49 protein-coding genes and 1 pseudogene (2 of these 50 only partly in view) are annotated in these 56,946 nt (G+C 70.3%); 26 read left to right on the top strand and 24 right to left on the bottom strand.

All coding sequences use genetic code 11. The annotated features are described in order from the left end of the window. Positions 1-970, top strand: the 3' portion of a protein-coding gene (locus ACWCQ6_RS02265; RefSeq protein WP_451084878.1) for an HTTM domain-containing protein. 296 nt of this gene lie to the left of the window's left edge; only the last 970 of its 1,266 coding nucleotides appear in the window; the start codon falls outside the window, past its left edge; it ends in the stop codon at positions 968-970. A 65-nt stretch (positions 971-1,035) separates the two neighbouring features. Beyond that, positions 1,036-1,725 carry a TrmH family RNA methyltransferase gene (locus tag ACWCQ6_RS02260; protein WP_451084947.1) on the top strand — a complete coding sequence of 230 codons (690 nt, stop codon included), beginning with the start codon at positions 1,036-1,038 and terminating at the stop codon, positions 1,723-1,725. Positions 1,726-1,792: 67 nt separating this feature from the next. Here ACWCQ6_RS02260 and paaN read toward each other — a convergent pair whose 3' ends face one another. Next, the gene (paaN, locus tag ACWCQ6_RS02255; protein WP_451084877.1) at positions 1,793-3,493 is read right to left on the bottom strand and encodes a phenylacetic acid degradation protein PaaN; all 1,701 of its coding nucleotides are present in this window, start codon (positions 3,491-3,493) and stop codon (positions 1,793-1,795) included. A gap of 123 nt (positions 3,494-3,616) precedes the next feature. On the opposite strand from paaN, the gene ACWCQ6_RS02250 reads away from it, so the two are divergent. Further along, positions 3,617-4,210 carry a TetR/AcrR family transcriptional regulator gene (locus tag ACWCQ6_RS02250; protein ID WP_451084876.1) on the top strand — a complete coding sequence of 198 codons (594 nt, stop codon included), beginning with the start codon at positions 3,617-3,619 and terminating at the stop codon, positions 4,208-4,210. A 37-nt stretch (positions 4,211-4,247) separates the two neighbouring features. Here the strand turns inward: ACWCQ6_RS02250 and ACWCQ6_RS02245 are convergent, their stop codons facing one another. Further along, positions 4,248-4,754 (bottom strand): Lrp/AsnC family transcriptional regulator, encoded by a 507-nt coding sequence (locus tag ACWCQ6_RS02245; protein ID WP_451084946.1) that lies wholly within the window; start codon positions 4,752-4,754, stop codon positions 4,248-4,250. 264 nt (positions 4,755-5,018) lie between these two features. Between ACWCQ6_RS02245 and pdhA (ACWCQ6_RS02240) the strand changes: the two genes are divergently transcribed. From pdhA (ACWCQ6_RS02240) to ACWCQ6_RS02210, 7 genes are all read left to right on the top strand, one after another. After that, positions 5,019-6,191 (top strand): pyruvate dehydrogenase (acetyl-transferring) E1 component subunit alpha, encoded by a 1,173-nt coding sequence (pdhA, locus tag ACWCQ6_RS02240; RefSeq protein ID WP_451084875.1) that lies wholly within the window; start codon positions 5,019-5,021, stop codon positions 6,189-6,191. After that, positions 6,188-7,219: an alpha-ketoacid dehydrogenase subunit beta gene (locus ACWCQ6_RS02235; protein ID WP_451084874.1), complete on the top strand. Its 1,032-nt coding sequence runs from the start codon at positions 6,188-6,190 to the stop codon at positions 7,217-7,219. Before pdhA (ACWCQ6_RS02240) ends, ACWCQ6_RS02235 begins: the two co-directional genes overlap by 4 nt. Next, a complete protein-coding gene (locus tag ACWCQ6_RS02230; RefSeq protein WP_451084873.1) occupies positions 7,219-8,619 on the top strand; it encodes a dihydrolipoamide acetyltransferase family protein in 1,401 nt (466 codons plus the stop codon). Before ACWCQ6_RS02235 ends, ACWCQ6_RS02230 begins: the two co-directional genes overlap by 1 nt. Positions 8,620-8,737: 118 nt before the next feature. Further along, complete coding sequence (locus tag ACWCQ6_RS02225; RefSeq protein WP_451084872.1) at positions 8,738-9,592, top strand: NTP transferase domain-containing protein; 855 nt, start codon at positions 8,738-8,740, stop codon at positions 9,590-9,592. Between the two features lie 50 nt (positions 9,593-9,642). Then, positions 9,643-11,451 carry a molybdopterin molybdotransferase MoeA gene (locus ACWCQ6_RS02220; protein WP_451084871.1) on the top strand — a complete coding sequence of 603 codons (1,809 nt, stop codon included), beginning with the start codon at positions 9,643-9,645 and terminating at the stop codon, positions 11,449-11,451. Then, on the top strand, positions 11,409-12,551 hold the full coding sequence (locus ACWCQ6_RS02215) for a potassium channel family protein (RefSeq protein WP_451084870.1): 1,143 nt from the start codon (positions 11,409-11,411) through the stop codon (positions 12,549-12,551). Before ACWCQ6_RS02220 ends, ACWCQ6_RS02215 begins: the two co-directional genes overlap by 43 nt. Positions 12,552-12,653: 102 nt before the next feature. Then, the gene (locus tag ACWCQ6_RS02210; protein ID WP_451084869.1) at positions 12,654-13,640 is read left to right on the top strand and encodes an NAD(P)H-quinone oxidoreductase; all 987 of its coding nucleotides are present in this window, start codon (positions 12,654-12,656) and stop codon (positions 13,638-13,640) included. 362 nt (positions 13,641-14,002) lie between these two features. On the opposite strand, the gene ACWCQ6_RS02205 is transcribed toward ACWCQ6_RS02210, so the two are convergent. From ACWCQ6_RS02205 to ACWCQ6_RS02180, 6 genes are all read right to left on the bottom strand, one after another. Further along, positions 14,003-14,551 (bottom strand): bacterial proteasome activator family protein, encoded by a 549-nt coding sequence (locus ACWCQ6_RS02205; protein WP_451084868.1) that lies wholly within the window; start codon positions 14,549-14,551, stop codon positions 14,003-14,005. A gap of 199 nt (positions 14,552-14,750) precedes the next feature. After that, complete coding sequence (locus ACWCQ6_RS02200; protein WP_451084867.1) at positions 14,751-17,597, bottom strand: FtsX-like permease family protein; 2,847 nt, start codon at positions 17,595-17,597, stop codon at positions 14,751-14,753. Further along, positions 17,594-18,361, bottom strand: coding sequence for an ABC transporter ATP-binding protein (locus ACWCQ6_RS02195; RefSeq protein WP_451084866.1), 768 nt, complete (start codon positions 18,359-18,361; stop codon positions 17,594-17,596). The genes ACWCQ6_RS02200 and ACWCQ6_RS02195 overlap by 4 nt, the downstream gene beginning before the upstream one ends. A 184-nt stretch (positions 18,362-18,545) precedes the next feature. Continuing rightward, on the bottom strand, positions 18,546-19,160 hold the full coding sequence (locus ACWCQ6_RS02190) for a PadR family transcriptional regulator (RefSeq protein WP_451084865.1): 615 nt from the start codon (positions 19,158-19,160) through the stop codon (positions 18,546-18,548). Positions 19,161-19,269: 109 nt separating this feature from the next. Then, positions 19,270-20,007 carry a hypothetical protein gene (locus ACWCQ6_RS02185; RefSeq protein WP_451084864.1) on the bottom strand — a complete coding sequence of 246 codons (738 nt, stop codon included), beginning with the start codon at positions 20,005-20,007 and terminating at the stop codon, positions 19,270-19,272. 147 nt (positions 20,008-20,154) lie between these two features. After that, entirely contained in the window at positions 20,155-21,798 is a 1,644-nt protein-coding gene (locus ACWCQ6_RS02180; RefSeq protein WP_451084863.1) for a protein kinase domain-containing protein, read from the bottom strand. 293 nt (positions 21,799-22,091) lie between these two features. Here ACWCQ6_RS02180 and ACWCQ6_RS02175 point away from each other — a divergent pair, with 293 nt between their 5' ends. Beyond that, positions 22,092-23,726, top strand: a complete 1,635-nt coding sequence (locus ACWCQ6_RS02175) for a protein kinase domain-containing protein (protein WP_451084862.1) — start codon at positions 22,092-22,094, stop codon at positions 23,724-23,726. A 92-nt stretch (positions 23,727-23,818) separates the two neighbouring features. On the opposite strand, the gene ACWCQ6_RS02170 is transcribed toward ACWCQ6_RS02175, so the two are convergent. The 3 genes from ACWCQ6_RS02170 to ACWCQ6_RS02160 all read right to left on the bottom strand — a co-directional run bounded on the left by ACWCQ6_RS02170 (position 23,819) and on the right by ACWCQ6_RS02160 (position 26,255). Continuing rightward, positions 23,819-24,820, bottom strand: a complete 1,002-nt coding sequence (locus ACWCQ6_RS02170) for a phosphotransferase (protein WP_451084945.1) — start codon at positions 24,818-24,820, stop codon at positions 23,819-23,821. Positions 24,821-24,979: 159 nt separating this feature from the next. After that, on the bottom strand, positions 24,980-25,453 hold the full coding sequence (locus tag ACWCQ6_RS02165) for a pyridoxamine 5'-phosphate oxidase family protein (RefSeq protein ID WP_451084861.1): 474 nt from the start codon (positions 25,451-25,453) through the stop codon (positions 24,980-24,982). A 142-nt stretch (positions 25,454-25,595) separates the two neighbouring features. Beyond that, positions 25,596-26,255, bottom strand: coding sequence for a response regulator (locus ACWCQ6_RS02160; RefSeq protein ID WP_451084860.1), 660 nt, complete (start codon positions 26,253-26,255; stop codon positions 25,596-25,598). Between the two features lie 340 nt (positions 26,256-26,595). Between ACWCQ6_RS02160 and pdhA (ACWCQ6_RS02155) the strand changes: the two genes are divergently transcribed. From pdhA (ACWCQ6_RS02155) to ACWCQ6_RS02145, 3 genes are read left to right on the top strand one after another with little or no spacing between them, the layout of a single operon-like run. Then, positions 26,596-27,777 (top strand): pyruvate dehydrogenase (acetyl-transferring) E1 component subunit alpha, encoded by a 1,182-nt coding sequence (pdhA, locus tag ACWCQ6_RS02155; protein WP_451084859.1) that lies wholly within the window; start codon positions 26,596-26,598, stop codon positions 27,775-27,777. Between the two features lie 2 nt (positions 27,778-27,779). Continuing rightward, the gene (locus ACWCQ6_RS02150; RefSeq protein WP_451084858.1) at positions 27,780-28,760 is read left to right on the top strand and encodes an alpha-ketoacid dehydrogenase subunit beta; all 981 of its coding nucleotides are present in this window, start codon (positions 27,780-27,782) and stop codon (positions 28,758-28,760) included. Between the two features lie 10 nt (positions 28,761-28,770). Next, positions 28,771-30,189, top strand: coding sequence for a dihydrolipoamide acetyltransferase family protein (locus ACWCQ6_RS02145; RefSeq protein WP_451084857.1), 1,419 nt, complete (start codon positions 28,771-28,773; stop codon positions 30,187-30,189). Here the strand turns inward: ACWCQ6_RS02145 and ACWCQ6_RS02140 are convergent. Next, positions 30,176-30,664 (bottom strand): ATP-binding protein, encoded by a 489-nt coding sequence (locus ACWCQ6_RS02140; protein ID WP_451084856.1) that lies wholly within the window; start codon positions 30,662-30,664, stop codon positions 30,176-30,178. The two genes, ACWCQ6_RS02145 and ACWCQ6_RS02140, sit on opposite strands and share 14 nt — an antisense overlap. Before the next feature lie 239 nt (positions 30,665-30,903). Here ACWCQ6_RS02140 and ACWCQ6_RS02135 point away from each other — a divergent pair, with 239 nt between their 5' ends. Both ACWCQ6_RS02135 and ACWCQ6_RS02130 read left to right on the top strand, forming a co-directional pair. Beyond that, a complete protein-coding gene (locus tag ACWCQ6_RS02135) occupies positions 30,904-31,791 on the top strand; it encodes a DUF5753 domain-containing protein (RefSeq protein ID WP_451084855.1) in 888 nt (295 codons plus the stop codon). Then, positions 31,788-31,973, top strand: coding sequence for a DUF397 domain-containing protein (locus tag ACWCQ6_RS02130; RefSeq protein ID WP_451084854.1), 186 nt, complete (start codon positions 31,788-31,790; stop codon positions 31,971-31,973). Before ACWCQ6_RS02135 ends, ACWCQ6_RS02130 begins: the two co-directional genes overlap by 4 nt. Before the next feature lie 103 nt (positions 31,974-32,076). Here the strand turns inward: ACWCQ6_RS02130 and ACWCQ6_RS02125 are convergent, their stop codons facing one another. Both ACWCQ6_RS02125 and ACWCQ6_RS02120 read right to left on the bottom strand, forming a co-directional pair. Then, positions 32,077-32,931 (bottom strand): alpha/beta fold hydrolase, encoded by an 855-nt coding sequence (locus tag ACWCQ6_RS02125; RefSeq protein ID WP_451084853.1) that lies wholly within the window; start codon positions 32,929-32,931, stop codon positions 32,077-32,079. 242 nt (positions 32,932-33,173) lie between these two features. Beyond that, entirely contained in the window at positions 33,174-33,827 is a 654-nt protein-coding gene (locus tag ACWCQ6_RS02120) for a class I SAM-dependent methyltransferase (RefSeq protein ID WP_451084852.1), read from the bottom strand. An 86-nt stretch (positions 33,828-33,913) separates the two neighbouring features. Between ACWCQ6_RS02120 and ACWCQ6_RS02115 the strand changes: the two are divergent. Next, a pseudogene (locus ACWCQ6_RS02115) lies at positions 33,914-34,012 on the top strand (IS5/IS1182 family transposase); the annotation flags it as partial. 89 nt (positions 34,013-34,101) lie between these two features. Here the strand turns inward: ACWCQ6_RS02115 and ACWCQ6_RS02110 are convergent. After that, the gene (locus ACWCQ6_RS02110) at positions 34,102-35,130 is read right to left on the bottom strand and encodes an SGNH/GDSL hydrolase family protein (RefSeq protein ID WP_451084851.1); all 1,029 of its coding nucleotides are present in this window, start codon (positions 35,128-35,130) and stop codon (positions 34,102-34,104) included. Between the two features lie 455 nt (positions 35,131-35,585). On the opposite strand from ACWCQ6_RS02110, the gene ACWCQ6_RS02105 reads away from it, so the two are divergent. Then, positions 35,586-36,020 (top strand): VOC family protein, encoded by a 435-nt coding sequence (locus ACWCQ6_RS02105; RefSeq protein WP_451084850.1) that lies wholly within the window; start codon positions 35,586-35,588, stop codon positions 36,018-36,020. 270 nt (positions 36,021-36,290) lie between these two features. Here the strand turns inward: ACWCQ6_RS02105 and ACWCQ6_RS02100 are convergent, their stop codons facing one another. Together ACWCQ6_RS02100 and ACWCQ6_RS02095 are read right to left on the bottom strand one after the other, a co-directional pair. Further along, the gene (locus tag ACWCQ6_RS02100) at positions 36,291-36,983 is read right to left on the bottom strand and encodes an anti-sigma factor family protein (protein WP_451084849.1); all 693 of its coding nucleotides are present in this window, start codon (positions 36,981-36,983) and stop codon (positions 36,291-36,293) included. Beyond that, on the bottom strand, positions 36,980-37,489 hold the full coding sequence (locus ACWCQ6_RS02095) for a sigma-70 family RNA polymerase sigma factor (RefSeq protein ID WP_451084848.1): 510 nt from the start codon (positions 37,487-37,489) through the stop codon (positions 36,980-36,982). Before ACWCQ6_RS02095 ends, ACWCQ6_RS02100 begins: the two co-directional genes overlap by 4 nt. A 345-nt stretch (positions 37,490-37,834) precedes the next feature. Between ACWCQ6_RS02095 and ACWCQ6_RS02090 the strand changes: the two genes are divergently transcribed. Together ACWCQ6_RS02090 and ACWCQ6_RS02085 are read left to right on the top strand one after the other, a co-directional pair. Beyond that, complete coding sequence (locus tag ACWCQ6_RS02090; RefSeq protein WP_451084847.1) at positions 37,835-38,539, top strand: hypothetical protein; 705 nt, start codon at positions 37,835-37,837, stop codon at positions 38,537-38,539. A 530-nt stretch (positions 38,540-39,069) separates the two neighbouring features. Next, the gene (locus ACWCQ6_RS02085) at positions 39,070-40,332 is read left to right on the top strand and encodes a vanadium-dependent haloperoxidase (RefSeq protein WP_451084846.1); all 1,263 of its coding nucleotides are present in this window, start codon (positions 39,070-39,072) and stop codon (positions 40,330-40,332) included. 128 nt (positions 40,333-40,460) lie between these two features. On the opposite strand, the gene ACWCQ6_RS02080 is transcribed toward ACWCQ6_RS02085, so the two are convergent. Further along, positions 40,461-41,360 (bottom strand): D-alanyl-D-alanine carboxypeptidase family protein, encoded by a 900-nt coding sequence (locus ACWCQ6_RS02080; RefSeq protein ID WP_451084845.1) that lies wholly within the window; start codon positions 41,358-41,360, stop codon positions 40,461-40,463. Positions 41,361-41,591: 231 nt separating this feature from the next. Here ACWCQ6_RS02080 and ACWCQ6_RS02075 point away from each other — a divergent pair, with 231 nt between their 5' ends. Together ACWCQ6_RS02075 and ACWCQ6_RS02070 are read left to right on the top strand one after the other, a co-directional pair. Next, positions 41,592-42,287 carry a GntR family transcriptional regulator gene (locus tag ACWCQ6_RS02075; RefSeq protein ID WP_451084844.1) on the top strand — a complete coding sequence of 232 codons (696 nt, stop codon included), beginning with the start codon at positions 41,592-41,594 and terminating at the stop codon, positions 42,285-42,287. Beyond that, a complete protein-coding gene (locus ACWCQ6_RS02070; RefSeq protein ID WP_451084843.1) occupies positions 42,284-43,594 on the top strand; it encodes an MFS transporter in 1,311 nt (436 codons plus the stop codon). The genes ACWCQ6_RS02075 and ACWCQ6_RS02070 overlap by 4 nt, the downstream gene beginning before the upstream one ends. A 210-nt stretch (positions 43,595-43,804) precedes the next feature. On the opposite strand, the gene ACWCQ6_RS02065 is transcribed toward ACWCQ6_RS02070, so the two are convergent. After that, on the bottom strand, positions 43,805-44,629 hold the full coding sequence (locus ACWCQ6_RS02065) for a maleylpyruvate isomerase family mycothiol-dependent enzyme (RefSeq protein WP_451084842.1): 825 nt from the start codon (positions 44,627-44,629) through the stop codon (positions 43,805-43,807). 329 nt (positions 44,630-44,958) lie between these two features. On the opposite strand from ACWCQ6_RS02065, the gene ACWCQ6_RS02060 reads away from it, so the two are divergent. Next, positions 44,959-45,753: a carbon-nitrogen family hydrolase gene (locus ACWCQ6_RS02060; RefSeq protein WP_451084841.1), complete on the top strand. Its 795-nt coding sequence runs from the start codon at positions 44,959-44,961 to the stop codon at positions 45,751-45,753. Positions 45,754-45,915: 162 nt separating this feature from the next. Here ACWCQ6_RS02060 and ACWCQ6_RS02055 read toward each other — a convergent pair whose 3' ends face one another. Next, positions 45,916-46,407 (bottom strand): LURP-one-related/scramblase family protein, encoded by a 492-nt coding sequence (locus ACWCQ6_RS02055; RefSeq protein WP_451084840.1) that lies wholly within the window; start codon positions 46,405-46,407, stop codon positions 45,916-45,918. 64 nt (positions 46,408-46,471) lie between these two features. Here ACWCQ6_RS02055 and ACWCQ6_RS02050 point away from each other — a divergent pair, with 64 nt between their 5' ends. After that, the gene (locus ACWCQ6_RS02050; protein ID WP_451084839.1) at positions 46,472-48,298 is read left to right on the top strand and encodes an NHL domain-containing thioredoxin family protein; all 1,827 of its coding nucleotides are present in this window, start codon (positions 46,472-46,474) and stop codon (positions 48,296-48,298) included. A 245-nt stretch (positions 48,299-48,543) separates the two neighbouring features. Here ACWCQ6_RS02050 and ACWCQ6_RS02045 read toward each other — a convergent pair whose 3' ends face one another. The 4 genes from ACWCQ6_RS02045 to ACWCQ6_RS02030 all read right to left on the bottom strand — a co-directional run bounded on the left by ACWCQ6_RS02045 (position 48,544) and on the right by ACWCQ6_RS02030 (position 55,682). After that, positions 48,544-51,468: an AfsR/SARP family transcriptional regulator gene (locus tag ACWCQ6_RS02045; RefSeq protein ID WP_451084838.1), complete on the bottom strand. Its 2,925-nt coding sequence runs from the start codon at positions 51,466-51,468 to the stop codon at positions 48,544-48,546. 206 nt (positions 51,469-51,674) lie between these two features. Beyond that, positions 51,675-52,973 carry a M18 family aminopeptidase gene (locus ACWCQ6_RS02040; protein ID WP_451084837.1) on the bottom strand — a complete coding sequence of 433 codons (1,299 nt, stop codon included), beginning with the start codon at positions 52,971-52,973 and terminating at the stop codon, positions 51,675-51,677. 61 nt (positions 52,974-53,034) lie between these two features. After that, complete coding sequence (locus ACWCQ6_RS02035) at positions 53,035-53,709, bottom strand: hypothetical protein (protein WP_451084836.1); 675 nt, start codon at positions 53,707-53,709, stop codon at positions 53,035-53,037. A 146-nt stretch (positions 53,710-53,855) separates the two neighbouring features. After that, the gene (locus ACWCQ6_RS02030; RefSeq protein ID WP_451084835.1) at positions 53,856-55,682 is read right to left on the bottom strand and encodes an acyl-CoA dehydrogenase; all 1,827 of its coding nucleotides are present in this window, start codon (positions 55,680-55,682) and stop codon (positions 53,856-53,858) included. Between the two features lie 172 nt (positions 55,683-55,854). On the opposite strand from ACWCQ6_RS02030, the gene ACWCQ6_RS02025 reads away from it, so the two are divergent. Both ACWCQ6_RS02025 and ACWCQ6_RS02020 read left to right on the top strand, forming a co-directional pair. Continuing rightward, positions 55,855-56,295: an SseB family protein gene (locus ACWCQ6_RS02025; RefSeq protein ID WP_451084834.1), complete on the top strand. Its 441-nt coding sequence runs from the start codon at positions 55,855-55,857 to the stop codon at positions 56,293-56,295. Between the two features lie 141 nt (positions 56,296-56,436). Next, positions 56,437-56,946 carry the 5' portion of a pirin family protein gene (locus tag ACWCQ6_RS02020; RefSeq protein WP_451084833.1) on the top strand. It continues 447 nt past the right edge of the window, so the window shows 510 of its 957 coding nt (coding positions 1-510); its start codon is at positions 56,437-56,439; the stop codon falls past the right edge of the window.

Below are 56,946 nucleotides of genomic sequence, written 5' to 3'. Positions count from 1 at the left end.
GGTCGCACTGATCTCTGCGGCCCTGCTGATGGTCGGCTGGCACACCCGGGCCATGTCGGTCCTCTTCATGGCCGGGGTGCTCTCCCTGCAGAACCGCAGCATCTTCATGGGCGACGGCGGCGACAACGTCATCCATCTCATGGCGATCTATCTGGTGCTCACCCGCTGCGGGCGGGTCTGGTCGTTGGACGCCCGGCGCGCGGCGCGACAGGCGCGTGCGGGAGCGGACGACTCCCGGCGCCCGGTGCGGGGGACCGTGGCCGGTACGGTCCTCTGGGTGGTGCTCGGCCTTGTGCTGATCGTGGCCAGTGTGACCGACGGGCTCGGCGGCACCTGGTGGCTGCCGACTCTTTTCTGGATCCTCTGGGTCGGAGAGGGCGCCTGGTGGGCTGTGAACCGTTACGCACCGCACAGCGAATCGCGCACCCTGCTCGATGTCATCGCCAACCTCGCCCACAACGCGACCCTTGTCGTGATCATGGCCGAGGTCTGTCTGATCTACGCCACCGCGGGGTGGTACAAGATCCAGGGTTCGCGGTGGCAGGACGGCACGGCGCTGTACTACCCGCTCAAGCTCGACTACTTCACGCCTTGGCCCTGGCTGTCGGACATCCTCGCCTCCAGCGGTGTGATGGTGATGCTGATCACGTACGGCACGGTTGTCGTCCAGGTCGCGTTCCCCTTCACCCTGTTCAACCGGCGGGTCAAGAACGTGCTGCTCGTCGCCATGATGTGTGAGCACGCCGGCATCGCCCTGCTGCTCGGGCTGCCGTTCTTCTCCATGGCGATGATCGCCGCCGACTCCGTCTTCCTGCCGACCGTCTTCCTGGTGTGGCTCGGCGGCCGGGTGACCCGCGCCCGGGAACGGCTGTTCCCGGGCCGGGGCACAGTGCCCGGACAGCGACGTGGCACCGATGACGAGGAGGTCCCGCAGCACAGCGGCGACGGGGGCCATACTCTCGTCGGGTGAGTAGCAGCAGTGAGAGCGGCAGTACGCGCCGCACGGGCAGCGCAGGCAGCAGCGGCGGGGAATCGTTGGCCGAGGCGCCCGGTCCGTCGGAAGAGACCGGGCGTTCCGCGGAACCGCTGCAGTACGACGACGGATTCGGGACGGAGATCGGCGTCGGGCCCCACCCGCTGCCGTGGCCCGAGGACGAGCGGTACGACCCCGAGCTGCTCGCCCACGGCGACCGGCGCAATGTGGGCGATGCCTACCGGTATTGGACCCGGGAGGCGATCGTCGCCGATCTGGATCTGCGGCGGCACGACTTCCATGTCGCGGTCGAGAACTGGGGCCACGACTTCAATATCGGCTCTGTGGTGCGCACGGCGAACGCCTTTCTCGCCAAGGAGATCCATATCGTGGGGCGGCGGCGCTGGAACCGGCGCGGTGCGATGGTCACCGACCGGTACCAGCATGTGCGGCACCACCCCGACACGGAGTCTCTGACCGCGTGGGCGGAGGCCGAGGGACTGCCGATCATCGGGATCGACAATCTGCCGGGGGCGGTGCCGCTGGAGCGGACCGAGCTGCCGCGGCGTTGCGTACTGCTCTTCGGACAGGAGGGGCCCGGGCTCACCGAGGAGGCCCGTAAGCACGCGGTGATGGTGTGCTCCATCGCGCAGTTCGGCTCGACGCGGTCGATCAACGCGGGCGCCGCGGCCGCTGTCGCCATGCATGCGTGGGTGCAGCGGTACGCGGAGATCCCTGAGGCGGGAAGCTAGTGCTGCGGCGCTGGACGGATCGGCCCGGGGTCCGGCGGCGGGGCTCCGCCCCCGGACCCCGGCCGGATCACGCCTGGCGGCGTACTTCCACCATGCGGAAGCGGTTGGACACGAAGGCTCCGTCGCACAATGCCGCGTTCGCCGCCGGGTTGCCGCCCGAGCCGTGGAAGTCGGAGAAGGCAGCGGTCTGGTTGACGTACACCCCGCCGGTCAGATTCAGCGACAGCTGGGCCGATTCGTCCAGGCAGACATCTTCCACCGCGCGCTCCACCTCCGGTGAGGTGGTGTACGCGCCGACCGTCATCGCGCCCTTGTCGCGGACCGTGCGGCGGAGCAGCTCGACGGCGTCGGACGTCGAGTCGACCGCCACCGCGAAGGCGACCGGGCCGAAGCACTCCGACAGGTAGTGCTCCTCGTCGTCCGGCTTGGTGGCGTCCAGCTTGACGACGACGGGGGTGCGGACCACGGCGTCGGGGAATTCCGGGTTGGCCACCTCACGGGAGGGGAGGGCGACTTCGCCCAGATCCGCGGCTGCCTCCAAGCGGGCCTTCACATCGGGGTTGACGAGTGCGCCGAGCAGCGCGTTCGCCCGGCTGTCGTCGCCCAGCAGGCCGCTGACCGCGGCGGCGATGTCGGCGACCACTTCGTCGTACGTCTTGTCGCCGGCGTCGGTGGTGATGCCGTCACGGGGGATCAGCAGGTTCTGCGGGGTCGTGCACATCTGGCCGCTGTACAGGGAGAGGGAGAACGCCAGGTTGGACAGCATGCCGCGGTAGTCGTCCGTGGAGTCGATGACGATCGTGTTGACACCGGCCTTCTCCGTGTAGACCTGGGCCTGGCGGGCGTTGGTCTCCAGCCAGTCACCGAACGCGGTCGACCCCGTGTAGTCGATGATCTTGATTTCGGGGCGGAGGGCGAGAGCCTTCGCGATGCCTTCACCCGGTCGCTCGGCGGCCAGGGCGACCAGGTTGGGGTCGAAGCCCGCATCGGCGAGCACCTCCCGGGCCAGCTGCACCGTGAGCGCGAGCGGAAGCACGGCGCGGGGGTGCGGCTTGACCAGGACGGGATTTCCGGTGGCCAGGGAGGCGAAGAGGCCGGGGTAGCCGTTCCATGTGGGGAAGGTGTTGCAGCCGATCAGGAGCGAGATGCCGCGTGGTGCCGCAGTGAACGACTTCTGCAGCTGGAGCGGGTCGCGCTTGCCCTGCGGCTTGGACCAGTCGGCGCTCTGCGGGGTGCGGATCTGCTCCTCGTACGCGTACGCCACGGCCTCCAGGCCGCGGTCCTGGGCGTGCGGACCGCCCGCCTGGAACGCCATCATGAAGGCCTGGCCGCTGGTGTGCATCACGGCGTGACCGAACTCGTGGGTCCTGGCGCTGATCCGCGCGAGGATCTCCAGACAGACCAGGGCCCTGGTCTCGGGGCCCGCCGCACGCCAGGCTGGGATGGCCGCACGCATTGCCGGGAGCAGGACGTCCAGGTCGGCGTGCGGATACTCGACGCCCAGCTCCGGGCCGTACGGCGAGATCTCTCCGCCCGTCCAGCCATCGGTGCCGGGCTGGCCGAGGTCGAGCCGGGTGTTCAGCACGGCATCGAAGGCGGCCTTGCCCTCGGCGGCGCCCAGGCTGCCCGGGGTGCCTCCCTCGCCGTATGCCTTCGGATGCTCGGGGTGCGGGGACCAGTAGGCGCGCGTACGGATCGCGTCGAGGGCCTGGTCGAGCGTGGGGCGGTGCTTCTCGGACAACAGGTGCGGGGAGAGCTCGGCGGCCATGACGGACCAACTCCTCATCGAGCTGGGCAGGGACGGGCGGACAGAGTTAGAGTAACCGAACGATCGGTCGGGACAAGGGGGCCCGCCAAACCTGTGGGCAACTCGTAGGGGAGGATCGCGGACATGACCACGGCCAAGCGGGACACGTACACCCCGGAGACTCTGCTCACCGTTGCCGTCCGTGTCTTCAACGAGCGCGGCTACGACGGCACGTCCATGGAACACCTCTCCAAAGCGGCAGGCATCTCGAAGTCGTCCATCTACCACCACGTCGCGGGCAAGGAAGAGCTCCTGCGCCGTGCGGTCAGCCGGGCGCTGGACGGGCTCTTCGGGATTCTGGACGAGCCGGGGGCGACGCAGGGGCGTGCGATCGAGCGGGTCGAGTACGTCACCCGTCGCACCGTCGACGTGCTGATAGCCGAGCTGCCCTACGTCACTCTGTTGCTGCGTGTGCGGGGCAACACGAAGACCGAGCGCTGGGCCATGGAGCGGCGGCGCGAGTTCGACCAGCGGGTGACCGATCTGCTCAAGGCGGCGGTAGCGGACGGCGACCTCCGCTCCGACATGGACATACGGCTGGTGACCCGGCTGCTCTTCGGAATGGTCAACTCCCTGGTGGAGTGGTACCGGCCGCTGCCCGACGGCGGAGTCGACGGGCAGCAGCTGGCGGACACACTCGTTCGCGTGGCCTTCGAGGGGATGCGGGCCAGCCGCTGAGCCGCCGCAACGGCGAGTCGTCGGTGATGGCCGGCCGTCAGGTGAGTTCGGTGGGTCTGTCCGGGCCCGGGGCCAGGTCTGTCTCCTCGAACACCAGGAGCGTGCGGGTGGAGAGCACCTCTGGAATGGCCTGGATCCGCGTCAGGACCAGTTCGCGCAACGACCTGTTGTCCCGGGTGTGCACCAGCAGCAGCACATCGAAGTCGCCGCTGACCAGCGCGATATGAGTCGCTCCCGGCAGGGCCTGGAGCTGTTCGCGCACCGTGCGCCAGGAATTCTGGACGATCTTGAGGGTGATGTACGCGGAGGCGCCCTGCCCCGCCCGCTCGTGGTCCACGCGCGCGCTGAAGCCACGGATCACGCCGTCGTCGATGAGCCGGTTGATCCGGGCGTAGGCGTTGGCCCGGGACACATGCACGCGGTCGGCCACCGACCGTATCGAGGCACGTCCGTCCGTCTGGAGCAGTCGCAGGATGCGGCGGTCGATGGCATCGAGCGGGCGCGCGGGCGGAACCTGGCCGGTGTCCTCGCCCCCGTCGGCCATTTGTTCAGCTGACATGTGCCCCCGCCTCCCTCTCCTGGACGACCTGCCTCTATCCCAGGCTGTGGAGAACCGTTTGTCCACAGGCTGAAGGTGCCTGTAGCCAAAATGCGCTCGCGACCGAACAATCGGTAGGTGAGGGGCACCACACTCGTGCCTCGGACAGCGCTCGACATTTCGATGCTTTTCGACACCCCTCGGCATCGGACGATCCCCTGATGCCGACAGACGCCGCTCGAAACCCCTCGATGCCAGGAGGTGCTTGTCATGACGGTCCAAGAGCTGCCCGGCGCGGCTGCTTACCGGCCCACGCCGCCCCCGGCCTGGAAGCCGCTCACCGATCCCGCGCCGCTGCTCCCGGACCCCGAGCCGTACCGCGTGCTCGGTACGGATGCCGCGGCCGACGCCGATCCCGAGCTGCTGCTGAAGCTCTACGCGGAGCTGGTCCGCGGCCGGAGGTACAACGCGCAGGCCACCGCCCTCACCAAGCAGGGCCGGCTCGCCGTCTACCCGTCGAGCACGGGGCAGGAGGCCTGCGAGATAGCGGCAGCCCTGGTGCTGGAGGAGCGGGACTGGCTCTTCCCCAGCTACCGGGACACCCTTGCCGCAGTGGCGCGCGGACTGGATCCGGTCGAAGCACTGACGTTGCTGCGCGGCGACCGGCACACCGGTTACGACCCGCGCGAACACCGCATCGCACCGCTCTGCACCCCCCTCGCCACCCAGTTGCCGCACGCCGTGGGGCTGGCACACGCGGCGCGCCTGAAGGGCGACGACGTGGTGGCGCTCGCCATGGTCGGTGACGGCGGGACCAGTGAGGGTGATTTCCACGAGGCGCTGAATTTCGCGGCGGTATGGCGGGCCCCGGTCGTCTTCCTCGTACAGAACAACGGCTTCGCGATCTCCGTACCGCTGGCGAAGCAGACTGCCGCGCCGTCCCTGGCGCACAAGGCCGTGGGGTACGGGATGCCGGGCCGGCTGGTGGACGGAAACGACGCGGCCGCGATGCACCAGGTCCTCGGTGAGGCGGTGGCGCGGGCCCGGAGCGGCGGCGGGCCGACGCTCGTCGAAGCGGTGACGTACCGCATGGACGCCCATACCAACGCCGACGACGCCACTCGTTACCGAGCCGACAGCGAGGTGGAGACCTGGCGTGCGCACGACCCGATCCAGCTTCTCGAGCGGGAGCTGACCGGACGGGGGCTGCTCGGTGAGGACGGGATCGAGGAGGCGCGCGAGGCCGCGGAGCGGATGGCAGCCGCTCTGCGCGAGCGGATGAACGCCGATCCGGTGCTGGACCCGATGGATCTGTTCTCCCATGTCTACGTGGAGCAGACCGCACAGCTGCGGGAGCAGGCAGCCCGGTTGCGTGCCGAATTGGAAGCCGAGCAGGACCAGCAGGATCAGCACGGCCACGACGATGTGGAGGACGGGCGATGACCACCGCAGCGGCGACGGCCGGAGAGCGGACGGCGAAGGCCAAACCCGCCACGATGGCGCAGGCACTCGGGCGGGCGCTGCGCGATTCGATGGCGCAGGACCCGACGGTGCATGTCCTCGGTGAGGACGTCGGCACGCTCGGCGGGGTCTTCCGGATCACCGATGGTCTGGCGAAGGAATTCGGCGAGGACCGTTGCACAGACACCCCGCTGGCCGAGGCGGGCATCCTCGGGGCGGCCGTGGGCATGGCCATGTACGGGCTTCGCCCCGTGGTGGAGATGCAGTTCGACGCCTTCGCCTATCCGGCGTTCGAGCAGCTCATCAGCCATGTCGCGAAGATGCGGAACCGGACGGCCGGCGCCATGCCACTGCCGATCACGGTCCGCGTGCCGTACGGCGGCGGGATCGGCGGGGTCGAGCACCACAGCGACTCCTCGGAGGCGTACTACATGGCGACGCCCGGCCTCCATGTCGTCACGCCCGCCACGGTCGAGGACGCGTACGGGCTGCTGAGGGCCTCGATCGCCTCCGACGATCCGGTGGTGTTCCTGGAGCCGAAGCGGCTCTACTGGTCGAAGGCGGACTGGTCGCCCGATGCGCCGGTGGCGGTGGAGCCCATAGGCCGGGCGGTCGTCCGCCGGACGGGCCGCAGCGCGACGCTGATCACGTACGGGCCGTCGCTGCCCGTCTGCATGGAGGCGGCGGAAGCGGCCGTCGAAGAGGGCTGGGACCTGGAAGTCGTGGACCTGCGCTCGCTGGTGCCGTTCGACGACGAAACGGTTGCCGCTTCCGTACGGCGTACGGGGCGTGCGGTGGTCGTCCATGAGTCCTCCGGCTTCGGCGGTCCGGGCGGTGAGATCGCGGCCCGGGTATCCGAGCGGTGCTTCCACCACCTGGAGGCGCCGGTGCTGCGGGTCGCCGGGTTCGACATTCCGTATCCGCCGCCGATGCAGGAGAAGCACCATCTCCCGGGCGTGGACCGGGTGCTGGACGCGGTCGCCCGCCTGCAGTGGGAGGCGGAGAGCTGATGCCCCAGGTACTCGAATTCAAGTTGCCGGACCTCGGTGAGGGGCTCACCGAGGCGGAGATCGTGCGCTGGCTGGTGGAGGTCGGCGATGTCGTCGCCATCGACCAGCCGGTCGTCGAGGTCGAGACGGCCAAGGCGATGGTGGAGGTGCCGTGCCCTTACGGGGGCGTGGTGACCGCGCGGTTCGGCGAAGAAGGCTCGGAACTGCCGGTCGGGGCACCTCTGTTGACGGTGGCGGTCGCGGTGGGTTCGGACGGCGAGGGGGCAGGGTCTGATTCCGGTTCCGGGGCAGGGTCTGATTCCGGGGCCGGCTCAGGTGAGGTGGAGTCGTCCGGCAATGTGCTGGTCGGGTACGGGACGGGCGCACCGGTGGCGCGCCGTCGTCGGGTACGTCCCGCTGCCGTGACGGAAACTGCTCCCGCACGGGTGCCTGTGGCTCTGGCGCAGGCACCCGATCCCGTGCCGGATGCGGTGCCGGGTCCGGTGGCGGTCGTCTCCCCGTTGGTACGGAAGCTGGCGCGGCAGCATGAGCTCGATCTGCGGCAGCTGGTGGGCTCCGGGCCGGACGGGCTGATCCTGCGGGCCGATGTCGAGTCCGCGATCAGGGCGCTGGCGGAGGGAGCGGCGGCTCCCCGGCCGGCCTCGGTACCGACGCCGGACGTGGTGGCGGAGTCGGTGCCCGCGGCGGTGGCGGGACCGGCCGCACAGCGGATTCCGTTGCGCGGTGTGCGGGGCGCGGTCGCTGACAAGCTGGCGCGCAGCCGTCGGGAGATCCCGGACGCCACGTGCTGGGTAGATGCCGATGCCACCGAGCTGATGGCGGCCAGGTCCGCGATGAACGGCGCCGGCGGTACGGCTGCCGGGCCCAAGGTTTCGGTGCTGGCCCTGCTGGCGCGTATCTGCACGGCGGCGCTGGCCCGGTTCCCCGAGCTCAACTCCACGGTGGACCTGGAAGCGCGGGAGATCGTGCGGTTGCCGGAGGTCCACCTCGGGTTCGCGGCACAGACCGAGCGGGGACTGGTCGTCCCCGTGGTGCGGGATGTGCAGGCCAGGAACGCCGAGTCGATCGGGGCCGAGATAACCCGGCTGACCGAGGCGGCGCGGGCCGGGCGGCTGACCCCGGCGGAGCTGACCGGTGGCACGTTCACACTGAACAACTACGGGGTGTTCGGAGTCGACGGATCGACCCCGATCATCAACCACCCCGAGGCGGCGATGCTGGGTGTCGGCCGGATCGTGCCGAAGCCCTGGGTGTACCAGGGCGAGCTGGCCGTTCGACAGGTGGTCCAGCTCTCGCTGACCTTCGACCACCGGGTCTGCGACGGCGGCACGGCGGGCGGCTTCCTGCGCTACATAGCCGACTGCGTGGAACAACCGGCGGTGCTGCTGCGCACGTTGTAGGCGGAAACGTCCGTGGGCTCCTGTCTGCCTCCCGCGCTCGATCCTCCCGATCGGTTCGACCGGCTCGATCGCCGACCGGGAGGATCAACAGGAGTCCCCGGCCCGCATACTCGGATGCATGACCGCCTATGACGCCATCGTCCTTGCCGGAGGGGCCGCCAAGCGGCTCGGCGGTGCCGACAAGCCCGGTATCCGGGTCGGTGGCCGCGCGCTTCTCGACCGGGTGCTCGCGGCCTGTGCCGACGCCTCGACGACGGTGGTGGTGGGCGGGCGCCGGTCCACCGTGCGGCCGGTGATGTGGACGCGCGAAGAGCCGCAGGGCGGCGGTCCGGTGGCCGCGCTCGACGCGGGGGTCCGGCGGACCGCGGCTGACCGGGTTCTCGTGCTCTCCGCCGACCTGCCGTTCCTCGGACCGGGCACTGTCGGAGCGCTTCTGGACGCCGCCGGGAAAGGGCAGCGGGACGGGGCCCTGTGCATCGATCAGCAGGGTCGCGACCAGCCTCTCGTCGCCGTCTACCGTGCCGAACCGCTGCGCCGCGAGCTTGCGCTGCTCGCCGCCGAGCACGGCGGTCTCTCCGGCCTCCCCCTGCGGCTGCTGACGCAGGAACTCGACCTCGCCCGGGTGGAGGCCGACCCACTCGCCTCCTTCGACTGCGACACCTGGGAGGACATTGCGTCGGCCCGGGCCCGTATCAGAGAGCATGAGACCGTGCTGGATGAATGGATCACCGCAGTCAAGAACGAACTCGGCATCGACCTCGACGTCGACACCGGCGTCCTGCTCGATCTCGCCCGTGACGCCGCCCACGGTGTCGCCCGGCCCGCCGCACCGCTGACGACTTTCCTGGTCGGGTACGCGGCGGCCAAGGCGAGTGGCGAAGAAGAGGGCGACAGTGCCACGGCGGTGGCCGAGGCCGCCCGCAAGGCTGCTGCGCTCGCCCTTCGCTGGGCGGACGAGAACGAGACGCAATGACCGCCCGTAGCGGCGGGTCCGATCGGCCTCCAGGTGCGGATACCGCGTCCATGGGGGTCGGGCCGTCCTCGACCGCCAGTCCTTCCCCGGCCGCCGGTTCTTCCCCGGCCGCCGGTTCTTCTTCGGCCGTCGGCTCTCTCTCCGGGAAGGGCCGTACGCGAAGCGGAGAGCGCTGCCCGACCTCGGTGGACCAGGCCGTTGAGCAGGCCCTCGCGCTGGTCGGGAGCCATGAGTCCGATGCACCGCAATCCCCGGGTCAGCCGCACTCCCCGTATCAGCCGCACTCCGGAGACCAGCAGTGTTTCGGGGACCAGCCGCGTTCTGTGGATCAGCCGCACTCCACCGGGGGGCTTCGTTCCACCGACGATCTCGCGGCGGCACCCTGTTCTCTGCCCCCGGACTGGAACGTTGGCGCGGCCCACACGCCTGACCAGCAAGGGCACCGGCAAGGGCGCCAGCAGGCGTACCGGCACCAGCAGAGGCACCGGCAGCGGCGTTCGGTCTCCTGGCGGGAGGCGCGGGCGACCGCCGTCCGGGCGGGGCATGCCGTTGCGGTCCGAGCAGTCCGGCTCCCTCTCGACCAGGCGCTCGGACACGTACTCGCCGAGCCGCTCGTCGCGCTCACCGATCTTCCGTCCTTCGACACCTCTGCCATGGACGGCTGGGTCGTCTCCGGACCGGGTCCGTGGCACATCCGCGAGGTGGCCGCGGGCGGAGACAAGAAGGGGCCCGGTGCCGGCCCGAGCCGGGATCCGGGCATCCTTGCCGGGCGGAGCGCCCCTGCCACGCTGCCCGACGGAGATGCCGTACGGATCGCTACCGGCGCCCGCATTCCGGTGGAAGCCAACGCCGTGATTCGCAGCGAACACGCGCACGTGGACGAGGCCAGGGGGCTTCTTCACGCGAAGCATCAGGTGCCGCCCGGACAGGACATCAGGCCCCGTGGCCAGGAATGCCGTGCCGGCGATCAGCTCATGCCCGCCGGAGCGCCGGTGACGCCCGTTGTTCTCGGGCTGGCCGCCGCGGCCGGGTACGACGCACTCGCCGTGGTGCCTCGTCCCCGCGTCGACGTCCTCGTCCTCGGTGACGAACTACTGACCGGCGGCCTGCCGCACGACGGGCTGATCCGTGATGCACTCGGCCCGATGATCGGCCCCTGGCTGCGCGCGTTGGGCGCCGAGGTATCGGCCCCGCAGCGCCTCGGCGACGACGCGGCGGCCCTGCGGCGCGCCCTCACCACGTCCGACGCCGATCTGGTCATCACCACGGGTGGCACGGCTGCGGGCCCCGTGGACCACGTCCACCCGGTCCTCGCCGAGATCGGGGCCGAGCTGCTCGTTGACGGGGTCGCCGTCCGCCCCGGCCATCCGATGCTGCTGGCCAGGCTCAAGAGGGAGAGCGCAGCGGCGGTTCCTCGCCCCGGCGGCCGGGGCGAGGAACCGTATCTCGTCGGATTGCCGGGCAACCCCCTGGCCGCCGTCTCCGGGCTCCTCACTCTCGCCGAGCCCCTGCTCCGGGGCCTGTCCGGCCGGGAGCCGGAGGTGCCGCACCGGGCCGTCGTACGCGACGAGGTGCACGGGCACCCGCATGACACCCGGCTGGTCCCCGTCGTCCACCGGGCGGGCGGTACGAGCGACGGGCCAGGAGGCGGGTACGGCGGTGGACGCGCGGGAACCGGGAGCGGTACCGAGCACGTCGCACCGCTGCATTACAACGGTCCGGCGATGCTCCGCGGGGTCGCTGCTGCCGATGGACTGGCCGTCGTACCGCCAAGCGGGGTACGGTCCGGCACCGAGGTGGAGATCCTCGATCTACCGTGGGCCTCGGCGATGCCGCGGACGGAAGGGTGTTTCACGTGAAACTTCCCGGCCACGATGCGATGGCCAGGCACGCCGACGAGCATGTCCTGCCCACCCGGGTACTTCTCCCGCGCAGAGTCGTCGACAGACCGGCACGGCAGGTCGCCAAGCGGCTGCTGATGGCGCTTCTGGTGCTTGCCGCAACTGTGCTGATCGTCTGGCTGGACCGCGACGGGTACCACGACGCCGCCGACGGCAAGGTCGATCTTCTGGACGCGGTGTACTACGCGACAGTCACCCTTTCCACCACCGGCTACGGCGACATCACCCCGTACGGGGACAGTGCCCGGCTCACCAATGTGGTGCTTGTGACACCACTGCGGGTGCTCTTCCTGATCATCCTGGTCGGCACCACCCTTGAGGTCCTTACGGAACGGACCCGGGAGGACTTTCGGCTGAAGCGTTGGAGAACCAACTTGCGTGATCACACCGTTGTCGTCGGCTTCGGGACGAAGGGCCGCTCGGCCATCCAGACCCTGCATGCCACCGGCCTGAAGAAGGAACAGATCGTCGTCGTCGACCCGGCGACGAAGGTGATCGAGATCGCCAACGCCGAGGGCTTCGTCGGTGTGGTCGGTGATGCGACGCGCAGTGAGGTGCTGTTGCGGGCCGAGCTCCAGAAGGCGCGCCAGATCATCATCGCCACTCAGCGCGACGACACGGCGGTGCTGGTGGCGTTGACGGCCCGGCAGCTCAACCGCGGCGCGAAGATCGTCGCGGCGGTGCGCGAGGAGGAGAACGCCCCGTTGCTCCGGCAGTCCGGCGCCGATGCGGTGATCACCAGCGCCAGTGCGGCGGGACGGCTGCTGGGTCTGTCCGTACTCAGCCCCAGCGCGGGCACGGTGATGGAGGACCTGATCCAGCAGGGCACCGGGCTCGATCTCGTCGAACGCCCGGTGATAAAGGCCGAGGTGGGCAAGAGCGTCCGGGAGACCGATGACCTGGTCGTCAGCGTGTTGCGGGGGCATCGGCTGCTGGGTTACGACGACCCGGCGGCCAGTCCGTTGCAGTTGACGGACCGGTTGATCACCATCGTCCGTGCCTCGAACGAATCGCCGCTGGGCGGCCAGCACTCGGCCACACCGCGCCCACTCGACTGATCCCACCCGCGTAACGCCGGCCGGTCTCGTCGACGTACGGACCGGCCGTCGCGCGTGGCGCCGTTCGTGGTCCTTCACCTGCCGCCGAGTAGCCTCGCCGCCATGTATGCGATCACGATCCCTGAACCAGGCGGTCCCGAGGCGCTCGTCTGGGCCGAGGTGCCCGATCCGGTGGCCGGCGAGGGCGAGGTCCTCGTCGATGTCGTGTCCAGCGCGGTCAATCGCGCCGATGTGTTGCAGCGGCAGGGGTTCTACAACCCGCCGCCCGGCGCGTCCCCGTACCCCGGCCTGGAGTGTTCGGGCCGTATCTCGGCGATCGGGCCCGGTGTCACCGGCTGGGCGGTCGGCGACGAGGTGTGTGCGCTGCTCGCGGGCGGCGGATACGCGGAGAAGGTCGCCGTGCCCGCCGGGCAGCTGCTGCCCGTACCGGACGGCGTCGACACGGCTGTGGCCGCGGCGCTGCCCGAGGTGACGGCCACGGTCTGGTCCAACGTCTTCATGGTGGCCCATCTGCGCCCCGGCGAGACGCTGCTGGTGCACGGCGGGTCCAGCGGCATCGGCACGATGGCGATCCAGCTCGCCAAGGCCGTGGGCGCGCGGGTCGCGGTCACCGCAGGGGGACCGGAGAAGCTGGCGCGCTGCGCGGAGCTCGGGGCCGACATCCTGATCGACTACCGGGAGCAGGACTTCGTCGAGGAACTGCGCAAGGCGACCGACGGGGCCGGCGCGGACGTCATCCTCGACATCGTCGGCGCGAAGTATCTGGACCGGAACGTGAAGGCGCTCGCCGTCAACGGCAGGCTGGCCGTCATCGGCCTTCAGGGCGGCGTCAAGGGCGAGCTGAATCTGGGCGCCCTGCTGAACAAGCGGGCCGCCGTCACCGCGACCTCGCTGCGCGGCCGCCCGCTCGCCGAGAAGGCCGCCATCGTCGCCGCCGTGCGCGAGCACGTCTGGCCGCTGGTCGCGGACGGCGTCGTACGGCCGATCGTGGACCGTACGGTGCCGATGCCGGACGCCGCCGAGGCCCACCGGGTGCTGGAGTCCAGCGCGCACATCGGGAAGGTGCTGCTGCGGGCCCCCGCGAGCTGAAGCCCCGGCCAGGTGAAGCCCTTGGCCAGGCTCGGCCCGTCTGTTGGGGGCTTTCGTGGGCTGAAGCCCCGGCCAGGCCGATCCGGTTCCGGACAGGCCCGACCCGGTCCCCGACCAGCCCCGCCCCGTCCCACCGCACGGAGTTCCACCGCACGGGAATGGCCAGGCGCACGGGAAGGCCCACGGCACGGCACGGCACGGCAGGGAAGGCCCACCGCGCGGAAGGCCCACCGCACGGGAAAGGCCCGGCGCACAGGTCGTGGACCGTGTGTGCCGGGCCTCGGCGTCGCCCGCTGCCGGGCGTACGTACCAGGGATACACGCACCAGGGATCAGGGATATCGGAGGTGCGGGGGCCGAGGGCTAGAGGTACGGGCCCGACCTGAGGGCCCCGTGCGGGTCCCCGCTGCCGTCCTCGCCCTCGTGGCCGCTGCCCGGCGGAAGGGCGCGACGCATCTGCTCCAACTGGGCCCGAGCCGCCATCTGCTGGGCGAACAGCGCCGTCTGGATGCCGTGGAACAGGCCCTCCAGCCAGCCCACCAACTGGGCCTGGGCAATCCTGAGTTCCGCCTCGGAGGGCACCGACTCGTCGGTGAACGGCAGGGAGAGCCGCTCCAGCTCCTCCACCAGCTCCGGCGCGAGGCCGTCCTCCAGCTCCTTCACGGAGCCGGCGTGGATCTCCTTGAGCCTGACCCGGCTCGCCTCGTCGAGAGGAGCCGCCCTGACCTCCTCCAGGAGCTGCTTGATCATGCTGCCGATGCGCATGACCTTCGCGGGCTGCTCGACCATCTCCGTCACTGGGACCTCACGCGATTCGTCGTCAGTGCCACCGCCGCCGATCGCCATGCCGTCCTGCCCCACCACGAGGACTTGGGGGTGCTCCTGCGACCGTTCATTCCTCGGCATCTCCATGGCGCCATTGTCTCGCACACCTGCTGTACAACACCGTGGTGCCCCCGGAAACGGTTGATCCACCGTTTCCGAGGGCACCGAGTCAGCCGGTCGGCCCACCGGTCGCACCGGTCGCACCAACCGCCCCGGCCGTATCTATCGGACCGATCGCACCGTCGTCGCTGTCATCGCTGTCATCGCTGTCAGCGCCGTCCCGCCGTCACCCGGCCCGCCGTGCCAGCGCGAGGCGGGAGCGGGTGAGTGCCGTGGCGAGCAGACCGGCCAGCAGCGGAACGACCACGACGAGCAGGCCGAGGGTGGTCCAGGGCAGCACGATCGGCGTGTACGCCGACTCCATGGGCATCTTCCGCATCACGTCCAGTGCCTGGCGCAGATCGACCAGCCGCAGCGCCACCGCCGGCACCAGTCCGGCCAGCGTGCCGAGCACCACACCCGTGAGCGCCACCACCACGCACTGGAAGCCGGACAGTTTCCGCCGCACGCTCGGGGGCGCGCCGACCGCGCTGAGCGTGGTGAGATCGGCTTCCGCGTCCGCCTTGGCGAGGCCCGTCGTGATCGCGGCGGCGCCCAGCGTCACCATCCCGGCGAACAGGGTCAGGATCAGCAGCATGGAGTTGTCGTATCGGCCTTCTCCGGACTCGTACTGTACATAGACGCCGCCGCCGGCCTGCTCAATCACTCCGTAGGTCCGCTGCTCCTCGGCGTCCGTCGGCGTGTGGGCGACCGTGTACACGCTTCCGCTCGGCGCGGTGTGCAGGCCGATTCGTTCCGCGGTCCGCTGCGGCAGGATCATGCTGATCCCGGGGGTGGCGGCGTACTTCGCGGGTGCCACGTACACCTTCAGCCTGTCCGTGGTGGTGCGGGCCTTGCCCGGGTGCAGCTTCCGGTTCTGCTTGTCCTTGTCGCTGTAGCGGTGGACGGCCTTGACGGTGACCTCGCCGTTCTTCGCGAACACCGGGTTGAGCAGTACCGGTGTGCCGGCCGCCAGTGCCTTGGCGGCGGCGGGGTCGTCGAGCTTCACATAGGTGCTGAGCATGGCCTCGTCCGCCACGACGATGCTGCTCTCTCCGGTGTTGAAGGTGCCCGATGACATGGTGTCGACGAGGCAGGCGGGGGAACGCCTCAGCTTCTTGTGCTCGTCGGCGGTGAGCCGCGCGGCGAGTTCCTTGGCGCCCTTGCCGGTGAGCGGGCAGGAGGCGGCCTTTCCGGCGGGTTTGACCAGCTCGACCGAACCGCAGCCGTTCTCCGCGTCGCCGTAGAGGTCGCAGTCGCTGCCCGCCCATACGCGTCGGAAGTCGGCGTGCCCGCTGGTGACGGCTATGTTCCGCTCGACGGCGGCCCGTGCCTGCGGGAGCAGGGATGCGGACTTGGAGTCGAAGGCGGAGACGAGGATGGTCCCCTCGCTCAGATAGGGGATGTAGTCGTACTCCTCCTCGGCCATGGTGCTGGACATGTATGTGGCGATGGCGACCGAACCGGCGACGGCCGCCATCACGGCCGCGACCGCGGGAGCGGTCCGGCCGCGGTTGCGGGCCGCGTCGCGCAGCGCCAGACGGGGCGAGAGCGGCAGCCTGCCGCCGAGCCGCCCGAGGAAGCCGACGATCACCGGGATGCAGGCGAGCAGCCCGAGCTCGGCGGTCACCGAGCCGGCGGCGACCAGTGTCGGGCTCTCGTCGGTGCCGCCGTAGACGGCGACGGCGCATCCGATGGCCATGACACAGGCGCCCAGAACGGGCAGCACCCGGGAGGAGCGGCGGACGCCGCGGCGTCCGGTGAGCGACTCCAGAACGGACTGCCGACTGGCCACGATCGCCGGGGCGAATGCCGCCAGCAGACCCGTGATCAGGCCGATCAACGCGATGAGTAGCAGTTCCGTGGGATTGAGGGCAAGCGAGACGAAGCGGTTCCCGGTCCACTGCTCGATCATGGGGCGGAACACCGCGGTGGCTGCCAGCCCGGCCGCCACACCGGTCACGGCCCCGACGCCGCCGAGTACCAGGCCGCCGCCGAGCACCACGGCCCGGACATGACGCCTGTCCCCTCCGCAGGTGCCGAGGAGACCGAGCTGACGGCGGGAGCGGCGCGCACCGACCGCGAAGGCCGGTCCGGCGAGCAGCACGATCTCCAGGACCGCCATGGCGACCACGGTGACCAGCGCCGCGCTCGCCTCTTTGGAGGTGTCCAGGTACGCCTCGGCACCCTTCCTGGCCAGCGGGACCTCGGAGTCCGACGGCGGGGCCAGGACGACCTGACGGGACGTGACGAGGACGCCCGACTTATTGGCCGCCATGACGTCCGACCAGGTCACCCCCACCCCTTCGGGTCCCTTGACCAGCCACATCTTGGAGCGGACGTTCGGCGGCAGCACCTTCTTGTCGTGGTCGGCCTTGGCCTGCCACGGGGCGATGACCGCTCCCGGATCGGCGTACAGCGCCTCGGATTTCAGCTGGTCCGGCTGCTCGACCACGCCGGTGATCGTGTACTTCTTGCCGAAGTTGCGCACGGTGGTGGTCGAACCGATGTCCAGGCCGGTCGACTTCAGGAACGGCTCGGTGGCCGCCACCTCGTCCTTGCCGTGCGGGAAGGCACCGCGTACGAGGTCGATCTTGCCGCGGGCCAGCTCGTCCGAAGTCCGGAACTCGAAGATCTCGGTGCTGGCGACGCCGTAACCGGTGGTGATGCCGGCCGGGACGGACTGGATGCTGATCGCCCGCGAGCCCTTGGGGAACGTGGCGGTTATGTCGACCGACGGACCGTCCTCGTCCACCGACGCGTTCGGGTCGACCGCGTCGTACCTCTGGCCGTCGGGCAGCTGCTGGATGGGGCCGATCCCCTCGTCGCTGAAGAGCGCGTCGGCGGAGCCCATCGAGGCCGTGAGTGCTTCGGCCGTGGTCGGTGTCACACTGCGGTACGTCACGTCGAGGGCGGTGACGCCGAGGACGGGTACGGCGATCATCGCGACCACCAGTGCGCTGCGACCCTTGGACCGCATCGCGTCGCGTCGGGCGATCCGGAGGGCGGCGCGCCAGCCGGTGAAGAGGCTCACTTGGCGGCCTCGGGTGCGAGCAGCGAATCGGCGTCGGCGTCGGCGTTGAAGGTCTCGTCGACGACCGAGCCGTCCCGGAGGAACACGACCCGGTCCGCCCAGGCCGCGTACCGCGACTCGTGCGTCACCATCACACCGGCCGCACCCCGGTCGCAGCGGCTGCGCAGCAGCGCGAGGACCTGCTCGCCGGTCTCGGAGTCGAGTGCTCCGGTCGGTTCGTCGGCGAGCACCAGGCGCCGGTCCCCCACCAGCGCGCGGGCGATGGCGACACGCTGCTGCTGGCCGCCGGACATCTCGTCCGGGAACCGGTCGGCGATCTCCAGGAGCTTCATCTCCTCCAGCGCCGCCCGTGCCTCCTTGCGGGCCTTGCGGACGGAGACGCCGTCGAGCTCGCGCGGCAGGGCGATGTTCTCGGCGGCGGTGAGGGCGGGGATCAGGTTGTAGTCCTGGAAGACATAGCCGACGCTGCGGCGGCGCAGGGCGGCGACACCCTTGCGGCCGAGCGCGGCTATGTCCTGGCCCTCGATGACGACCTGGCCGCTGGTGGCGGTGTCGAGACCGCCCGCGATGGTCAGCAGGGTGGACTTGCCGGAGCCGGACGGGCCCATCACGGCGACGAGTTCACCGGCATACACGGACAGGTCGATGCCGCGCAGGGCGTGCACCTCGGCCATGCCGGAGCCGTGGGTGCGGGTGAGCGCCCGGAGTTCGAGCACCGGCGCATCGGCCGGTGTCGCGGATCGGGACGGGACGTGCGAGGACATGGTGAGTGGTTCCCCCCTCGGAACGGGTGTGGAGTTACGGACACGCGGACCCGCGGTCTGTGGCTACGCGGTCCTGCGGTCCTGTGGTTTGTGGCCACGCGGTCCTGCGATGCGGCCGCGCGACCCTGATGCCGCGCGACCGATGCCGCGCGACTCTGACGCCGCGCGACTCTGAGGTTCGTGATCAGCGCCGGCTGCGCGGGCGGGCGAAACGGGACGCGACGCGGCTGGTCGTACGGGCCTCGGGTTCCGGCTCCGTGGCGGCGGCCTCGGCGAGGCGGACCAGCCGGGTCTCGCAGTGGTCCAGCCAGCGTGCCTCCGCCTCCGCCTGGAAGATCAGCTGCTCCAGTACGAGCAGCCAGGCGACCTCGTCGCGGTTGGTCGGGACGTCGCTGAGCGACTGCGCCTTGAGACGGGTGTAGTCCTGCATCGCCTTCAGGGTGTGGCGGCGCTGGGACTGGATGACGGCACGGATGTCGACCCCGGGTGCGCCGACCGCCATGGCGAGCTTGATGGCCAGTTCGTCGCGGGGCGGGTTGTTGCGGTCGACCGGCGTCTCGAACCAGGTCCGCAGCTCGGTGCGTCCGTCGTCGGTGATCGCGTAGAGAGCGTGCCCCTGGTCGTCCTCGTCGTCCTGCACGACCAGGCCGTCGCGCTCCAGCCGGCTGAGCGTCGTGTACACCTGACCGACGTTGAGCGGCCAGGTGGAGCCGGTGCGCGACTCGAATTCGGTACGGAGCTGGGAGCCGTATCGAGGCCCCCGTTCCAGGAGGGCCAGCAGCCCATGACGGATCGACATACTCAGTATGTATACCGAGTATGTTCCTCGGCGCAAGTCTCCACCGGGGCGCATGGGTGCTGGTGGGAGCCCCGGTTCACGGAGGGGGCGTGGAACGCGCGGGGGCGGCTCAGCCCGAGCGACGCATGCGGAACGCCAGGAAGCCCAGCCCCACTCCTATCAGCGTGATTCCCGCGCCCAGCGACACCTGCTTCACCCGCTGTACGGTCGGTGCGTCCAGGGCCTGCGGCGAGAGCCGGTCGGTTCCGGGAGAGGCGCTCGCCCCGGGCGTCGCGGCAGGCGCCGGCCCCGGATCGGTCGGTGCGGGGGGTGCGTCGGGCTGCGGGAGCGTGCTGTCCGCGTGCGCGAGCTCCCACGGCGAGAGCCGCCGCCCGGGGCGCAACCGCCCCTCCCCGGCCTCACGCCCGGCGAGCGGGGACTGCACCGCGGCCCTCGGCGGCTCCTCGTCGGAGCCGGGGGCGGAGTCCGACTGAGGTGTGTGGGAGGGCGAGGCCGAGGCCGAGGCCGAGGCCGAGGGCGAGGCCGATGCCGAGTCGGAGGGGGAGCCGGAGGCCGGGACGGAGGGGGACGGGGGCCTCGGAGGTGCAGGGGCGGCCGGTCCGCCGTCCGGGGGACCAGTCGTGGGTATGGCCGAGGGTTCGGCCGAAGGGGTGGCCGGTTTCGTGGCCGACGGATCGGCGCCGGGGACGCCGGAGGGCCGGACGGTGGCTCCGGTCGGAGTGTGCGCGGGCGGCGTCACCGGGGAGCTGAGCGGGCCCGCCGGCCGACCGGACGAGCCCTGTCCGGCCTGCGCCTCTCCCGCCGCGGCCCCCAGCGCCGCACCCGCCGTCAATATGAGGGAGGCCACACACCTCGTGGGCCGTGAGGGGAGATGTCCTGAAGCCATGGGCTCAGCGTCACATGTGACGATATGTCCGGCATCTCGGATGCGCCGCACCCCGGGGTGCGGCCCTTACTCGTACGCGGCCCTCACTCGTACGCGACGGCCCCGGACTCAGGCCGGGTCGCCCGTCGCGACGCGCAGTTCGAAGTGGGCGCCGACCTTGTCCACGGCGGTGCCGGCCGACGGGAACTGGTCGATGACCTGATCCTCCGCGTACGCGTTCCCCGGGACCTTGACCTTCTTGACGGTCCAGCCGGCCTCGTCCGCGCACGCCTTCGCGGAGAGAAAGTCCTTGTACAAGAACTTCGGCGCGCTCACCTTCTCCGGGTCGTCGCCGTCCTCCAGCGCGTCCGTGCAGTCCTCCGTGTCCATCGTCCGGTTCCGCTCCGGATCCTTGTGCTCGCTCGCGCCCGGTGACTCGTTCGCGGTCGTGCCGCCCTTGGAGTCGGCGTCCTTCAGCGAGAGCACCGTGATCAGACCGCCGATCGCGATCAGGGCCACCACGATCGAGCCCACGATCAGCGGCATGTTCCGCTTCGAGCCGCCGCCCGAGCCGGAGTGCGACTGCGTCTGCGTCTGCGGCGAGAGCGTGTAGGGCGGCGGGGTCTGCTGCACCGGGGGCTGGTTCTGGTACGGCTGGGCCGCCTGCGGGTAGCCGTACGAAGGTGCCGGTGCGGGGGCCGGGGCCGACGGGCCGTACGCGCCCGACTGGTACGGGCCCGGCTGGTACGGCGTCTGGACGCCCTGGGGCGTCGCGCCGGACTGGTCGACCGGCGGGAAGACCGTCGCGCCGACGCCTGAGCCGCTGTTCGCCGGGGTGCCGCCGCCCGAGACGATCACCGGCGCGCCCGTGGTGCCGCTCGCGGCCAGCACGCGGGCGATCTCGTCCTGCATCGCCGCCGCGCTGGGGAAACGTTCGTTCGGGTTCTTCTTCAGTGCGCGGGCGATCAGCGCGTCCATCGCCGGGGTGATCGACCGGTTGATGGTGGAGGGTACGACCGGCTCCTCCTGGACGTGTGCGTACGCGATGGCCAGCGGGGAGTCCGCGTCGAAGGGGATCCGCCCGGTCAGCAGCTGGAACAGCATGATGCCGACCGAGTACAGGTCGGATCGGGCGTCCACCCCGCGGCCCAGGGCCTGCTCGGGGGAGAGGTACTGCGGGGTGCCGACCACCATGCCGGTCTGCGTCATCGACGTGACCCCCGACTGCATGGCGCGGGCGATGCCGAAGTCCATGACCTTCACGACGCCGCGCTTGGTCACCATCACGTTGCCGGGCTTGATGTCGCGGTGAACCAGGCCCATCTCGTGACTGGTGTCCAGCGCCGCCAGTACGTCGGCCGTCACCTTCAGCGCCCGGTCGGCCGGCATCGCGCCGTGGTTCTGGATGTCCGCCTGGAGCACGGAGCCGAGCGGCTGCCCCTCCACGTACTCCATGACGATGTACGGCATCAGCGCGCCGCCGAGCTCGTCCTCGCCGGTGTCGAAGACCGAGACGATGTTGGTGTGCTGCAGTTTGGCCACGGCCTGCGCCTCGCGCCGGAACCGCTCACGGAAGGACTGCTCGCGCCCCAGCTCCGTGTGCAATGTCTTGATTGCGACCTGGCGGTCCAGGGCGGTGTCGTACGCCAGGTATACGGACGCCATCCCGCCCTCGCCGAGCAGGTCGCGAAGCTGGTAGCGCCCGCCGGCGAGCGAACCGCCGGCGTAGCGACCCTGAGCGCCGTGTGCGCCGTGTGCGCCGTCCTGGCTCATGACTTGCTTCCCCCTCGGCGCGCTGCTCGCGCGATCATCCTCATTACGCGCCAAGTCTGCCCGAGGGGTACGACACGTCAAGCCAGGTGCCCGTTCCGTGACCCTGCGCACAAGAAGCGTCTCGGAAGCGTTACAGGAACCGCATGAAATTTGCGTGGACGGCACGCCGGGCGGTTGGATAACCGGTCCCTCTCGGAAAGGTGTGCCCTGAAGAGGCTGTAGCGTGACGTGGCAATGCAGCTGGACACCGTGAGAACCCGCGGACGCGCGGACAGATACGACGGCGAGGACTGATGGCACCCGATTCCGAAGCAAACGGCGGCGGAGTATCGGATGGCACCGACTCCTGGGGCATCGGCGGCGTCGTCGGTGACGGACGCTACCGGATGACCCACCGCCTCGGCCGGGGCGGAATGGCGGAGGTTTTCGCGGCCGAGGACGTCAGGCTCGGACGTACCGTCGCAGTGAAGCTCCTGCGTTCCGATCTCGCCGAGGACCCGGTCTCCAAGGCCCGGTTCACGCGCGAGGCACAGTCGGTCGCCGGACTCAACCACCATGCGATCGTCGCCGTGTACGACTCCGGCGAGGACGTCGTGGGCGGGCAGACCGTCCCCTACATCGTGATGGAGCTGGTCGAGGGCCGCACCATCCGCGATCTGCTGATCAGTGCCGAGGCCCCGCCGCCCGAGCAGGCGCTGATCATCGTCTCCGGCGTGCTCGAAGCACTGGCGTACTCGCACCAGCACGGCATCGTGCACCGCGACATCAAGCCGGCCAACGTGATCATCACCAACTCCGGCGCGGTCAAGGTGATGGACTTCGGCATCGCCCGCGCGCTGCACGGCGCGCAGTCGACGATGACCCAGACCGGCATGGTCATGGGCACGCCGCAGTACCTCTCCCCCGAGCAGGCGCTGGGCAAGGCCGTCGACCACCGCTCCGACCTCTATGCGACCGGCTGCCTGCTGTACGAGCTCCTGGCGCTGCGGCCCCCGTTCACGGGCGAGACACCGCTGTCGGTCGTGTACCAGCACGTCCAGGACATTCCGGTCCCGCCGTCCAATGTCCTGGACGCGGTGCCGCCGGAGCTGGACGGGCTGGTCATGCGCTCCCTCGCGAAGGACCCGGACGACCGGTTCCAGAGCGCCGAGGAGATGCGCGGCCTGGTCCAGTACGGCCTCCAGATGCTTCAGGTGCAGGGCGGCCACACCGGTACGTGGAACACCGGCCCGGTCGCGATGCACGAGGGCGGGCACACCCCCGCCATGGGCGTCACCGGGGCCACGATGGCGATGGGGCACCCGTCGCACGGGGACACCTCGCAGGGCCCGATCCTGCCGCCGATGAACCCCGACGACGGTGGCTACGAGGGCGGGCACCAGGGTGGTGGCGGACGCGGCAAGCTGTGGCTGTTCGTGGTGCTCGCGCTGATCGCGATCGGGGCGGGTGTCGCCATCGCGGTCAACGCCGCGCAGGACACCGGCTCGAAGCACGAGAAGAAGCCCGACAAGGTCTCCACTTCGCCGTCCCCGTCGAAGAGCCCGTCCGCGCCGAGCGACGAGCAGAGCGAGGAGACCCAGGTGCCGGAGAATTCCACGGGCAACCAGCAGGACACCCCGCCGCCGCAGACCTACGCCCCGTCGACCCCTCCGACCCAGCCCTCGGAACCGGCGACGGACCAGCCGTCCACCCCGACAGACGGCGGTACGGGTACGGACAACGGCGGTACGGGCACCGACAACGGCGGTACGGGTACGGACAACGGCGGTACGGGCACCGACAACGGCGGCACCGGTACGGACAACGGCGGTACCGGTACCGACAACGGCGGCACCGGTACGGACAACGGCGGTACGGGGACGGACAACGGCGGTACGGGCACCGGTACGTCCGGAACCGCCGGAGCCGCGGCGGGCACCATCCCCTGACCGGCAACGAACCGGCGACGGCCGGGCCCCGACCCGGTTCCGACCCGGCCCCGGTTCCGCCCCGGCAATGACCCGGCCGTCCACGGGCGGAATCAGCCCGTGAACGCCTCGCACACCGTCTCGTACTCGCGCGTCCACCAGACCGCCAGGGCCGACACCGCAGGGAACTGCGGGTCGGCCCTCCGGTCGTGCAGGCAGTACCGCCAGCGCAGTATCCAGAAGTCGTTGAGCCGCTCCCACCACACCCGGTGCACCGCGGCGGCCAGTTCCGCCTCCTGTGCCCCGGCCGCCCGCCGGTAGGCCCGCGCGTACGCCCGGACCTTCTCCAGCTCCAGCTTCCCGGCCGGCAGCACGAAGAAGATCGCCGCGGCCCGGACCGCCTCCTCCGCCCGCGGCTGGACCCCCAGCCGGTCCCAGTCGAGGATCGCGACCGGGTCGCCGCCCCGGTACAGGACGTTCAGCGGGTGGAAGTCGCCGTGCACCCAGCCGGTGGCCGGGGCGCCGGGGGTGGGGGGTCTGCGGTCGGCGTGCTGTTCCAGCAGGGTGCGCCGCTCCAGGAGACGGTGCTCGGCCAGTTCGTCGAAGGCGTCCCGGGGGCGGCGCCGGCGCGCGGCCGTCAGCAGGTCGTCGATCAACGCGAAGGTGTCGGCGGGGTCGGGGCTCCGGTACCCGACGGACCCGACGGAGCGGTGCGCGAGCCCGGTGCCCGCGCCCATGACCTGTTCGAGCCCGGTGTGCACCGCCCCGAGAAGCGCCCCGAGCCGCTCCGACTGGGCCGTGCTGAGCTGGGCGCCCGCCCGGTGCAGCCCGTCCACCCACGGGTGCAGGGCATAGCACCGGCCGCCGATCTCCGTGACCGTGTCACCCTCGGTGTCCTGCACGGGCGGGGCGACGGGCACACCCAGCGACTGGAGCCGCTGCGTGGCGCGGTGCTGGCGGACGATCGTGGCGCGGTCGCCGGTGGAGTCGTCGAGGTGGTGCTTGAGGAAGTAGGAGCCGCGGGTGGTGGAGACGCGGTAGCCGTGGTTGAGCAGGCCCTTGGTGATGGGCTTGCAGCTCAGCGGTTCACCGGCGTCCGGATAGCGGCGCAGCACCTCGTCCACCGGAGGCACGGGCGGCCGGGGCACGGACAGGAGGTGCACCTCGTCCACCGGGGACACGGGCGGAGCGGGCACGGACGGGAACAGCACCTCGACGGCCGACGGACCGGGCGGAAGGGTGACAAATGAGCGCGGCACTCACCAGATGTTAGATCACGCTGTGTTGCCGGTCGGCTGACTTGCGTCGAAGTCCAGAGTGTGCACGGAGATGAAGTGCGGTTCGATTCGGAGGTACGCCGGGTCGAAGGGCTCGCCGTTCACCCGGGCGGGAGCGTCGCCGAACAGCGCGCGCTGGCCGGGCACCGGGTGCACGATCTCGGCGGTGCCGGTGAACTGCACGGCCCACAGATCGCCGTCGCCGCCCGAACCGTCGCCGCCCGAACCGTCGCCGCTCGGACCGGTGCCGCCCGCGCCGAAGGTGCTGAAGTTGTCCGCGCCGTACGCCACGACCGTGCCGTCGCATGCGTTGTGGTACCCGAAACCGCTGTGCATCCGCAGGACCACGCGACCGTCGATCACGACGTGGCGGGCCACCGACAGAAAGGGCAGGGCCCGCATGCTCGTCGCCAGCCGACCGTACCGGACGCGGCGGAGCAGATCGATCGCCTGGAGTTCCTCGGAGGACATGACCTCCACTCTCCGTCACCCGCGGGGGCGCGGAAAGAGGCCGCGGCCCCGGTTGCTCCGGGACCAAAGTCCCGAAGTCCGCCGGGGCGTGCGGCCCCTTCGTCCCTGCTCCCGCGTCGTCCCGGTCGCCCGGGTGCGGCGCTCAGCGCTTCTCCGCCTGCAGCCTTGCCACGTACGCGGCGGCCTGCGAACGCCGCTCCATGCCCAGCTTGGCGAGCAGACTGGAGACGTAATTCTTGATGGTCTTCTCGGCGAGGTGCAGCCGCTCGCCGATCACCCGGTTCGTCAGCCCCTCGCCGATCAGGTCGAGGATCTTGCGCTCCTGGTCGGTGAGAGCGGCGAGCTTGTCCTCGCCCCGGCCCTTCTTGCCGTCGCGCAGCCGCTCCAGCACCCGGGCGGTCGCCACCGGGTCCAGCAACGACCTTCCGGCCGCCACGTCGCGTACCGCGTTCAGCAGTTCGTTGCCCCGGATCGCCTTCAGTACGTAACCCGACGCACCGGCCATGATCGCGTCGAAGAGCGCCTCGTCGTCGGCGTACGAGGTGAGCATCAGGCATTTGATGTTCTCGTCCCGGGAGCGGACCTCCCGGCAGACCTCCACTCCGCTCCCGTCCGGCAGCCGTACGTCGAGCACCGCCACATCGGGCCGGGTCGCGGGGATACGGACCAGAGCGTCCGCCGCGGTGCCGGCCTCGCCGACGACCTCGATGTCGTCCTCGGACGAGAGCAATTCATGGACCCCGCGTCGGACGACTTCATGGTCGTCCAACAGAAAAACGGTGATTTTTCCTTGTTCACGCACAAAACGCAGTCTCACACACTCGCCTCTTCCCTGCCGCCGAACGGCGGGATAACGTGCCGTTGTTCCGGCGGCCTGCAAGGCTGTTACCAGTGCTGTGACCAGCGAGAGTTCCCGATTTTCTCGATTTACTTGGAAATCCAAGCAAAATCGCAGGTCAGATGGGGTTTCGCAGTTATGCGGCGTACTGGGTAACGTGCTTTTGACAGGGCGCTCGCCGGGGCACCTGTCACGCCTGTTCCCGGACCGAGCGGCACCCACCCCGTGCACGGGTCCGGACCCAGGCGAGCCGCACTGGCTTCCCGGCAGACCCCGGGGGCCGGACCGACGGAGGAGCACGCACGTGACCGTGGAGAGCACTGCCGCGCGCAAACCGCGACGCAGCAGCAAGCGGACCAGCGCCGTGAAAACGACCGCGAAGAGGTCCGCGAAGACGCCGCAGAATTCCGAGCCCGAGCTCGTACAGCTGCTGACGCCCGAGGGCGAGCGGGTGGAGCATCCGGACTATTCGATCGACCTGACCGCGGAGGAGCTGCGCGGTCTGTACCGGGACATGGTCCTGACCCGCCGCTTCGACGCCGAGGCCACCGCCCTGCAGCGCCAGGGCGAGCTGGGCCTGTGGGCGTCGCTGCTCGGCCAGGAGGCAGCCCAGATCGGCTCCGGCCGGGCGCTGCGCGACGACGACTACGTCTTCCCGACGTACCGCGAGCACGGCGTCGCCTGGTGCAGGGGTGTCGACCCGACCAATCTGCTCGGGATGTTCCGCGGCGTGAACCACGGTGGCTGGGACCCGAACAGCAACAACTTCCACCTGTACACGATCGTCATCGGCTCGCAGACCCTGCACGCCACCGGCTACGCCATGGGCGTCGCCAAGGACGGCGCGGACTCGGCTGTGATCGCGTACTTCGGCGACGGCGCCTCCAGCCAGGGAGACGTCGCCGAGTCCTTCACCTTCTCCGCGGTCTACAACGCCCCGGTCGTCTTCTTCTGCCAGAACAACCAGTGGGCGATCTCCGAGCCGACCGAGAAGCAGACCCGCGTCCCGCTCTACCAGCGCGCGCAGGGCTTCGGCTTCCCCGGTGTCCGGGTCGACGGCAATGACGTACTCGCCTGCCTGGCCGTCACCAGGTCGGCGCTGGAGCGGGCCCGCCGGGGTGAGGGCCCCACCCTCGTCGAGGCGTTCACCTACCGGATGGGCGCGCACACCACCTCCGACGACCCGACGAAGTACCGGGCGGACGAGGAGCGCGCCTCCTGGGAGGCCAAGGACCCGATCCTGCGGCTGCGCACGTACCTGGAGAAGGAGGGCGCCGCCGACGAGGCGTTCTTCACCGCGCTGGACGAGGAGAGCGAGGCCCTCGGCAAGCGGGTGCGCGAGGCGGTACGGGCGATGCCCGACCCGGACCCGATGGCGGTCTTCGACCACGTCTACGCCGACGGGAACCCGCTCGTCGACGAGGAGCGCACCCAGTTCGCCGCCTACCAGGCATCGTTCGCAGACACCGCCGAGGAGAGCAAGTAGCCATGGCCATGGAAAAGATGTCCATTGCGAAGGCTCTCAACGAGTCGCTGCGCAAGGCCCTCGACACCGACCCCAAGGTCCTCATCATGGGTGAGGACGTCGGCAAGCTCGGCGGGGTCTTCCGGATCACCGACGGGCTCCAGAAGGACTTCGGCGAGGACCGGGTGATCGACACCCCGCTCGCCGAGTCCGGCATCGTCGGCACGGCGATCGGCCTGGCCCTGCGCGGCTACCGGCCCGTCGTGGAGATCCAGTTCGACGGCTTCGTCTTCCCCGCGTACGACCAGATCGTCACGCAGCTCGCCAAGATGCACGCCCGCGCGCTCGGCAAGATCAAGCTGCCGGTCGTCGTCCGTATCCCGTACGGCGGCGGCATCGGCGCCGTCGAGCACCACAGCGAGTCGCCCGAGGCCCTGTTCGCGCACGTCGCGGGGTTGAAGGTGGTCTCGCCGTCGAACGCGAGCGACGCCTACTGGATGATGCAGCAGGCCGTCCAGAGCGACGACCCGGTCATCTTCTTCGAGCCGAAGCGCCGCTACTGGGACAAGGGCGAGGTCGAGACCGACTCCATCCCCGGTCCGCTGCACCGGGCCTCGGTGGCCCGCACCGGCACCGACCTCACGCTCCTCGCGTACGGCCCGATGGTGAAGGTCTGCCTGGAGGCGGCCGCGGCCGCCGAGGAGGAGGGCAAGTCGATCGAGGTCCTGGACCTGCGCTCGATCTCCCCGATCGACTTCGACGCCATCCAGACCTCGGTCGAGAAGACCGGCCGGCTCGTCGTGGTCCACGAGGCCCCGGTGTTCTACGGCTCCGGCGCCGAGATCGCCGCCCGGATCACCGAGCGCTGCTTCTACCACCTGGAAGCACCGGTGCTGCGGGTCGGCGGCTACCACGCCCCGTACCCGCCGGCGCGGCTGGAGGACGAGTACCTGCCGGGTCTCGACCGTGTGCTCGACGCCGTCGACCGCTCGCTGGCGTACTGAGGACTGGGACGTGACAACGATGACCGACACTGCCAACGCTGCTCGCTTCCGTGAGTTCAAGATGCCCGACGTGGGCGAGGGACTCACCGAGGCCGAGATCCTCAAGTGGTACGTCCAGCCCGGCGACACCGTCACCGACGGCCAGGTCGTGTGCGAGGTCGAGACGGCGAAGGCGGCCGTCGAGCTGCCGATCCCGTTCGACGGGGTGGTGCACGAACTGCGCTTCCCCGAGGGCACGACCGTCGACGTCGGCCAGGTGATCATCGCGGTGGACGTGGCACCGGGCAGCGGTGACGCGGCGCCGGCGCCGGTCGCCGCGCCGGCCGCGGAGCCGTCGGAGCCGGAGGCTCCCAAGGGCCGTCAGCCGGTCCTGGTCGGGTACGGCGTCTCCGAGAGCTCGACCAAGCGGCGTGCCCGCAAGGGCGCCACGACGGCGGTGCCCGCTGCCGCGGCGGCGATCCAGGGCGAGATGAACGGCCACGGCCCCGTGGTCCCGGAGAGCCGGCCGCTGGCCAAGCCGCCGGTCCGCAAGCTGGCCAAGGACCTGGGCATCGACCTGGCGACGGTCGTCCCGACCGGCAAGGACGGGATCATCACCCGCGAGGACGTGCGCGCGGCTGCCGCGCCCGTACCCGCACAGGCCCCGGCGCCCGTCGCCGCCGCCGCTCCGGTGGCGGCCGAGGCCGCTCCCGAGGCCCCGGCTCCGGCCGTCGTCGCCACGGTGGGCGCCCGCGAGACCCGTATCCCGGTCAAGGGCGTACGGAAGGCCATCGCCCAGGCGATGGTCGGCAGCGCCTTCACGGCTCCGCATGTCACCGAGTTCGTGACCGTCGACGTGACGCGCACGATGAAGCTGGTGGCGGAGCTCAAGGAGGACAAGGACATGGCGGGGGTGCGGGTCAACCCGCTCCTGATCATCGCCAAGGCCCTCCTGGTCGCGATCAAGCGGAACCCGGGCATCAACGCCGCCTGGGACGAGGCGAACCAGGAGATCGTGCAGAAGCACTACGTCAACCTGGGCATCGCCGCCGCGACCCCGCGCGGACTGATCGTGCCGAACATCAAGGACGCGCACGAGCAGACGCTCCCGCAGCTGGCCGCGTCCCTGGGCGAGTTGGTCTCCACGGCGCGGGACGGCAAGACCTCCCCGGCCGCGATGGCGGGCGGCACGGTGACCATCACCAACGTCGGTGTCTTCGGCGTCGACACGGGCACGCCGATCCTGAACCCGGGCGAGTCCGCGATCCTCGCGGTCGGTGCGATCAAGCTCCAGCCGTGGGTGCACAAGGGCAAGGTGAAGCCCCGTCAGGTCACCACGCTGGCCCTGTCGTTCGACCACCGCCTGGTCGACGGCGAGCTCGGCTCCAAGGTCCTGGCGGACGTCGCCGCGATCCTGGAGCAGCCGAAGCGGCTGATCACCTGGGCGTAGCTGTACGAGATGGGCCCGCGCGAACGACTTCGCGCGGGCCCATCGGCATGTCCGGCCGCTGCCGCACGGCGAGTTCGGCGAACACGGTCTTGCCGACGGTGCGCGGCTCGACGCCCCACCGGTCCGCGAGCCGCGCGACGATCAGGAGCCCCCGCCCGTAGCACTCGTCGTCCCCGGCCTCCCGCACACCGGGCAGCCGCTCCCCGCGTGCGTCGCTCACCGCGATGCGGAGCGTGGTCGCGGTGAGCGCGAGGTGCACGCGGAAGAGGCGGCCCTCGATGGCGCCGTGCAGCAGTGCGTTGGTCGCCAACTCGTTGACCAGCAGGGACGCGTCGCCGGCCAGCTCCGGATGGCCCCACTGGAGGACGAGCCGGGCGGCGCGGCGACGGCACAGGGAGATGCTGCGCGCGGTGGGGGTGTAGTCGAGCCGGTCCTCGCGGAGAACGGGTTCGGGGGCCTCTTGAGTTGCGGACATGAGCACGAACTCCTCGGGTGCGGGCGGTGGCGATGCCGCACCTGCGGGGCGCCGGTTCCGGCGCGGGGCAGGGCGGTGCACTTCCGCCAACTGATTCCGCTGTGCGAGCGGCTGTGTGCCGAACGTAGCGATCCGAGTCATGCCGCACAACATCTCGGAGATAATTTTCCCCATCAGGGTGATTGTGGGGTTCCACCTGCTGGCTGGAGACTGTCTCCGACAACAGGAGGTGTCGAGCCGTGTCGAAGCCGCGCGCAGACATGGGGAACCGCGTGTCCACGGTCCTTGCACGTCAGTTGGGCAGTCAGCTGCTGGGCTTCAGGGAAGCCGCCGGACTGAACCAGACGCAGGCCGCGCAGGCACTCAGCGCTCAGGCGGCCAAGATCGCCAAGATGGAGCATGGCTGGGTTCCGTTCCGGGACCCTGACGTCGTGGCCCTGTGCGCGGCGTACGGAGTTGACAGTCCGGACACGGTGGATGCTCTGCTTCGACTGGCCAAACTGGACCGAGAACGGCGGAAGGCAAAGGGCTGGTGGGCCACATCGCTGACGCAAGGGAGCCTTCGCGAGTACATCGCCATGGAGGATGTGGCTCTCAGGTTGCGTACGTGGCAACTCGCTCTGATCCCAGGCTTGTTTCAGACGCCCGAGTACATGAGGGCCCTCTCGGTCGCGGCTGTCTCGCCCGACCGGATCGACGAGGTGGAGCGTCTGGTCGACGTGCGAGTACGCCGCCAGCGGCGCCTGCATGGCGACAACCCGCTACGAGTACACGCGGTGATCTGGGAGGCGGCACTGCGACAGATGATCGGCGGCCCACAGGTCATGCGGCAGCAGCTTGAGCATCTGCGCTCACTGGCCGAGATGCCGAACATCGACGTGCAGGTGCTTCCATTCAGGGCAGGGGTGCATTCCTGCGGTGGAGGGCCCTTCAACATCCTTTCGTTCGTCGAGTCCGGTGCTCTGGACGTGGTGCACATGGACGGACTGCGCTCCACCAACTGGGTCGAGGGGGCCGAAGAGAGCGCCGCTTACACTGAGTTGTTCGCGCGCACCTGCGCCACCAGCCTGTCACCGTACGACTCGCTGCGGGTCATGGAGAGCATTGCCAAGGGGATGATCGAGTGACCGAGTTCCGCTTCAGGAAGTCCAGTTACAGCGAGCCGAACGGCGAGTGCGTCGAAGTGGCCCGCAACATCCCCCGTACTGTCGCCGTCCGCGACTCCAAGCGGCCCGACGGCCCCGTCATCGTTCTCGGCCCCGCCGCCTGGGACGCCTTCCAGGCCGGGCTGGTCCGGTCGTCGGACTGACTCGGCCCGCCCGGCTGGCGCCTGTTGCAGGGGTCGCTGCTCGCTGGCCTTCGGGCTGTGTTTCCGTGCCGCAGTGAATCACCGCCAAGCGCCTCGTGGAGTGTCAGCGCGCTGCGAGGGTTGCGAGTAGCTCGGCGGCGGTCTTCGGGTGGACGAGCCAGCGCAGGTGGCTCCCCTCAAGTGTCCGGACGTCGAAGGGGTTGTCGGGTGTGAGCGCGTCGGCTTCGCGAATCATGCGGTCCTGCACGGCGAGCGGAAGGCTGGCATCGGCGGCCAGGCGCACATAGGTTTTGGGAATCCGGCCCCAGGTCGTGGCCTGTGCCCGGTCGGCGGACGTACCGATGTCGAGGTTCTCATCGGGCTGGAAGGTGTTCAGGAAGGTCCGGAACTCGTCATCGGTGAGGTCGGCGGCGGACGCTCGCTTGAACGCGGCGAGCGCCGCCGGGTCGGCGGTGCGGAAGTTGGTCCGGAGCAGACCGAGTTCGGCCGGGTTCCCGACGAGTGTGGCAGCGAAGGCTCCCGCGTCGACGTCCGCCATCTCCGGCTGGGCGTGATAGCCGCTCACGTCCAGATCGACGGGGCACCAGGCGGCGACGTAAACGATCCGGTCGATCAGCTCGGGCCGGGCGTTGGCGACGGCGGTGGTCGTGATGCCGCCCCGGCTGTGGGCGACGAGGATGGTGGGCCCGTTCCGCTTGGCCCGTTCGAGGACTTCGATCACGCGGGCGGCGTTGTCGGCGAGCGTGACGCCCTTGATGCTCCCCGGTTCTGCGGCGAGGGCGTCGAGATCCTGGGGAGCCTGGTAGGCCGCGGGGAAGGTCGCCTCGAATCCGTGCCCCGGAAGGTCGACCGCGACCGAGCGGTGCCCGAGTAGGGCGAGCTCGGCCTGCAGCGGCGCGAACGTGAACGAATTCGCGAAGGCCCCATGAACAAAAACGAATGTCGGCAGATTCTGCATGCCTCAGCCTCCAACAGAACGATTTATAGGGCAAGATCAAGGTTCAAGAGGGGAACCTCAACGGCGATTCCAGACGCTGACAGGGCGTCCTGTAACGCGCGGCGTCGAGGTCGGTAATGTGCTTCGGTCTCGGGGTCCGCGTTGCGTTCGTCAAGTACGGCCCCGTCATCGTTCTCGGCCCGGCGGCCTGGGATGCCTTCCAGGACGGGCTGGTCCGGTCGGGCTGACCCGGAACGCCCGGGCTAGGCGACCGCGTGCACGAGCAGTGTTCCGATGTGCCCGGGACGGGGGGCGTCCAGCACTCGCGCGTCGGCCGTGGCGAACCCGGCGCGGGTGAGCAGGCGCTCCCATACGGTGGGGCGATAGCTGTAGCGGTAGGTGAACATCGCCCTGCCCGCGAAACCGCCCTTGTACATGCCCTGCGGTCCGTACGCGCCGGGGATGGCCGGTGGCTGCGAGAAGACGAAGACACCGCCGGGGGTGAGGCGTTGACGGACGAGCGGGAAGAGGCGGGCCGGGTCGGTGAACCAGGCGGCTCCGAAGATGGAGTAGACGGCGTCGTACGTGTCCCCGCGCTCGTTCAGGTGACCCAGGACCTCCGCGCACACGAACTCCGCGCCGCTGTCTGACCATCTCGTGGAGGTCTTCTCGACCATGACCGGGGACAAGTCGATGCCCCGGGCGGCGATACCCAGCTGAGCTAGGTGGGCGAGAGCGCGGCCGGTGCCGCAGCCGATCTCCAGTACTGAACGCGGGGTGCCGAGCAATTCCGGGCCGGGTCCGTGACCGGCGTACTGGGTCCAGCAGAAGACCGGCTCCAGGTCGTCCTTGAAGGCGGAGGCGGCGTAGGCGTCCCACAGTTCGGTCTCGGCGGCGATGTCGTGTTGCGCGGGCAAGATGATTCCCTTCCGGCAAAGCCGGCCTCTGTCCTTCGGGGAGCCGAGGACAGAGGCCGGTGCCAGGTCGTTCAGTGGCTGTCGGGGAGCAGTGGCGCGGCCTGGCCATGCGAACCGAAGAGCTCGCCATCGCCTATCGGGCCGCGCCACACCTTGCCGCCATCCTCATCTGGAGCCGCAGATGACCGAGGTTCCAGACCTCAGTCCACCACCTGCACCTTGTCCGCGTGCAGACCCTTGCGTCGTTGGATGACCAGCGGGGCTGTGTGCCCTCCTACCGGTTGAGGATCTGCTCGACCGTGGCGGCCACCTGTTCGGCCTGGATGTCGCGGCCCTTGTCATTGGGGTGCGCGTACCAGGGGAGCTTGTAGTCGCCGAGCGCGACCTGGGAGTCCTCCAGCAGGCCCCCGATGCCCCGGTCGGCGCCGTCGCATGCCGTGTTGCCGCCGGTGTGGGCGTAGAGGTCGACGAAGTCGGCGCCGCCTTCGGCGTCGGCGGCGGCCTTCTTCATGACGTCGTTCAGCCGCTTCTGGATCTGGTCCAGGACCGGCAGGGCGTCCTGGGGGATGTCGGCGAACGGCAGCTGCGTCTGACCGGGCGCCGCGGTCAGGCACTTGGTGGTGTCCTCGGGCACGAGCCGGGGATAGCCGGCCAGGACGCGCTTGGCGTCGGGGGCGAAGTAGCCGATGCGGTCGAGCAACTCCTCCAGGTCCCACCCGACCTGCTCGAACCGGCCGTCCAGCCACTGCTTCCCGTCCCCGGACTCGAAGAACTCACCGCACGTGGCGGCCGGCTTGTCCTTGTCCACCGGCTCCCCCGGCAGCAGAACGCCCTCCGTCCGGAGCTTGTCGGAACACTGCTTCAGGATGCGGTTGAAGCCCAGCGTGTTGCCGCCCATGCTTCCCACAGCCAGCTGGGTGTCGTACTTGAGCGCGTCCTGCTGCCGCGGGACCGTCATGCCGAGCAGCAGCTCCTGTTCCTCCCAGAAGTGGTGGACGAGGGCGCCTCCGCAGGAGACGTCCGACTGGACATCGAGCGTGATGCCCTTGTCCGCGAGGCGGCGGGTGGCGACGGCGGGGTAGTTCTCCTTCGCCTGGAAGCAGAAGTCCCTCTTGCTGTCCTGGTTGAAGGGAGCGATGCCGAAGTTGGCGGTGTAGGAGTCGCCGAAGAAGACGGTCGGTACGGGATCGGCGGGCGCCGCGCCGGCGTTGCCCGCCGGGCCGGCAAGCGCCAGGCAGCCGCCCAGTGCGACGGCCGCGGCAGCCAGCCGCCGCGCCACCGGAGTTTTCGTCGTTTTACGCATGGCCGAAGACATGGATGTGCCCTTTCGTCGAGGCCCACGAGGAGAGGCCGGCCAACTGGAACGCTCCGTATTCAAACATGCGCAGAGGGTGATGGTGATTCGATGGGCGCGACCGGAACCCGGCGTTCCTGGACAACCCCTTACGTGTGTTCATCCCGCCCGCTCAGCAAGGGCGTTGAGGAGGTACGTCCGACGAGTTCGGATGTGAACCTGGCCCGAAAGAGGAGGAGCCTGCCCGGCAACCGCGCGGACCCGGCAGCGTGGCCGTGCGCTGAAGGGGCAGAGGCGTTCGGCACGCAGCCGGGCATGCCGTACAGAGGAGCGGTCGTCGAAAATGGGTTTCGTGGCCTACGCTGCCGCATCCGCACGCTTGGCCGGTACGGACGTCGTCAACGGTCAACATGCCTATGTTCACACGGAATTGGACGTCAAGGGCCCGCTGCTAGGGTGGCCCGATGGCATCGGTCAAGAAGATCCAGGTCACCTTCGACTGCGCGGACCCCGAGCGTGTCGCCCGCTTCTGGTGCGAGGTGTTGGGGTACGTCGCACCGCCGGTACCGGAGGGGTTCGACTCCTGGGACGCCTACAACGACTCGCTGCCGCCCGAGGAGCGGGGTGCATGGTTCGTGTGCTCCGATCCCACGGGTGAGGGGCCGCGCATGTATTTCCAGCGCGTTCCCGAGGGCAAGGTCGCCAAGAACCGGGTGCATCTCGATGTGCGGGTCGGCACCGGGCTCGTGGGTGCGGAGCGACTGGCCGCGCTTGAGGCCGAACGTGATCGGCTGGTCGCGCTCGGCGCGGTGTGCGTGAACGTGCTGTACGCCGATGACAAGAACGAGTCCTGCATCAACATGCAGGACATCGAGGGCAACGAGTTCTGTCTCGACTGAGCCTGGTTCTCGATCAAGGCGACCACGCCCGACGGCCGCATCCTGCGCTCCCGCAGCCTGGACGGCATCGGCAAGGGGGCCTGTGCCCTGTCGGCCACCTGCCCGGCGCCTATCCGGTCCAGACACTCATCCGCGCCGCCGACGCGGCCTCCACCCGTCAGCGGCGTGTCGCGCCGCGCCGGGGCAGCCGGAACCGTCCCGTGGGCCCGGCAGTTGAGCGGACCGCGGGATGGTGGTCGGGGCGCGTCTGAGTGGTCGGGCCGGGGCGGGTCAGAGTGGCCGGGTCGTGGCGACCATGCGTCCCGCGTGGTCCATCACGGAGACGGACCGGATGTCGGGGATGTGCAGGGCACTCGCCCCCGTCACGGTGACGCTGCCGCTGGGAGTGATCCCCCAGGTGGCCGCCTGCTCCGTGCGGCCGTCCATCGAGGAGACCTGGAGGACGAAGGGGCCTGGTGCTCCTGCGGGCAGGTCGGCCAGGGTGACGCTCACCGCGGTGCCCCAGGGCTTGGTCGTGAGCGTGGCGCGGCCGGACACGGAGTACCCGGCGGCCGAGGTGAAGGCCGTGGACGGGCCGGTCGACTCCCGGAACGGCAGCATCGCCCCCAGCCCGAGTCCGGCAACCACGATGAAGGCCGCAGCCAGCATCAGCCACTGCCGACGAGTCCGGCGCCTGCGCGTGACATCGGCGGCGCGGACCTGCTCCAGCAGGTGGTCGAGCCGGGCCGGCGAAGCCGGGGGCGCCGCATCGGTGCCGGACTCGCGCGCAGCCGGGGGACGGGGCGCGGGCATGCCCGGGGCGCGGCGGAGCAGACCGGGCAGTGGGGCCGAGAGTGCGAGCTCGTCACGGCATTCCTGGCACGTGGGCAGGTGGGACTCCAGGACGCGGCGGTCGGTCTCGCCGAGACCACCCAGCACATACGCGCCGATCAACATGCGCACGTCATCGTGGTCGGTGCTCACCGCAGAACTCCCATTTCCTCAAAGGCTGCGCGCAGGTTGCGTACGGCGTAGTAGGCGCGGGACTTGACCGTTCCCTCCGGGATCGTGAGCCGTGACGCGGACTCGGCGACGGTCAGCCCCTCAAAGTACAGCGCCTGGATCACGTCACGATGCTCGCTGGACAGGCGTTCCAGCGCTGCGGCAATCACGTGCCCCTCCAGTGCCGCCTCCACATCATCGGCCGAAGGCACGGCCGCGAGTGCCTCGTCGTCGTAGAGCGGTTCCGGGCGCCGTTGTTCAGCGCGCCAGCTGTCGGTGAGCACATTGCGGGCGATCGTGAAGAGATAGGAGCGCATGGTGACGTGGCGCGGCTCGGTCTTGCTGATGCCGCGCCACGCCCGCAGCAGCGTCTCCTGTACGACGTCCTCCGCCTGCTCAGGGCTGCGTACGTACCTGCGCACGAAGGAGAGCAGCACATCGTGGTGCTCGGTGTACAGCGCAGTCATCAACTGCTCGTCCGGCGTCACGCTCGATGTCCTCATCTCGCAGGCTGGGGTCGCTCGGAGCATCGTCGGGCCCGAACTGCAGGCGGTGGACAGCCCGTGCCCCGGGGAGGTGCGGGACCGGATCCGATCCATCCGACTCACTTCCAGATCTGACCGCACCGGCTGCGTCGTCCGAGAGGACGGCTGCGACATGCGGCTTCTTGCGGCACTGATGGTGTGCCCTTGCGGCTACGTATACGACGAGCCGCGGGTTCGGGTTCACCCGCAGGCAGCGGAGTGCGAACTGGTTGAACTGCGGACTGAACCGGGGGCCGCGAGCGGTCGTACACATGACCGCAAGCCTTCCAACACTCAGGAGAAGAAGTCATGAGGAAGAAGAAGCTCGGCTGGGCGCTCGGCGCGGGTACGGCCATGGCCCTCGGCCTGGGCACCGCGGCCTTCGGGCTGCCCAGCACGGACGCATCGAGCCCGGTCACGTCCGCGTCTGCCTCCAGCGGAAGGCAGCACCCGGTCAAGGTGGAGGTCCTCTCACCCGAGCGCGGGGACAACGCGGGTGTGGAGGGCAAGGGCTGGATCGTGGACCTGAAGCTCTCCTTCCGGGGCAAGACCCTGGCCCAGACCGGCTACAACGGGCTCCAGCTCACCGGCCCGGCCGCGCACAACAACACCGCCCCCTTCCCCGGCACGTTCTCCACCGGCCAGGACGAGAAGATCCCCGGACTGGTCGTGCTGGACTCCACCACCAACAGCACCCTCCCCGGCTTCTCCGGGCCCGGCACCAACCTGGCCAACCTGTTCAACCTCTCCGGTGTCACCGACCGCACCGCGCACAAGACCGAACTGTGGGACACCTGGATCGTCGGCGCCCCCATCGTGGGACAGAACGTCGACACCACCCTGACCGTGGCCGTCATCGACGACCTCAACCACGACGGCGTCTACAACGACGCACCCGGCGTCGTGAAGGACCTCGACGGCGACGGGAAGATCAACGCCAAGGACCTGGACCGCATGGGCGTCGCCTCCAACATCGTCACCGTTCCCTTCCACATCAACGCCGACCCCGCCTGACGCCTGATGCCTGACGGGTGACCTTCGCGCGGAGAGCGGACACACGCCGTGGCGTGTGTGATTCCGAGACGCCGGGGTCGCCCGACAGGCTCCGAACCCCGCCGGGTCGGAAGGGCCGCTGCTGGGCCCGGCCTGTGGACACCTGCGCGGGTGCCGCGGTGCGCGCCGGGGCCGATGGACGGAGCGAGGACGATGCCGTCGCGCCCGCTTCGTCCGCCGCTCCGTACGTGGTCCTCTGCGGCACCCGTCACTCGGCTGCGGGCCTGTCCGGGTACCTCCCGGGCTCGCCGGCTCCCCGGACACATCGTGGCCGGCGCCCGCCGCCGACCACGCCGAGGACCGCCCCTGCCCGCAGTGGCATCCCCGCACGGCACCCCGCTGCGCGGGTCCCCGGGCGAAGGCCCCACAGCTTCGCCCGGGAGCCTGCCGCGGCCTGTGCAGGTCCTCAATTCTTCGCGTCCCGTCGCACATGACTGCCGGACGGGCGGGCCGAAACCCGTCCCCCCACCTCACCATGAGGAGCTACTTCCATGAACTCCCCGAAGACCCGCGTGGCCGTGGCGGCCTCCGCGGCACTGCTGGTCGCCTCCGGCGCAGCGCCGAGCGTCGCCGCCACCCCCGCGCCTGAGCACGATCGCACCTCCGTGGCGCTCGCCTGGTACGACACCACGGCGGACACGATCGCGGCGGCCGGCCAGTCACTCCCTCCGGTGACCAACAACAGGACCTGGGCGATCAGTTGGACGGCGGCGGCGCGGGCCTTGCAGCATGTGCCGTCCGGGGTCGACCGCAAGGACTACCAGGACGCGGCGCTGGCCGCCGCGGTGCACCGCGCCCTGGTCGAGCTGGTGCCCACCCGTGCCCCGGAGCTGGACGCCGCCCTGGAGCAGACCCTGGAGCAGACCCCCGACGGCCCGGCCGAGACCTTGGGCGCCGCAGCAGGCGAACGCCAGGCGCTGGAGATCCTGCACGATCGCGAGGGAGACGGCCTCGACGCGGCCTCGGTGAACGCCCCGTTCACCGTGCCGCCGGCCGCACCGGGCGTCTGGCAGCCCACCCCGCCCGCGTACGCCCCCGCCATCCAGAACGGCACCCGGTTCGCCCGGCCCTTCCTGCTGAAGAGCGCCGACCAGTTCCGGCTGCCCGCGCCTCCCGCTCCGACGTCCGAGCGGTACCAGAAGGACCTGAAGGAGGTTCGGGAATTCGGCGAGCTGAACAGCACCGTGCGCACCGCGCGGCAGACCGACACGGCCAACTTCTGGTACGAATCCTCGCTGAACCTGTGGACCAAGCCGATTCGCGTCGCGCTCGCCGCCACCTCCCACCAGCCGCTGCGCAAGCAGGCCGAACTTGTCGCCCTGGCCAACGCCACGCTGGTGGACACCCAGATCGCCACCTCCGACAGCAAGTACACCTACCCGCTGTGGCGCCCCGTCACCGCGATCCGGGCAGGCGTCGGCGACGTCCCCGCCGACCCGTCGTGGAACCCGCTGCACACCACCCCGGCGCACCCGGACTACCCCAGCGGCCACAACACCTACGCAGGCGCGGCGGAAACCGTTCTCACCGCCCTCGCAGGGCCGCGCACGGCCCCGTTCACCCTGACCAGCGCCACCGCACCGGGCGTCGTCCGTACCTACACCGCATGGCACCAGCTCACGCTGGAGAACATGGACGCGCGGGTCTGGCTGGGCATCCACACCCGCCTCGCGGACGAGGCCGGGGTCACCCTGGGCACCGATGTCGCCAGGTACGGCCTGAACCACGCGCAGGCGCTGTTCGACGAGCAGTGAACCGGCCGGGCGAGCACCGCGTCGGCGCACGCGTCCCTCTCGTGGCCCGGCCGATGAACTCGTCGCCCGACCGATGAAGAGGGGCCCCGCGTGGGGCCCCTCTGCGGGTGTTGCGGTGATCGGGTGGGCTACTTCTTGAAGGAGTAGTCCATGATCTTCTTCATGTCCGCGCTGCGGTTGGCCGCGCTCGTGGAGGCGAGCACCGTGCCGATGACCGTCTTGCCGTTACGGGTCGCGGCGAAGACCAGGCAGTACTTGGCGGCCGGGCCGGAGCCGGTCTTCACGCCGATGGCGCCGCTGTAGCTGCTGAGCATGGTGTTGGTGTTGGACCACGACATGTACCGGTAGCCGCCGGACTTCGTGGTGACCTTCTGCTTGGTCGACTTGGTCTTGACGACCGTGCGGAAGGTCGAGCTCTTCATCGCGCTGCTGGCGAGCTTCGTCAGGTCGCGCGGCGTCGAGTAGTTCGAGCCGTTCCCTATGCCGTCGAACGAGTCGAAGTGGGTGTTCTTCAGGCCGAGGGACTTGGCCTGGGCGTTCATCTTGCCGATGAACGACTTCACGCGGGCCGCGCGGGTGGAGCCGGAACCGAACTTGTCGGCCAGCGCGTAGGCGGCGTCGCAGCCGGACGGCAGCATCAGGCCGTACAGCAGCTGGCGGACCGTGACCTTGTCGCCCACGATGAGGCGGGCCGACGAGGCGCCCTTGGAGACGATGTAGTCGCTGTACGCCTTCTGGATCGTGACCTTGGAATCCAGGTTGAGGTTCTTCTGCGACAGCACCACCTTCGCCGTCATGATCTTGGTGGTGGAGCCGGTGGAGCGACGGGTGTCCGCGGCCTTGGCGAACAGGGACTTCCCGGTGCCGTTGTTCATCACGTAGCCGCCGGCGGCGGTGATCTTGGGGTTGGGCAGCGTGGCGGCCTGCGCGGTGGAGGCGAACGCGCTGCCCGCGATGACGGCGCCCGCTGTCAGCGCCACGGTGGCAGTGGCGGTGGCGCGGCTTATGCCCTTAATGCCGATTCTCAACTTGAATGCTCCAAATGCCCCTGGAATGCGGCCACATGTGGGTGCCGCTCGCTGATGAGACTGATGAAGACGGGGGATGGATGTGCTGATTCCTGGGGCAATTTCGGAGGTACGGGCGATTCCGGCCATGATCGGCAGTGAGGTGGTGGGGGTCCATGCGGGGGTGGCGGGTGTCCGTCCGTATCGCGGAATCGTTTCGCCATGCACGCATCTTGTATCTATGCTGTGTGCATGCCTGCCGCGCCCCCTGCCGTGAAGCCTGCCGCGAAGTCGTCCGTGAAGCCCGCCGTGAAGCAGCCGCCTGCCGCCGAGCGCGTGTACACCCACATCAAGGAGGCGGTTCTGGACCGCCGTTACGAGGGCGGCACGCTCCTGACCGAAGGGGACCTCGCGGAGGCCGTCGGCGTCTCCCGTACGCCGGTGCGCGAGGCGCTGCTGCGGCTGGAGGTCGAGGGGCTGATCAAGCTGTACCCGAAGAAGGGCGCACTCGTGCTCGCCGTCTCCGCCCAGGAGATCGCGGATGTGGTGGAAACCCGGCTGCTGGTCGAGGAGTTCGCGGCCCGCAAGGCCGTGCCGGCCTCCGCGCAGCTGATCGGCCGGCTCGAAGAACTCCTGGCGGAGCAGCGGCAGCTGGCCGAGGCCGGGGATCTGGCGGAGGTGTCCGTGAAGGACCGCTGCTTCCACGCCGAGATCGTCCGCAACGCGGGCAACGACATTCTCTCGCGCCTCTACGACCAGCTGCGCGACCGGCAGTTGCGGATGGGCGTCGCCGTGATGGAGGCGCACCCGGGGAGGATCGCCGCCAACATCACCGAGCACGGTGAGCTGCTGGAGGCGATCAGGTCCGGGGACGCGGACGGTGCCGCGCAGGTCGTGCGGCGCCATGTCAGCCGGGTCAAGGTGTTGGTCAGGGGTGAGGACCGGTGAGCTCTGCCGCCGCTCCCACCCTGTCCCTGCCCGGCGATCCACCCGGCGGCCGGCGTGCCGCGTGGGTCTGGGGCATCGGGGTCGCCGTCTACTTCGTCGCGATCATCTTCCGTACCAGCCTGGGCGTCGCCGGGCTGGACGCCGCCGACCGGTTCCACGTCAGCGCCTCCGCGCTCTCCACCTTCTCCATCCTTCAGCTGCTCGTCTACGCGGGAATGCAGATACCCGTCGGCCTGATGGTCGACCGGTTGGGCACCAAGAAGGTCCTCGCCCTCGGGACCGTGCTGTTCACCCTCGGACAGCTCGGCTTCGCGCTCTCCCCCTCGTACGGCATGGCGCTGGCGTCCAGGGCGCTGCTCGGCTGTGGTGACGCGATGACGTTCATCAGCGTGCTGCGGCTCGGCGCCCGCTGGTTCCCGGCCCGGCGCGGTCCGCTGATCGGCCAGGTCGCGGCGCTCTTCGGGATGGCGGGCAATCTCGTCTCGACGCTCTTCATCGCGCGGGCCCTGCACGAATTCGGCTGGACCGCCACGTTCGTCGGCAGCTCCGTCGCCGGGGTCGTCGTCCTCGTTCTGCTGCTGTTGTTCCTGAAGGACCATCCCGAGGGCCACGAGCCGCCGCCCGCGGAGCACGCGGGCGGCGCCTATGTGCGCAAGCAGATCGCCGCGGCCTGGCGGGAGCCCGGCACCCGGCTCGGCATGTGGGTGCACTTCACCACGCAGTTCCCCGCCATGGTGTTCCTGCTGCTGTGGGGGCTGCCGTTCCTGGTGGAGGCGCAGGGGCTCAGCCGGTCCACCGCCGGTGAGCTGCTCACCCTGGTGGTGCTCTCCAACATGGCTTTCGGGCTGGTCTACGGGCAGATCATCGCCCGCCACCACGCGGCCCGCACCCCGCTGGCCCTCGGCACGGTCCTGGTGACGGCGCTGCTCTGGGCGTCGACCATCTTCTACCCGGGCGACCACGCGCCGATGTGGCTGCTGATCGTGCTCTGCGTGGTGCTCGGCGCCTGCGGCCCGGCCTCGATGATCGGCTTCGACTTCGCACGGCCGGCCAACCCGCCGGAGCGGCAGGGCACTGCCTCGGGCATCGTCAACATGGGCGGCTTCACCGCCTCGATGACCATGCTGTTCGCCGTCGGTGTGCTGCTCGACGCGACCGGCGGCGACTACCGGATCGCGTTCGCCTCGGTCTTCGTGCTGGAGGCGCTCGGCGTCGTGCAGATCCTGCGGCTGCACTCCAGGGCCGCGCATCGCGAGCGGAACCACCATGTGGTCAGCCGCGTGGAGGCCGTGCACGTACCCGTGTGACCACGTGTCCGTGTGGCCACGTGTCCGTGTGGCCACGTGTCCGTGTGGCCACGTGTCCGTGTGGCCACGTGTCCGTGTGGCCACGTGTCCGTGTGACCACGTGTCCGTGTGACCACGTACCCGTGTGGCCACGTGTCCGTGCCGGATCGGCGGCGCGCCCGTCCCTCGTGCGACGGGCGCCGCCGATCATGACGTCACGGCGCTACGCCGTCACGGCGTCACGGCGAAGTTCTGCAGGATCGCCGTCGCCAGGTCCTGATCGCCCTCGACCTTGATCTGCTCGGCGACCGCAGCCGCGCGCACCCGCCCGCAGGCGAGGCGGAAGTACGTCTCCCAGTCCATCGCCAGCGTCACCGCGGGCCCCAGCGAGGGCGAACCGTCCACCGAACCACGGCCTTCCGCGTCGACCCTGACGGTGCGCAGGAACTCCAGCGGCCCGTTCACATCGAGCACGATCGCCGAACTGGCGGGCGCACCCGCGTCCTTGGCGACCACCTTCGGCAGCGCCTCCAGCAGGGTGTCCCGCACGATCGTGGCACCGGGGGAGTCCAGATTGCCGGGCTGCCCCAGCGTCGCGCGCAGGTCCTGCTCATGCACCCAGACATCGAAGACACGCATCCGCAGCGCCAGTTCGAGCGTCTGCTCGGCTCCGAGCGGTGCCCGGACCATGGTCTCGGGGTCACGCGTCTCGTTGCGCAGCTGACGTGCGCGGCGAATGATCATGTACTCCAGCTCGGAGGTCATCTCCGGTGCGGTGTGGTGACGCCGCACATCGACCTGCATCTCCATGTAACGGGCGAAATCGCTCTGTACATGGTAGAGATCGCGGGGCAGCGTGTGGATCGGGCGCGGATCGCCGAGCTGCTCGGACTCCATACCGATGACGTGCGAGACGATGTCGCGCACCGACCAGGCGGGGCAGGGCGTACGGCGGTTCCACTCTCCCTCGGCGAGCGGCTTCACCAGCTCGGCTATCGACTCGATGGAGTGGGTCCAGGCATCGGCGTAGGTCTGGAGGCTGGGATGGACGGTCACGGGACCCCTCGTGCGGTTCTGCGGTGCATGGGCTGGAGAGCTGGGCGCGGGCGGCGGGCTGCGTGGGAGGTTCGATCGCTCAGAGCGTCCGGCGACTGGGGGCGGCGTCACGGGGCTGGGTGTGCACATCTGCGGCGTTGTCGTCGGTCACCAACGCTCCGCGTTGACTCCCTCCTCCGCCTTGCAGCTGCACGCACCCAGCCCCGCTCCTTCTTCCGCCCCCCAGTCGCCGGACGCTCTAAGTTACGCTGCGATCAGGCACCCCGGCAGTGCTTTCGTGTGACGATCGTAGGCCGTGTTGACGGCTCGAATGCCAGGACGGTGGTAGTGTGCGCGCCTCCCTCATCCAGATCGCAGTAGACCCGGACGAATCCGTCAATGCCCGCAGACAGCGTGCGGCTTCGCTGATCGCGGGCCGGCGCGGTGCGGATCTGGTGGTCCTTCCCGAGCTCTGGCCGGTCGGCGCGTTCGCCTACGACGCCTTCGAGGGCGAGGCCGAACCGCTCCAGGGGCCCACCCACGACATCATGGCGAAGGCAGCGGCCGACGCCGGGGTCTGGCTGCACGCAGGCTCCTTCGTCGAGCGCGCTGCCGACGGCACCCTCTACAACACCTCGCTCGTCTTCACACCCGAGGGCGAGCGGGCCGCCGCGTACCGCAAGATTCACCGCTTCGGCTTCGACCAGGGCGAGGCGGTCATGATGGGCGCCGGCGAGGAACTGGTCACGGTCGCCCTGCCGCAGACCACGCTGGGCCTCGCCACCTGTTACGACCTGCGCTTCCCGGAGATGTTCCGCGGCCTGGTCGACGCGGGCGCCGGCACGCTGATCGTCCCGGCGGGCTGGCCCGAGCGGCGCCGCGCCCACTGGACGCTGCTGGCGCAGGCCCGCGCCGTCGAGAACCAGTCGTACGTCCTGGCCGTCGGTTCCGCGGGCACCCATGCCGGAGTCCAGCAGGCCGGGCACAGCATCGTGGTCGACCCGTGGGGCGAGGTGCTCGCGGAGGCGGGCGCGGACGAGGAGGTGCTCGACGTGGAGTTCGACCCGGCGAGGGTGGCGGCGACCCGTGAGCAGTTCCCGGTGCTCAAGGACCGCCGTCTGGGACTGGCCCCGCCCCGGCTCTAGCCGTCCGGGCTGCGGCTCGTTCGGGCTGTGGCCGGTTCGGGATTTGGGTCGTCCGGGCTGTGGGCGGTCTCGGGCTTCAGCCGGTCCGGGTTTTCGCCGTCCGGGCTCCGCCGCGTCGGTGCTCCGGCGCGGGCGTGCCGTTTCACGTGAAACCGGGGCGGATCAGTCCTCGTGCTCCTTCTCCGCGAGCACGATGACGCAGACCGATACGGCGATGAGCAGCGCCGTGTCGGCGTCCTCCCGTACGACGTCGATGCCGTAGGCGTCCCGGACGGTCAGCCACCGCCGGGAGATCTGGGCCAGCAGTTCCCCGTCGTACTCGATGGCGAACTCGCGGTCCAGGATCTTGCCGCCGACGTCGAGTGCGGTGCCGTCGACCAGCGTGACCCGGTAGTGGTTGCGCAGCAGCGACAGCCGCTTGCGCTTGATCCTGGCGAGCTGTTCGCCGTCGCGCTCGATGAGCATCGTGTCGCGCAGGCTGAGCAGCTTCTGCCGGATCTCGACCAGGATCCGGCCCCGTGCGTCCTTCAGCTCGAAGGTGTCGCGCATCCGCATGGCCTTGCCGTCGACGAGGAACACCTTGCGGCCGTCCGCGTCCTCGATCCAGTAGTCGTCACCGACGGCGAAGAGTCGTTCACGCACCAGGAATCTCATGGCTCACAGGTTCCCCGAGGTCGCTGCGGAATGTGTGGACGCCACGGTGATGTTGACTGTTCACATGGCAACACGTGCGCGCGTCAGGGCCCCCGAACTGATCGGCAAGGGCGGCTGGCTGAACACCGGAGGCAAAGAGCTGACCCTCGCCGACCTGCGAGGCAAGTGCGTTGTCATTGATTTCTGGACCTTCTGCTGTGTGAACTGCCTGCATGTTCTCGACGAGCTGCGCGAGCTGGAGGAGAAGCACCGCGACACCCTGGTGATCATCGGGGTGCACTCGCCGAAGTTCGTCCACGAGGCCGAGCACCAGGCCGTCGTCGACGCCGTCGAGCGGTACGAGGTCCACCACCCGGTCCTCGACGATCCGGAACTGGCGACCTGGAAGCAGTACGCGGTACGGGCCTGGCCCACGCTCGTCGTCATCGACCCCGAGGGCTATGTCGTCGCCCAGCACGCCGGCGAGGGCCATGCGCACGCCATCGAGAAGCTGGTCGGGGAGCTGGAGGCCGAGCACGCGGCGAAGGGCACGCTGCGCCGCGGCGACGGCCCCTATGTCGCACCCGAACCGGTCGCCACGCATCTGCGCTTCCCCGGCAAGGCGCTGCTCCTGCCCGACGGCGGTTTCCTCGTCTCCGACACCACCCGCCACCGCCTGGTCGAGCTCGACTGTGACAGTGAAACGGTGCGTCGTCACGTGGGTACGGGGGACAGAGGGTTCACCGACGGCGGGCCCGACGAGGCCCGGTTCTCCGAGCCGCAGGGGCTCGCCGTGCTGCCCGACGGCCGGATCGCGGTCGCCGACACGGTCAACCACGCCATCCGCGCCGTCGATCTCGCCACCGGGGCGACCACGACGCTCGCCGGCACCGGCCGCCAGTGGTGGCAGGGTTCGCCGACCTCCGGACCGGCCCGCGAGGTCGACCTCTCCTCCCCCTGGGACATCGCCTGGTTCGCCGACCGGCTGTGGATCGCCATGGCGGGTGTGCACCAGCTGTGGACGTACGACCCCGCGACGCGCACCGTCGAGGTCGCGGCGGGCACCACCAACGAGGGCCTGGTCGACGGGCCGGCCGCCGAGGCGTGGTTCGCCCAGCCGTCCGGGCTCGCCGCGTCCGCCGACGGGGAGCGGCTCTGGGTCGCCGACTCGGAGACGTCCGCCCTGCGGTACGTCGAACGCGAAGGGGACGGCTTCGCCGTCCGCACGGCCGTCGGCACCGGGCTCTTCGACTTCGGGCACCGCGACGGCGCCGCCGGACAGGCCCTGTTCCAGCACCCGCTGGGGGTGGCCGCGCTGCCCGACGGGTCCGTCGCCGTCTGCGACACGTACAACCACGCGCTGCGGCGCTACGACCCCGAGAGCGGTGAGGTCACCACTCTGGCCACGGATCTGCGCGAGCCCAGCGACGCCGTGCTGGTCGACGGCGATCTCGTGGTCGTCGAGTCCGCCCGGCACCGGCTGACCCGGCTGCGGCTGCCCGAGGAGGCCGTACGTGTCGCCGACCGGGCGCACCGCACACAGCGCGCGGCCACCGAGATCGCCCCGGGCACGCTCCGGCTCGATGTGGTCTTCCAGGCGCCCGCCGGGCAGAAGCTGGACACCCGGTACGGTCCCTCGACCCGGCTGCTGGTCTCGGCGACCCCGCCGGAGCTGCTGGCCGAGGGCGCGGGGCCCGGGGCCGACCTCTTCCGTGAGCTGGTCCTCGCCGAGGGCGTCACCGAAGGCGTCCTGCATGTGTCGGCGATGGCGGCCTCCTGCGACGACGACCCTGCGAACGAGTACCCGGCCTGCCACGTCCATCAGCAGGACTGGGGCGTCCCCGTCCGCGTGAGCGCGCAGGGAACGGCCCGGCTGCCGCTGGTGCTGGCGGGAATGGACGAGCGGGCATAGGGCCTGTCCGGCGGATCGTGGCCGGGGGCGCGGCGTCCGGCACGGCACCTTGCGGCATCGCCGAAACGTCCGGACAGCCCCGCCGCCCTGCGGCGCACCGCACCGGACGCCGCTCCCTGCCCGACCCCGACCCGCCGGACAGGCCCCGGGGCCCGAGCCCTCCCGGTCCCCGCCCGGGAGGGCTCACCGCACGCTTGGTGATGGCGTACTCCTCTGCCTTCATCCCGGTCCCCGCCCGGGAGGGCTCACCCGTCGTCGGTGAGCCGTCGGACCGCCTCCTCATGCCGCTTGCGGTACTCCGGCTCGGCCGTCACCCGCAGCAGCGCCTGGAGCGCCCGCACCGCGCCCTCGTCGTAACCGGCGCGCTCCGCCTCCCCGGCCGCCCGGTCCAGCAGCCGGATCCCGTCGTTCTCCTCGCCCAGCGCCAGACGGGCCTCGCCGCTGGTGGTCAGCAGCAGCACCCGGCGTGCGGCCTCCTCGTGCTCGGGCCCCAGGTCGAGCGCGGTCCGGGCGGATTCGAGGGCTTCGTGCGGCCGGTTCGCGGCCAGCTGCATCCGGGCGAGGTGCTGGAGCGCCAGCCTCTCGGTGTGTGCGTCCTGCTCCTCTCGGGCCAGCGCGACAGCCCGCCCGCAGCCCTCCAGAGCCGTGTCGAGCTCCCCCTGCTCGGCCTGGACGACGGCGAGGTTGATCAACGCGGTCGCCTCGCCGAGCCGGTCGCCGGCCTGCCGGGCCAGACCGGGCGAGCGCTCCAGCAGGGCGACGGCCTCGGCGGTCCTGCCCTCCTCGGTCAGCACCCAGCCCAGCAGGCTGAGCACCCGTGACTCGGCATACGTGTCGTCGTGGGCGCGGGCGGAGTCCAGCGCCAGTTCCAGCAGCGGGGACCAGTTGTCCCGCACCCGCCACACCACCTGCGGCCACTGGAGCAGGATGATCCGCCACGCCCGGTCGTGGAACCCGGCGGTCCGGGCGGCGTCGGCGGCCAGCGCCAGATCGTCGCGTTCGGCCACGAACCAGAGCATCGCCGTCGCCCGGTCGACGAAGTCCCGCACGGCGACCGGGCGGTGGTAGTCCTCCGGCAGGACGCAGCAGGGCTCGCCGCCGGGCTCGGCCGTGTCGGCGGCGGCCAGCGCGGTGGCGATGTAGTGGTCGAGGACGCCGATGAGCGCCTCGGACCCGCCCTCGGGGTCCATGCCGCGGGCGTAGAGGCGCACCAGGTCGTGCAGCACCCAGCGTCCGGGCGCCGTCTCGGTGACGAGATGGGCGGCGGCGAGCCGTTCCAGTGCCGCCGTGGCGACGACCGGGTCGGTGCCGGCCAGCGCGGCGGCCGTGTACGGGTCGAAATGGCTGCCGGGGTGATGGCCGAGCCGGGCGAGCTGGTGGGCGGCGTCCTGCGGCAGCTGCTGCACGGTCAGCCGCAGCGCGGCCGAGACACCGGTGTCGTCCACGTCGAGGTACGTCAGCCGGCTGCGTTCGTCGGCCAGTTCGTCGGCGAGCCCGGCCAGTGTCCACGTCGGGCGCCCGGCCAGCCGGGCCGCGGTGACCCGGAGGGCGAGCGGCAGTCCCCCGCAGAGTTCGGCGAGCCGACGGGCCGCGACCGGTTCGGCGAGCACCCGGTCCTCACCGAGCACACCGGCCAGCAGGGCCGTGCCGTCCGGCGGTTCGAGCACGTCGAGTGGTACGGGGCGGGCCGCGTCCGAGGCGATGAGGCCCTCCAGCCGGTGCCTGCTGGTGACCAGCGTGACGCAGTCGGTGCCGCCCGGCAGCAACGGCCGGACGATGGCGGAGTGGCGGGCGTTGTCGAGTACGACGAGCAGGCGGCGCCGGTCGGTCAGGGACCGGAAGAGCGCGGCCGCGGCCGCGACGGACTCCGGGACGCGGCGGGGCGCGACGCCGAGCGCCAGCAGGAACTCGCGCAGGACCTCGATGAGTGCGGGCTCACCGGTGTCGCTGAACCCGCGCAGATCGGCGAAGAGCCGCCCGTCCGGGAAGGCGGCCGGGTTGCGGTGCGCCCATTGCAGGGCCAGCGCGGTCTTGCCCACCCCGGCCGGTCCGGTGACCAGGCAGACGGGCGCCTCGCCCGCCGCGGCCCGGGTGAGCGCGGCCAGTTCGGAGGTCCGCCCCTGGAAGCCGCGGGGTGCGCGGGGCAGCAGATCGGTGGGGTGCGGCTCACCGGCCAGGGACGGCACGGGGAGGGGGCGGGGCGGCGCGGTGCCGGGCGCGCTGCCCGTGCCACCGGTCGGGTCGGCCGGTTGTGCCGTGGCTGAGCCGTCCGTTCCGGGCCGCGGGTCCGCCGCCGTGCGGGCCGCGGGCACGGTCCAATTGCCGTAGCCGCCGTTGCCGTCACCGCCGCCCGTCCGGACCGGGCCGCCGGCCGTGGCCCTCTGCCCGTCGGGCGCGTTCCGTCCGCCCTCCCGTCCGGCGTCCGGGCCCAGGTCGCCGTGCAGGATCAGCGCGTACGCGTCGGCGAGTTCATGTCCGGGATCGATCCCCAGCTCATCGGCGAGCAGCCGCCTCGTGCGGTGGAACCAGTCCAGCGCCTCCGACTGACGCCCCGCCCGGTACAGCGCCGTCATCAGGGCCGCCGCCAGCGACTCCCGCATGGGGTGCGCGACGGCCTCCGCCCGCAGCACCGACGCGGCCCGGTTGTGTTCCCCCAGCGCCGCGTAGGCCCACGCCAGTTGCTCGACGGTCGCCAGCCGCGACTCCTCCAGCGAGTGCGCGGCCGCCTGGAGCGGCCGTCCGGCGAACGCGCCGCTGAGCGCCGGCCCCTCCCACAGGGACAGGGCCTCCTTGAGCATCAGCACCGCGTCGGCGGGGCTGCGCTGACCACGCGCCAGCGTCAGCAGTTCCTCGAAGCGCTGCGAGTCCAGCAGGGTCTCCGGCAGCCGCAGCACATACGCGTCGCCGAGGGTGACCAGCTCCACCCCGTACGCCTCCGCGTCCGCGCCCACCAGCAGGGCGCGCAGCCGGGACACATGGCCCTGGATGACGCTGCGGGCGTGCAGCGGCGGTGTGTCGTCCCACAGCGAGTCCATGAGCCTCGCGATGGAGACTGGGGTGTTGGCGGACAGCAGCAGCGCGGCGAGCAGACTGCGGCGCTTGGCGGGGCCGAGCGGCAGCGGTCCGTTGAACGTGTCGACGGAGACGGTGCCGAGCAGCCGGAACTCCACGAGCGGCTTCCCTTCCGGGCGGGATGCGCCCGGGGTCGGGCACCAGAAAGTCCCAGGATATCGGGGGTGTCGGGGAGCCGACGAAGGGTTGTGCCCGATCGGCGGGGTGCTCCTGGAGCGGCCGTCCGCGCGCCGACGGGCCGGCCGTTCCGGAGCGTTTCGCGCACCGGTCCGCCGGCCCGTCGATGGCCTCGTGGCAGGCGGGATCAGCCCGCCAGGAACGCCGCCAGCGCGTTGGCCAGCAGGTACGGGTCGTCCGCCCCGCACAGCTCACGGGCGCTGTGCATCGACAGGATCGCCACACCGATGTCCACGGTCTGGATGCCGTTCCGGGCGGCGGTGATCGGGCCGATCGTGGTGCCGCACGGCATCGAGTTGTTGGAGACGAACGACTGCCACGGCACGCCCGCCTTCCGGCACGCCGCCGCGAACACGGCCCGGCCGCTGCCGTCGGTCGCGTACCGCATATTGACGTTGGTCTTGAGGATCGGTCCGCCGTTGGCCACCGGGTGGTGGGTCGGGTCGTGCCGCTCGGCGTAGTTGGGGTGGACCGCGTGACCGGTGTCGGAGGAGAGGCAGATGCTCCCGGCGAAGGCCCGCGCGCGGTCCTCGTAGCTACCGCCGCGCGCGAAGACCGAACGCTCCAGGACCGTGCCGAGCAGCGGCCCGTCGGCGCCGGTGTCGGACTGCGAGCCGTTCTCCTCGTGGTCGAAGGCGGCCATGACCGGGATGTACGCCAGCTCCTCGTCCGGCTGCCCGGCGACGGCGCCGAGGGCGGCGGTCGCCGCGTGCACGGAGAGCAGGTTGTCCATCCGGGGCCCGGCCAGCAGCTCGCGGTCCCGGCCCAGGTAGGCGGGCGGCTCGACGGCGTGCGGCATCAGGTCCCAGCCGGTCACGTCCTCGGCGTCGACACCGGCTTCCTCGGCGACGAACCGGATCAGGTCGCCCTCCTCGACGTCCCCGAGGCCCCAGATCGGCTGCATGTGCTTCTGCCGGTCGAGCTTGAGCCCGTCGGAGTTGGCCGACCGGTCCAGGTGCACGGCCAGCTGCGGTACGCGCAGCAGCGGCCGGTCGATGTTCACCAGCCGGTGGGTGCCGTCGCGCAGCGAGATCCGGCCGGCCAGGCCGAGGTCACGGTCGAGCCAGGTGTTGAGCAGCGTCCCGCCGTAGATCTCCACGGCGACCTGCCGCCAGCCGTACGCCCCGGTGTCGGGCAGCGGCTTGACCCGCAGGTTCGGCGAGTCGGTGTGCGCGCCGACGATCCGGAACGGGGTGTGCGCCGAGGCGCCCTCCGGTACGTACCAGGCGACGATCGCGCCGCCGCGCAGGACGTACTTGCCCCCGCTGGTCCCGTCCCAGGCCGCGGTCTCCTCGACCTGCCGGAACCCGGCCTTCTCCAGCCGGGCGGCCGCGGTGGCCACGGCGTGGTACGGGGAGGGGGAGGCCATCAGGAAGGCCATCAGGTCGTCGGTGTGACCGCGGTCGAAGCGGAGGGAGGAACTCATGTTCCTCACTGTAACGAGACCGGGCCGGGCGGCTTCACCGCCGTCGCGCGAAGGCATCCGCTCAGTGCCCCGGGAGAGCCGCCGAGGGCTTCTCGCCGTTCTGGGCCTGCTGCGCGCGCTCGGCGAACATCGCCGCGAACGCCTTGACCTCCTTGTCGGGAACGGCCGACTTGCCCTGGGTGCCGGTGCTGATGCCCAGGACGGTCGTTCCGACCCGGATCTGCGCGATCGTGGCCGGTCCGCCCATGGTGCCGACCGCGGCGCGATGGGCCTCGCGCTCGGCGCCTGCGCCTCCGAGGTCCACCTGCTCGGCGCCCCGGCCGACCCGGTCCCCGCCGTACCACTCGGCCAGGATGTCGTAGGCGGCGTCCGCGGTCTTCTCGTCCTTGTAGGCGAGGGTCCAGAAATTCAGCGTCGTCATGTCCGCCTTGCGCACGAAGGCCGAGGTGCCCCAGGAGGTGATCGGGTCGCAGGCCTTCTCCCGCTGCTCCTTCGTCCTGGCCACGCAGACCGACGGCGGGTACTCGGGTACCGGCTTCTGGGCCTCCGGCTTCATGTAGTTCCGCCAGCCCGGTACGGCTTTCGCGTCCGGCAGCACCGAGGCGACCTGCCCGTTGTCGAGCGCCGCCGCCCTGGCGTCCTCGCCTCCGCCCCCGCAGCCCGCGAGCAGCAGCACCGCCGCCCCGGCCGCCAGGAGTCCCTGACTCCGCGTACCCACGAAACCCTTGCCACCCATGATGAACCCGCCCCCTCCGGCTACCGGACGTCCGATCCTAGAGAGGGCCGGTGCGGTGGGGTGGAGCCACCCAGCCGAGACGACAGCACCGCCACCCGAAATCCTGTCCGGGTGACGGTGCCGTTGACGATCTTGAACGGGAGGGGCTAGAACGCGGCCTCGTCCAGCTCCATCAGCGAGTTGTCGACGGACTCGGCGAGCGCGCGCTCGGTCGAGACGCCCGGCAGGACGTTCGCGGCGAAGAACTTCGCGGCGGCGATCTTGCCCTGGTAGAAGGCGACGTCCTTCGCGGAGGCGGTCGGCAGCTTCTCGGCCGCGACGGCCGCGCCCTTGAGGAGCAGGTAGCCGACGACGACATCGCCGGAGGCCATCAGCAGGCGGGTGGTGTTGAGGCCCACCTTGTAGATGTTCTTGACGTCCTCGCCGGTCGCGGTGAGGCCGGCGATCATCGTGCCGACGATCGCCTCCAGGTCCACGGCCGCCTTGGCGAGCGAGTCCAGCGCACCGGCCAGCTCCTCGTTGCCCTGGGCGCCGGAGAGGAACTTCTTGATCTCCTCGGAGAGGGCGTTCAGCGAGGCGCCCTGGTCGCGGACGATCTTCCGGAAGAAGAAGTCCTGGCCCTGGATCGCCGTCGTGCCCTCGTACAACGTGTCGATCTTGGCGTCACGGATGTACTGCTCGATCGGGTACTCCTGGAGGTACCCGGAGCCGCCGAAGGTCTGGAGCGACTGCGCCAGCTGCTCGTAGGACTTCTCGGAGCCGTAGCCCTTCACGATCGGGAGCAGCAGGTCGTTGAGGCCGTGCAGCGCCTTCGCGTCCTCGCCCGCGGCCTCCTTCTCCTGGATCGCGTCCTGGACGGTGGCGGTGTACAGCACCAGGGAGCGCATGCCCTCCGCGTACGCCTTCTGCGTCATGAGGGAGCGGCGCACGTCGGGGTGGTGCGTGATGGTGACCTTGGGGGCGGTCTTGTCCATGAACTGCGACAGGTCGGTGCCCTGGACGCGCTCCTTGGCGTACTCCAGCGCGTTCAGGTAGCCGGTCGACAGGGTGGCGATGGCCTTCGTGCCGACCATCATGCGGGCGAACTCGATGATGCGGAACATCTGGCGGATGCCGTCGTGCTTGTCGCCGATCAGCCAGCCCTTGGCGGGGTGCTGGTCGCCGAAGGTCATCTCGCAGGTGTTGGAGGCCTTGAGGCCCATCTTGTGCTCGACGTTCGTCGCGTACACGCCGTTGCGCTCGCCCAGCTCGCCGGTGGTCCAGTCGAAGTGGAACTTCGGGACCATGAAGAGCGAGAGGCCCTTCGTGCCGGGGCCGGCGCCCTCGGGGCGGGCCAGCACGTAGTGGATGATGTTCTCGGACATGTCGTGCTCGCCCGAGGTGATGAAGCGCTTCACACCCTCGATGTGCCAGGAGCCGTCCTCCTGCTCGACGGCCTTCGTGCGGCCCGCGCCGACGTCGGAGCCGGCGTCCGGCTCGGTCAGCACCATCGTCGAGCCCCACTGCTTCTCGACGGCGATCTCGGCGATCTTCTTCTGCGCCTCGTTGCCCTCCTCGAAGAGGATGCCGGCGAACGCCGGGCCGGAGGAGTACATCCACACGGCCGGGTTCGAGCCGAGCAGCAGTTCCGCGTAGCTCCAGATCAGGGAGCGCGGCGAGGTGGTGCCGCCGATCTCCTCGGGCAGGCCCAGGCGCCAGTACTCGGAGTCCATGAACGCCTGGTACGACTTCTTGAAGGTCGCCGGGACGGGCGCGGTGCTGGTCTCCGGGTCGAAGACCGGCGGGTTGCGGTCGGCGTCCGCGAAGGAGTCCGCCAGCTCGTTCTCCGCGAGACGGTTGATCTCATCGAGGATGCTCTTCGCCGTCTCGACGTCCATCTCGGCGAACGGACCGGTGCCGTACGTCTTGTCGCGCCCGAGGACCTCGAAGAGGTTGAACTCGATGTCGCGGAGATTCGACTTGTAGTGCCCCATGGAAGGCTCCGTAATCAATAGCAGTGGCGCGCAGTGCCCCGGGACGGGGTGTGGGCCGGGCGGGCGACGAGCTGGCGGTGCGCATATCAGCTGACCTTTCCCGATGATGCTACCCACCAGTAATAAGATGCAACCCCTCAAGGCCCCGATGTGTCCGATTACTCTTTGCGCTATGTACGGCTACGACCAGAACCCGGGTGCACAGCAGCAGATGGGTGGCGGCTACGGCGAGCAGCCGCTGTATCCCGAACCCTCGCCGCCGTCCCTGAGCGACGCGGTACGGGCCTTCACCACCGGTTCGCTGTCCGCCGAGGACTTCCAGCAGATCTTCGCGACGTCGAAGGTCTACTGCCCGCGCGGCGACAACCCCGGGTTCCTGGCGCTGCACAACACCCAGCAGCCGGTGATCCCGATGTTCACCACGCTCAAGGAGCTGCGGCTGTACGCGGGCAAGGAGTCCAAGTACTTCGTGATCACCGGGGCCGAGGTGATCGACCTGCTGCCGACCGGCTACGGCTTCGTCCTCGACATGGAGGGCGAGCACCGCATCGTCTTCGACGCGAAGGCCGTGGAGCAGATGGTCGACTTCGCGATGCGCCGGATGTACGGCTGAGATTCGATCCTTCCCAAGGGGCCCGCACCGCTCGGTGCGGGCCCCTTCTGTTGCTCGGGGCGGCCGGGGGAATGGATGACCCTTGCGGGATGTTCACCATTCAACTAAATTGAAGGCGGAACGATCCCGGAGGTGGCCCCGATGCCCGCAGTGACTGTCGAAAACCCGCTGACCCTGCCCAAGGTCGCCGCCAAGGGCGACGCAGCGGACCGTCCCGTGCTCGCCGTCACCACGGCGCCGAGCGGATTCGAGGGCGAGGGCTTCCCGGTTCGCCGTGCGTTCGCCGGGATCAACTACAAGTACCTCGACCCGTTCATCATGATGGACCAGATGGGCGAGGTGGAGTATCAGCCCGGGGAGCCGAAAGGGACTCCATGGCACCCGCACCGTGGCTTCGAGACCGTCACGTACATCATCGACGGGATCTTCGACCACCAGGACTCGCAGGGCGGTGGCGGCACCATCACCAACGGCGACACCCAGTGGATGACGGCCGGCTCGGGCCTGCTCCACATCGAGGCGCCGCCGGAGTCGCTGGTCATGTCCGGCGGTCTCTTCCACGGCCTCCAGCTCTGGGTGAACCTGCCCAAGGCCGACAAGATGATGGCCCCCCGCTACCAGGACATCCGCGGCGGCCAGGTCCAGCTGCTG

This window comes from Streptomyces sp. NPDC001880 (assembly GCF_053594575.1).
This window is presented reverse-complemented; position numbering and strand designations above follow the sequence as displayed.

Bases quoted from the DNA above. Each gene is read 5' to 3' on its own strand.
- ACWCQ6_RS02245 (WP_451084946.1), bottom strand. From the start codon at position 4,754: ATGGCCGACGGGGGCGAGGACACCGGCCAGGTTCCGCCCGCGCGCCCG.
- ACWCQ6_RS02205 (WP_451084868.1), bottom strand. From the start codon at position 14,551: ATGGAGATGCCGAGGAATGAACGGTCGCAGGAGCACCCCCAAGTCCTC.
- ACWCQ6_RS02085 (WP_451084846.1), top strand. From the start codon at position 39,070: ATGAACTCCCCGAAGACCCGCGTGGCCGTGGCGGCCTCCGCGGCACTG.
- pdhA (WP_451084875.1), top strand. From the start codon at position 5,019: ATGACGGTCCAAGAGCTGCCCGGCGCGGCTGCTTACCGGCCCACGCCG.
- ACWCQ6_RS02030 (WP_451084835.1), bottom strand. From the start codon at position 55,682: ATGGGGCACTACAAGTCGAATCTCCGCGACATCGAGTTCAACCTCTTC.
- ACWCQ6_RS02190 (WP_451084865.1), bottom strand. From the start codon at position 19,160: ATGTCGATCCGTCATGGGCTGCTGGCCCTCCTGGAACGGGGGCCTCGA.
- ACWCQ6_RS02110 (WP_451084851.1), bottom strand. From the start codon at position 35,130: ATGCGTAAAACGACGAAAACTCCGGTGGCGCGGCGGCTGGCTGCCGCG.
- ACWCQ6_RS02250 (WP_451084876.1), top strand. From the start codon at position 3,617: ATGACCACGGCCAAGCGGGACACGTACACCCCGGAGACTCTGCTCACC.
- ACWCQ6_RS02035 (WP_451084836.1), bottom strand. From the start codon at position 53,709: ATGGGTGGCAAGGGTTTCGTGGGTACGCGGAGTCAGGGACTCCTGGCG.
- ACWCQ6_RS02150 (WP_451084858.1), top strand. From the start codon at position 27,780: ATGGCCATGGAAAAGATGTCCATTGCGAAGGCTCTCAACGAGTCGCTG.
- ACWCQ6_RS02210 (WP_451084869.1), top strand. From the start codon at position 12,654: ATGTATGCGATCACGATCCCTGAACCAGGCGGTCCCGAGGCGCTCGTC.
- ACWCQ6_RS02175 (WP_451084862.1), top strand. From the start codon at position 22,092: ATGGCACCCGATTCCGAAGCAAACGGCGGCGGAGTATCGGATGGCACC.
- ACWCQ6_RS02055 (WP_451084840.1), bottom strand. From the start codon at position 46,407: ATGAGATTCCTGGTGCGTGAACGACTCTTCGCCGTCGGTGACGACTAC.
- ACWCQ6_RS02125 (WP_451084853.1), bottom strand. From the start codon at position 32,931: ATGCAGAATCTGCCGACATTCGTTTTTGTTCATGGGGCCTTCGCGAAT.
- ACWCQ6_RS02225 (WP_451084872.1), top strand. From the start codon at position 8,738: ATGACCGCCTATGACGCCATCGTCCTTGCCGGAGGGGCCGCCAAGCGG.
- ACWCQ6_RS02090 (WP_451084847.1), top strand. From the start codon at position 37,835: ATGAGGAAGAAGAAGCTCGGCTGGGCGCTCGGCGCGGGTACGGCCATG.
- ACWCQ6_RS02105 (WP_451084850.1), top strand. From the start codon at position 35,586: ATGGCATCGGTCAAGAAGATCCAGGTCACCTTCGACTGCGCGGACCCC.
- ACWCQ6_RS02180 (WP_451084863.1), bottom strand. From the start codon at position 21,798: ATGAGCCAGGACGGCGCACACGGCGCACACGGCGCTCAGGGTCGCTAC.
- ACWCQ6_RS02195 (WP_451084866.1), bottom strand. From the start codon at position 18,361: ATGTCCTCGCACGTCCCGTCCCGATCCGCGACACCGGCCGATGCGCCG.
- ACWCQ6_RS02025 (WP_451084834.1), top strand. From the start codon at position 55,855: ATGTACGGCTACGACCAGAACCCGGGTGCACAGCAGCAGATGGGTGGC.
- ACWCQ6_RS02040 (WP_451084837.1), bottom strand. From the start codon at position 52,973: ATGAGTTCCTCCCTCCGCTTCGACCGCGGTCACACCGACGACCTGATG.
- ACWCQ6_RS02235 (WP_451084874.1), top strand. From the start codon at position 6,188: ATGACCACCGCAGCGGCGACGGCCGGAGAGCGGACGGCGAAGGCCAAA.
- ACWCQ6_RS02140 (WP_451084856.1), bottom strand. From the start codon at position 30,664: ATGTCCGCAACTCAAGAGGCCCCCGAACCCGTTCTCCGCGAGGACCGG.
- paaN (WP_451084877.1), bottom strand. From the start codon at position 3,493: ATGGCCGCCGAGCTCTCCCCGCACCTGTTGTCCGAGAAGCACCGCCCC.
- ACWCQ6_RS02165 (WP_451084861.1), bottom strand. From the start codon at position 25,453: ATGTCCTCCGAGGAACTCCAGGCGATCGATCTGCTCCGCCGCGTCCGG.
- ACWCQ6_RS02075 (WP_451084844.1), top strand. From the start codon at position 41,592: ATGCCTGCCGCGCCCCCTGCCGTGAAGCCTGCCGCGAAGTCGTCCGTG.
- ACWCQ6_RS02050 (WP_451084839.1), top strand. From the start codon at position 46,472: ATGGCAACACGTGCGCGCGTCAGGGCCCCCGAACTGATCGGCAAGGGC.
- ACWCQ6_RS02230 (WP_451084873.1), top strand. From the start codon at position 7,219: ATGCCCCAGGTACTCGAATTCAAGTTGCCGGACCTCGGTGAGGGGCTC.
- ACWCQ6_RS02220 (WP_451084871.1), top strand. From the start codon at position 9,643: ATGGGGGTCGGGCCGTCCTCGACCGCCAGTCCTTCCCCGGCCGCCGGT.